Genomic DNA, 56,107 nt, shown 5'->3' with positions numbered 1-56,107 from the left:
TTCTGTCCGAACCGGGCCTTGCGCGAAGAGGCGTGGCGCGCCTGGGTTGCGCGGGGTGAGAACGGTGGCAAGACGGACAACCGGGACGTTGCGGCCGAGATCCTCGGGTTGCGGCATGAGCGGGCGCAGTTGCTCGGCTATGACGATTTCGCATCCTACAAGCTCGAGACCGAGATGGCGAAAACGCCCGACGCGGTGCGCGGCTTGCTCATGGAGGTGTGGGAGCCTGCGAAAGCCCGCGCGCTGGAGGATGCGGCGCTGCTCGAAGAGCGGATGCGCGCGGATGGTGTGAACGGTCCGTTGCAGGCCTGGGACTGGCGATATTATTCCGAGGCCCGGCGGCGCGAGGAGTTCGCGCTGAACGAGGCGGAGTTGAAGCCCTATCTGCAGCTGGAGCGGATGATCGAGGCGGCGTTTTCCTGTGCTCACCGGCTGTTCGGGTTGGCGTTCAAGCCGCTGGACGTGCCGCTCTACCACGGGGATGCGCGCGCGTGGGAGGTCACGCGCGACGGGCAGCATGTGGCGGTGTTTGTCGGGGATTATTTCGCGCGTGCGTCGAAACGGTCGGGCGCGTGGTGTTCGACGATGCGGTCGCAGCGCAAGTTTCCGGATGTGCAGGGGCCGATCGTGGTCAATATCTGCAACTTCGCCAAAGGTGATCCGGCGCTGTTGTCTTATGACGATGCGCGGACATTGTTTCACGAGTTCGGACACGCGCTGCACCAGATGCTGTCGGATGTGAGTTACGAGATGATCTCGGGCACTTCCGTGGCGCGGGACTTTGTGGAGTTGCCGAGCCAGTTGTACGAGCATTGGCTGGAGGTGCCGGAGGTGTTGCAGGAATTCGCGACCCATGCGGACACCGGAGAGCCGATGCCACGCGAGATGCTGGACAAGGTGCTGGCGGCGGCGACCTATGACATGGGGTTCCAGACGGTGGAATATGTCGCTTCGGCGCTTGTCGATCTGGCGTTCCACGAGGGTGAGCCACCCGCGGATCCGATGTCGGAACAGACGCGGGTGCTGACGGATCTGGGACTGCCCCAGGCGATTGTCATGCGCCACGCGACGCCGCATTTCGCGCATGTGTTCACCGGTGACGGCTATTCGTCGGGGTATTACAGCTACATGTGGTCCGAGGTGATGGACGCGGATGCGTTCGAGGCGTTCGAGGAAGCGGGCGGCGCCTTTGATGCAGAGATGGCCGAAAAGCTGGAGCGGTTCATCCTGTCGGCAGGCGGCTCCGAAGAGGCGGATGTGCTTTACACCAAGTTCCGGGGTCGGATGCCGGGGGTCGAGGCATTGCTCAAGGGGCGCGGGCTGGCTGCATGAATGGGCGACACTCCGTTAACGGAGTGTCGCAAACGCCTTGATGCGTTTGTGCTCAGCTGTCCGAGGTCAGGTTTTCGGTCTGCAGGAAGCGCTCGAACGCGTCGAGATTGATCGCCTCGAACTGACCGAAGGCCTGCATCCAGACGCTTGCGTCTTTGAGAGCGTCCGGCTCCAGTTTGCACCATTTCACCCGGCCGCGTTTTTCCTGGCTGATCAGACCGGCATTGGCGAGGATCATGAGATGTTTGGAAATCGCGGCCAGCGACATCTCGAACGGTTCGGCCACGTCGGTCACGGCCATGTCATCCTCGAGCAGCATCGTCAGGATCTGACGGCGTGTCGGGTCTGCCAAAGCGGCGAAGACGGTGTCGAGACTTGGGGCCATGGCGCGCAGTAGACGAAGCTGCGGGAAAAACTCAACCGGAAAGTTGAATATGCCGTTTTGGGCAAATGCGGGAGATCCGGGCCTGTGACCGTTTGGCCGTGTTCCGTGCTCGGCCGATATTTTTGATGTTTATCAGGGGCTTGATGTGTCAGAAGCCCGCCTCAACAGCGCCTTGACTCAGGCCATGCTGCACCGTAGCACAGGCCCAACGTTCCAACCGAGGTGGAGTGGTGTCCGAAGACGATCCAAAGCAGCGGCTGAAAGCGCTTGAAGCGCGGATTGCGGCGGCCAAGGGGGCCAGCGAGGACAAGCCACATCAGGAGGAGCATTACAGCCAGGCGCAACATGCGTGGCGCATGGTGATCGAGCTGGTGTCCGGTCTAGGGATCGGATTTGGCATCGGATACGGGTTTGATGCGGTCTTCGGAACGCAACCTTGGTTGATGGTGCTGTTTACATTGTTGGGCTTTGCCGCGGGGGTCAACGTGATGATCCGCACCGCGAAGGAGCTTCAAACCAAGAAGCTGGCCGATCTGGCCGAGACGAACGAGAGGGATCGACATGGCGACGGAAGCTGACGGTCAGAGCGCAGGCGGGCTGGTGTTTCACCCGATGGACCAGTTCATCGTCAAGCCGCTTTTCGGCGACGGTGCGGTGGGCATGTTCACGTTCACCAATGTCGCGCTGTGGCTGCTTCTGGCGGTTGCCGCAGTTGCGGCGCTGATGGTGCTCGGCACGGCCAAGCGCGCGACGGTTCCGACACGGTCGCAATCCGTTGCCGAACTGGCTTACGGTTTTGTCTACAAGATGGTCGAGGATGTGACCGGTAAGGACGGGCTCAAGTACTTCCCGTACATCTTCACGATCTTCCTCTTCATCCTGTTCTCCAACTTCCTCGCGCTGATCCCGACATCGTTCTCGCCGACATCGCATATCGCGATCACCGCCGTGCTGGGCTTTGGCGTGTTCATCGCGATCACGGCGCTCGGCTTCATCAAGAATGGCGTGTCATTCCTTGGCCTGTTCTGGGTTACATCCGCGCCGCTGGCCATTCGCCCGGTGCTCGCGATCATCGAGATCATCTCGTATTTCGTGCGTCCGGTGAGCCACTCCATCCGTCTTGCGGGCAACCTGACCGCCGGTCACGCGGTTCTCAAGGTGTTCGCGGGCTTTGGACAGATTGCGGCAGTCTCGCCTTTCGCGGTCCTTGGCGTGGTTGCGATCTTCGGGCTTGAAGTGCTCGTGGCGGCCATTCAGGCCTACGTCTTTACCATCCTCACATGCGTCTACCTGAAGGACGCGTTGCACCCACATCACTAAGTCGGACATCCCGGCTTGGTCCTTAATCTGAACTTCCAATCGTAAGGAGAATACACTCATGGAAGGTGATATCGGAAACCTCGGTCAATACATCGGCGCTGGTCTTGCTGCTATGGGCTCCGGCCTCGCGGCTCTCGGGGTCGGTAATGTTGCTGGCAACTTCCTTGCCGGCGCGCTGCGCAACCCGTCGGCTGCTGCATCGCAGACCGCCACGCTCTTCATCGGTATCGCGTTTGCAGAAGCTCTGGGGATCTTCTCGTTCCTCGTCGCTCTGCTGCTGATGTTCGCCGTCTAAGCTTCGGACTTTATATCCTTACGCGCGGGCGGTGCCGTGATCACGCGGCCCGCCCGATGTAACGACAAGTTCCGACGGAGGACGACATGGCGACCGAAACCACTGGTACAGCCAGCGCATGTGTGGGTCCGGATGGCAGCGCCATCGGTATGCCGCAGCTGTGCGTCGACTGGATGCCGAACCAGATTTTCTGGCTTCTGATCGCGCTCGTCGCGATTTACTTTGTCCTGTCCCGGATCGCTCTGCCGCGCATTGCGACGGTTCTGGCGGAACGACAAGGCACGATCACGAACGACCTCGCGGCTGCTGAAGATCTCAAGCAGAAAGCCGTGGAGGCCGAAGAGGCCTACAACAAGGCCCTCGCAGATGCCCGCGCGCAGGCGCAGGAGATCATTGCACGGAACAAGGCCGAAATGCAGGTCGAACTGGAAAAGGCGATTGCCAAGGCAGATGCCGAGATCGCCGCCAAGGCCGCGGAATCCGAGAAGGCGATTTCGGACATCCGTGCATCGGCCGTGGAAAGCGTCGAAGCCGTGGCGAAAGATACGGCGGGCGCCATCGTGGCAGCCCTTGGTGGACAGGCGGATGACGCCACTGTCGCCGCTGCCGTAGACGCACAGATCAAGGGGTGAGCGATATGCAACGTATCATGACCATTGCCGCCGCAACCCTGATGGCCAGCCCCGCGCTGGCCGCAACGGGCAAGCCGTTCTTCTCGTTGGCGAATACCGATTTCATCGTGACCATCGGCTTCGTTCTGTTCATCGGTATCCTGGTGTATTTCAAGGTGCCGTCGTTGCTGATGGGCATGCTGGACAAGCGCGCCGAAGGCATCCGCAACGATCTGGACGAAGCCAAGGCATTGCGCGACGAGGCGCAGGCGCTGCTGGCCACCTATGAGCGTCGTCAGCGCGAAGTTCAGGAGCAGGCGGACCGGATCGTCGCTCATGCCAAGGACGAAGCTGTCCTGGCCGGGGAGCAGGCAAAAGCGGACCTGGAGAAATCCATCGCCCGTCGCATCGCCGCTGCTGAAGACCAGATCGCATCTGCGCAGGCCGGCGCCATCAAGGAAGTGCGCGACCGTGCGATCGCCGTGGCCATCGAGGCGGCGCGTGACGTTATCGCCAAGCAGATGACCGACAAGGACGCCGCAAAGAGCATCGACGATGCGATTGCAGAAGTCGGGCAGAAGCTGCACTAGTCTCGCGCTGAATGGCGAGTTCAAAGGCCCCGGTTTTTCCGGGGCTTTTTTTTGGTGAATTTGAATGCGTCAACGCATTCATGTTTTTCGCTGACGGAAAACGTGCGCGTCACTCCGCAGGCGGAACGCGTGCCCCGAAGAGGGCAGACCCAACGCGGATATGGGTGGCCCCAAAGGCAATGGCCTGCTCGAAATCATCGCTCATTCCCATGGACAGTTGCGACAGCCCGTTCCGCTCGGCCATCTTTTGCAACAGAGCGAAGTGCAGGGAGGGAGTCTCGTCTACGGGCGGAATGCACATCAGCCCCGTCACAGGCAGATCGAGCGACCGGCATTCCGCGACAAAGGCGTCGGTCTCGGCTGGCGTGATCCCGGCCTTCTGCGGCTCTTCGCCTGTGTTCACCTGAATGAAGAGTTGTGGGCAGGAGCCCATTTCCTGCGCCAGTCGGGCAAAGGTCTGCGCCAGCTTGGGGCGGTCCAGCGTGTGGATCATATCGAAGAGCTCGAACGCCTGACGGGACTTGTTGCTTTGCAGCGGGCCGATCAGGTGCAGATCAATGCCGTCATAGGTCTCGCGGAATGTGGGCCATTTGCCTGCGGCCTCCTGCACGCGGTTTTCCCCGAAACAGCGATGCCCTTCCTTGAGAACAGCCTCAACCCGTTCGTTGGGTTGCACCTTGGAGACGGCGATGAGCGCGATCTCTGAGGGGTCACGGTCGGCAGCCTTGGCGGCCTTGGCGATGCGGGTGGTGATGTCGGTCAATCCCATGGTGTGTCTCCCCAGGCGTCGATGAAGGGCTGCAGATCGCTCTCGTAGCGACGCCATGCAGCAGCAGAGCTTTGGTAAATCGGTTGGCGCACTTGATGCAGGCTGAGGGTTTTGACCGTTCCGCCCTTTTCGTGGAACTTAAGGCACTGATCCTCCCAGTCGAGGCCAGCGGCTGCAATGAGGTGCCGCGACTGTGTTTCGGGATCGGCCACGAGATCTTCGTAGCGCAGTTCGACAAACCGGTCGGGCAGGATTGCGCGCCAATGGGCAATGATCCGGCGGAAGGATTTGATCACCTCGGCGATGGCGGCAAGGTCGTTGGCATAGCGATGGGTGCCACCGTTGAAATGGTTCTTGTAGATCGACAGCGCGATGTCGCGCGGGTCGCGGTGGACGACGATGAACCTTGCGTTGGGCAGGGTCGCATGTAGCAGGCCGTAAATCAGGAAAGCCATGATGGATTTGTCGGTGAGAACCGGCTTTGCAGGGTTTGCAAAAGGGTGCAGGGCCGACATCAGACGGTTTGCAAACTCGGACAGGGTGCCCTGCGGTTCCTGTGCAAGGGGCCGCATGTCGGCCCCTGATCCAAAGAGGGCATAGGCGGTCCGGAGGGCGGTGGCCATTTCACCACCTGCCTGCACCTTGCTGTGGCTTGCGATGATCTGCTCGACCAGCGTGGTACCCGAGCGCGGAAGGCCCGTCACGAAGACAAGGGCAGGATCGGTGCCGGTGCTCGACGTGACCGGGCTCAGGCCGTCCTGAGCAGCAACGACGCCATTCCATTCCGTATTCCGGGCTGCGGCATCGTCGGGCCAAAGCGCAGCCTGTGCCGCGTTGGCCAGATGCAGATGCGGGAACACCTTGGCCGTGGTCCTGGTGTCCTCCATCGCCTTGGCGAGCGCGAAATTGACATGCATGCGCCCGGCGGTGGACAGGCGGGGATGGTTGGCCAGCCGCCGCATCGCCCCGATCATCGGATCGTTGGGTTGAATGCGGATCGTGGTTGCCAGCATGCGGTAGAGTTCGGCCTCGTGCGGGTGTTTCTTCTGAAGCTTGCGCAACAGCTTTTCCGAGGCGTCGAACTGTCCGGCGGTCTGCAGGTAGAGCGCTTTTTCCGCCTGCGGTTTGATGGCCGTCGGATCAAGCGCGATGAGCCGGTCATAGAGCGACAGCACCGTGTCGTGCCGGGCTGCGGCGGAATGCGCGGCAACCGCTTCGGTCAGCAGGGTGGGGTCTGCGGGCCTCAGATCGACGGCGCGGTCAATGGATGACAGGCGCTTGTCCTGATCGCCAAGACGGGCCGCGATGCGGGCGCGCTGGTAGTGGATTTCGGGCAGGGTGGGCGCCTGAAGCGCAAGACCGTCGAGAAGACCTGCCGCTTGCGACAGATCCCCCTGTCGGGCCAAGGCCAGAGCCTTGTCATAGGTTGTCTTGATCGCGTGAACCGGGTTGGTCTGCATCTGAGCCTTCGCCTTTTGCCCTTAGCTACTTGGCAGTGGCACAAAAGAAAAGAGCGGGCACAAGGCCCGCTCTTTCCCTAACCAAATCTGGTTATGAGCTATTAGAAGCTCATCGACAGACCGAGGGAGAACGTGTCCTCGTAGTCTGCTGCGCCGTCGATGTCGCCACCGCCGTAACCCAGCTGTGCGGAGAGACCGCCACCCAGATCGTAGTTGGCTGCGAGGCCGTAACCGCTGCGGTCAGCTGCGAATGCATCGTCGAAATCATACTCACCGTAGTTCACGCCGATCGTCAGGGCGTTCATGGTGTAGCCAAGGCCAAGGCCGTAATGGCTGCCATCGTCTGCACCGCCGGTGGTGTCATCGGACAAGTGTGTGTAGTTCACGATGGCTGTGATGCCATTGGCGAACGTTGTCGATGCGCTCAGGCCGACGCGTGTGTCGTACAAAGAAGCGGCTTCGTCGACTTTCTGGTAGCCGAAGCCCAGACCGAGGTCGAGACCTGCCAGTTCGAGGTTGTACGATGCACCCAGGGCGTATGCCATGTCGAAGTCGGTGGCGTTACGGTCGGGGGACACGGAGATCGAGCCGGTGAAGGCGTCGAACGAGTAATCCATACGGATTTCCTGGCCGCCGTAGATTTCGTCCAGGCCGGAGTTGCCGTTGTAGCCCGGGTGCACGGTGTGATCGTCGTTGATCGCGCCGCCGATGGCGGTTTCGGTCAGACGAGCGTCAAACGCGGAATCGGTGTCACCAACGGTCAAACGTGCCGGGCCAAATGCCAGGAAGATGAACGAGTCGGGCAGGCGAGCGGCGTCTTGCAGGTCGCCATCAGTTGCGCCGCCAGAGTTGGCCACTTCGTCCAGATCGATGGACGCACCGAACGACAGGCCGTTGTCGGCTTCGCCGGTCATCGCGAATGTCACGTCGATGTCGGAGAAGACGCGGACTTTGCTCAGATCGCCGGAAGAGCCATCGCCCGAACCGTTTTCGTTCTGAAAGATACCCAGTTCAGCGGTACCAAGGATTCTGACTTCGGCTGCGGCCAGGCCAGCAGTTGCAACCAGAGCTGTGGAAGCAAGAAGAAGAGTTTTCATGTTTTTCCCTCATGTGTTCGTAAGGCGCGTACCAAACCGGGTGGTCCGGATTAGCTGGAAACTCTATGCTCTTTGGGGGGGCGGGTTTGCAAGCAACGCGACCGGCCCTCTGGCAACTTCGCCTTCTGTGATGCTGATTTGCCACAAGCCTTTTGGGCGGCCTTTCCCGTTGAAAGATCACGGCCTTATTGCATTGGGATCAAGTTCGGCTTGTCGTGATTGGGATCGGCTTGTATGCACATCACAAGGCAAACAGGCAATTGAGGGCAGTCTTCTATGGACCTTACACGTTTCAGGACCGTTTCAGGCATTGTTCTTATGGCTGCGTTTGTGTCGGGATGCGGTTTTTTCGGGGCGCGCGCCGATCGAGACCCGGTCGAGACACCGCCCGCCGCCGACATTGTCGAAGAGACCGTGTATCAGAACCGGAACCGGCGCGCTCCGACCTCGACGCTGGCTGATCTTTTCCGGTCGCGCGGCGATGCGGGCGAATTGGGTGCGGTCAACAAGTACATCTGGAACGCCGCTCTCGAAACGCTAGATTTCCTGCCGGTCGAGTCGGTCGATCCCTTTACCGGTGTGATCACAACCGGTTTTGGCACGCCTCCGGGCGGTGGTCAGGCCTACCGTGCGACGATTCTGGTAAACGACCCGGCGCTTGATGCGCGGTCTTTGAACCTTGCGTTGATGACGCGGTCGGGTCCGGCCAGTGGGGCAACGGTGCGGGCGGTCGAGGATGCGATCCTCACGCGGGCCCGCCAGTTGCGCCAGCAGGACAGCCGGCTCTGAACTCAGGTTCGATAACCGAACGAAGGTCAGTCTCTGGGGTGTCTGACCGGGTAGGCTGCAGACAAATCGTCCACCCATTTGAGTTGTCGCGGCAGGCAGACCCGTTTGAGGTCGTATCGTTCGCGTGCGAATCGACGCGCATTCGACCCGAGGAAGTCCCGCCGTTCAGGTGAGTCGAGCAGGGCGCAGGTTTCCGCAATCAGGTTTTCCTGATCGAAGAAATCGACCAGCACGCCGGTCTGGCCGCTGATGATCGCTTCTCGCACCGGTGCCGTGTCGGAGGCGACGATGGCGCATTTCGCGCTCATCGCCTCGATCAGGGACCACGAGAGCACGAAAGGGTAGGTCAGGTAGACATGCACCGTGCTGACCTGGATCATCGACAGGAATGTCGGGTAGGGGACGCGACCAAGGAAATGCACGCGGGCCCAGTCGGCATCGGGAATCTGGCCGCGCACCTCGTCGATGAAGATCTGCTTCCATGTCTGGCCTGCGGGGGGCTTTGCGCCATAGCTGGTTTCGTCGCCTCCCAGCAGCACCACCTGCGCATTCGGGCGGCGTCGCAGCAGTTCCGGCAGGGCGCGCATGAAGCGGTGATAACCGCGATAGGGTTCGAGGTTGCGATTGATGAAGGTGATCACCTCGTCCCTGCGGGTGAGCGTCCTGCCGTCCGGCAGGGTCAGCACCGCCTCGGGATTGGCGTTGATCGCGTCGGTGTCGACACCGTCATGGCAGATCGTGATGCGCGACTGGTAGCTGTCGGGATAGGTGCCCGCCTGAAACTGCGTCGGGCTGATTCCGGCATCCATCACCTCTTCGTGCAGGCGGTTGTTGATGTTCTTCAACCGCAGGCGCAGCGGGTCGCGGCCGGGCGTCGCGCTTGGAAATTCGGGGTCGAAGCCGGTCTCGGCCTTGCCGGAGCGGTGGTAGAGTTCGCAGTAGAGGCCAAGCCGCGCGTCGGGCCAGACATCCTTGAGAAACAGGCTTTCCCCCCAGCCGTGATGCGCGAGGATCACGTCGGGATCAAAGCGCCGCTCTTTCAGCGCCAGCGCCGCGTCGTGACAGCTTGTGCCGCGCAGCAGCTTGGTCTCGAAATCCGCCAACCAAGGATGGATGCCCTGAGTCGTTGATCCCTTGACGGCATAGGGCAGGACGGTGATGCCCTTCCACTTGGTCGTTTCCTTGACCTTGGGAGTCAGTACGACGACCTGATCGCCGCGGTCCGCAAGCGCGGGGCCGAGATGCTTGAATTGTGCGGGAAAGTTCTGGTGGATCAGGAGTATCTTCATCAGCCCGCACGTCTTGCCGTTGGTTTTCATGGGTATGACCGCAAAAATCCGGCATCACAATGGCGCAGATGGGGGCAGGACTGGACGATCCTGCGGCATCGGCCTATCACCCTGCCAACACACACTGCACACCCGAAGGACACATTTCATGTCGCGTTATGACCCCTCTGTCATCGAACCCAAATGGCAGGCCGTCTGGGAAGAGAATGAAACGTTCCGCGCCGTGCGGTCGGACGACAAGCCGAAATACTACGTGCTGGAAATGTTCCCCTACCCGTCGGGGCGCATCCATATCGGCCATGTGCGCAACTACACGATGGGCGACGTGATCGCGCGCTACAAGCAGTCGACCGGGCATAATGTGCTGCACCCGATGGGGTTCGATGCCTTCGGAATGCCGGCAGAAAACGCGGCGATGGCGTCGGGTGGGCACCCCAAGGACTGGACCTATTCCAACATTGACACGATGGTCAGCCAGATGAAACCGCTGGGATTCGGCCTCGACTGGTCACGCATGTTCGCGACCTGCGATCCGGAATATTACGGCCAGCAGCAGGCGCTGTTTCTCGACATGCTCAAGGCCGGTCTGGTCTACCGCAAGAACGCGGTGGTGAACTGGGATCCGGTCGACATGACCGTTCTGGCGAATGAGCAGGTGATCGACGGCAAGGGCTGGCGGTCGGGCGCCGAGGTGGAACGGCGCGAGCTGACGCAGTGGTTCTTCAAGATCTCCGACATGTCGGAAGAACTGCTTGATGCGCTGGACGGGCTGGATGACTGGCCCGCCAAGGTCAAGCTGATGCAGGCCAACTGGATCGGCAAGTCGCGCGGACTGCAATTCGGGTTCTCGACGATTGACGGGCCCGAGGGCCATGACCGGATCGAGGTCTATACAACCCGTCCCGACACGCTGATGGGTGCCTCGTTTGTCGGGATCTCGCCGGATCATCCGCTGGCGAAGCATCTGGAAAAGGACAATGCCGAACTGGCCGCGTTCAACGCTGAATGCCGCAAGGGGGGCACCACCGAAGAGGCGCTGGAGAAGGCCGAGAAACGCGGCTACGACACCGGCCTGCGGGTGCGCCATCCGTTTGATACGGCGTGGGAGTTGCCGGTGTATGTGGCCAATTTCATCCTGATGGATTACGGCACCGGCGCGATCTTCGGATGCCCGGCGCATGACCAGCGCGATCTGGATTTCGCGCGCAAATACGACCTGCCGGTGAAGAGCACCTTTGTCCCCGCGATGGGCGAGGAAGGCACCTTTATTCCGCCCGAAGACGGTGGCCCGGCCTATGTGCCGCCCAAGCCGGAAACCGTGCGTTACATCAACGGCTTTGCCGGCGAGGAAGCGCAGACCGGGAACGCGGCGATCGATGCGGCCATCGACTTTTGCGAGACCAACGGCGTTGGCCACGGCGTGACCAAGTTCCGCCTGCGCGACTGGGGCCTGTCGCGCCAGCGCTATTGGGGCTGCCCGATCCCGGTGGTGCATTGCGACGCCTGCGGCGTTGTGCCGGAGAAACAGGAAAACCTGCCCATCGCTCTGCCCTATGACGAGGATGGCACGCCGATTGATTTCGGTGTTCCGGGCAATCCGCTGGACCGTCACCCGTCGTGGCGCAACTGCCAGTGCCCGTCCTGCGGTCAGCCTGCCAAGCGCGAGACCGACACGATGGACACCTTTGTCGACTCAAGCTGGTACTTTGCCCGCTTCACCGCGCCACGTGCCGACACGCCGACGGATATGGCGGATGCGGAGTACTGGATGAATGTCGACCAGTATATCGGCGGTATCGAACACGCGATCCTGCACCTGCTCTATTCGCGGTTCTTTGCGCGGGCGATGCACATCACCGGGCACCTGCCGGAAAAGTGCAAGGAGCCGTTCAATGCGCTGTTTACGCAGGGCATGGTCACGCACGCGATCTACCAGACCAAGGGTGCGGATGGCCGTCCGGTCTATCACTACCCGGAGGATGTGGAGCTGCGCGAGGGCAAGGGTTTCCTGAAAGACGGAACCGAGGTCGCGATCATCCCCTCGGCCAAGATGTCGAAATCCAAGAACAACGTGGTCGATCCGGTTGCCATCATCCAGCAATACGGCGCCGACACCGCGCGCTGGTTCGTGCTGTCCGACTCGCCCCCCGAGCGGGACGTGGAATGGACCGCCTCTGGTGCCGAAGCTGCGGCGCGCCATCTGGGCCGGGTCTACCGCATCGCGGCCGAGGTGGCTGAAGCTGAAAACGCCCCAACCGGGGACGATGAAGCGCTCCTGCGCGAGATGCACAAGGCGATCCATGATGTGACGCTGGGGGTTGAAAGCTTTGGCTTCAACGCGTCGATTGCGCGGCTTTACGCCTTTACCAACGCCCTGTCGAAATCCAAGGCCGGGTCCGATGCGAAACGGCAGGCGGCAAAGACGCTGGCACAGCTGATGTCCCCGATGACCCCGCATTTGTCCGAGGAAATCTGGGCGCTTCTGGGGGGCGAAGGCCTTGTCGCCAACGCGCCCTGGCCGGTGGCCGATCCCGCGATGATGGTCGAGGATACCGTGACCCTGCCCATTCAGGTGAACGGCAAGCGCCGCGACGAGATCACCGTGCCCAAGGATATGGACAAGGCCGAGGTTGAAAAGCTGGCGCTGGCGACCGATGGTGTGAAACGCGCGCTGGATGGCGCTGCCCCCAAGAAGGTGATCGTGGTGCCGGGTCGGATCGTGAATGTGGTTGCATAGACGCAGAATGCTTCTTGCGCTGTCGGCGCTTCTCGCGGGCTCGGCCTGCGGGTTCACGCCCGCTTTCGGGCCAGAGGGCGGTGCGTCGGTCTTGCAGGACAATTTGCGCGTGGTCGCCCCTGACCGGCGGGACGGGTTCCTGATCGCGCAGCGGCTCGAGGACCGGTTCGGGCGCAATGACGGTGGCCGCTACGTGCTGACGGTGACACCCACGATCCAGCGGCAGGGGCTTGCCACCTCGGTCGAGGGCACGACCAACCGGTTCCAGGTCACGGGCGTTGCGGATTTCGCCCTGCGCGATACCCAGAGCGATACCGTCGTGAGGCAGGGGCGCGTGAGCGATTTCACCGGCTTCTCTGCAACCGGATCGACAGTTGCGACCCTGGCGGCTGAACGCGATGCCACGGCGCGTCTGATGGTGATTCTCGCGGATCAGATCGTCGACCGGCTGGTCATTTCGGCCTCTGGCCTGCCCGCATGAAGCTGCCTCCGCGCGACGCTTCGGGCTATTTCGCCCGGCCCGACAGGGACAGGACCGGCGTCCTGATCTATGGCGAAGACGCGATGCGCGTCGCGCTCAAGCGGCAGGAACTGATCGCGGCGTTGATCGGGCCCGAAGGCGAGGGCGAGATGAGACTGACGCGGATTCCGGCGGCGGACCTGCGCAAGGAGCCAGCGCTGCTGGGCGATGCGATCAAGTCTGTGGGATTCTTTCCCGGCCCCCGCGTGGCCTTTGTCGAGGATGCAAACGATACGGTGATCAAGCCGATCACGGCGGCGGTCGAGGATTGGCAGAAGGGCGATGCGCAGATCGTCGTCACGGCGGGGCAATTGCCCGCCAAGTCTGCCCTGCGCAAGCTGTTCGAGGGACACTCCAACGCCTATGCGGCGGCCTTGTACAACGACCCGCCCAGTCGCGCCGAGATCGAGACGGAACTGACGCGGGCGGGCCTGGCCCGGCCTGATGGCGCCGCGATGGAGATGTTGACCGCCCTGTCGCGCGAGATCGATCCGGGGGATTTCCGCCAGGCGCTCGAGAAGATCGCGCTGTACAAGCTGGGGGATGCCGCACCTCTGACACCGGAGGAGGTGTCGCTTTGCGCGCCGGGATCGACCGAGGCCGATCTGGACGATGTGCTCAACATCGTGGCTGAGGGCCGCATCGGAGAGATCGGTCCGGTGATGGCGCGGCTTGAAGCGCAGGGGACGGCTGCGGTGACACTGCTGATCATGGCGACCCGACATTTCCGGGCGCTGCACACGGCAGCGTCAGACCCCGGCGGTGTCGGGCAGGGCATGGGGCGGTTGCGCCCGCCGGTCTTTGGCCCGCGCCGGGATCGGATGTCGCGGCAAGCGTCGGGTTGGGGCATGTACCGGTTGGAACAGGGGTTGCAGATGCTGCTGGAGACCGACCTGTCGCTGCGATCTGCCGGGCAGCACGGACCTGCGCTGGCGATCGTGGAACGGGCGTTCATCCGGCTGGCGATGCTGGGGCGGCGATAGGGTTTGCCGGGCAGGTGCCCGGTTTTGGGAGGACGGACATGTACAAACTTGTGGGCAATCGGGCGACGCGGGCCTTTCGGCCCTTGTGGTTGCTGGAAGAGCTGGGTGTGCCGTATCAGCATGTGCCCGCCGCGCCGCGATCCGAAGACGTGCGCGCGTTCAGCCCGGCGGGCAAGGTGCCGGTGCTGGTGGACGGGGAGGATGTGATTTCCGATTCGACGGCGATCCTGACCTATCTCGCGGACAAGCATGGGGCATTCACACGGCCTGCGGGAACGGTGGCCCGCGCGTGGCAGGACGCATGGACATTCCGGGTGCTGGACGAGGTGGACGCGATCCTGTGGACTGCGGCGCGGCACAGCTTCATCCTGCCCGAAGACCAGCGCGTTCCTGCGGTGAAGGACAGCCTCAAGGCCGAGTTCGCAAGAAACCTTGACCGGATCGCGGCGGATCTGTCGTCGGATTGTCTCGCGGGCGATGACCTGACGGTGCCGGACTTCCTGCTGGCACATTGCCTGGGCTGGGCGCGGAACGCGGGCTTCCCGGATGCGCCGGAGGCGCTGGTGGAGTACCTGCGGCGGTTGCGGACCCGTCCCGCCTTTGAACGCGCGGCGGCGCTGTAAGGGCGCGGGCTGTCGAAAGCCCCTTTGCAAGCCATGTCGAAATGGCTTGCACCGCCCTTGTCGGAGAGAATTGTTCGCATCGGAAACGGCACAGCCGCAAATCCGCGCCAAACTGTCGGGATTGTTGATCCACGACAGGCCCGAATTGCGGTTAGAGTGACCGCGACAAGGGAGACCGCCATGACTGACACGATCCGCTTTACTCTGGACGGCACAGAGGTTGAGGCCCAACCGGGCGAGACCATCTGGGAGGTCGCAAACGGCCGTGGTCTGGTGATCCCGCATCTGTGCCACAAGCCCGCGCCCGGCTATCGCCCCGATGGTAATTGCCGCGCCTGCATGGTCGAGGTCGAAGGCGAGCGGGTGCTGGTGGCATCCTGCATCCGCGAACCCGCGCCGGGCATGGTGGTCACGACCGATTCCACCCGCGCGACATCCGCGCGCAAGATGGTGGTCGAGATGCTGCTTGCCGATCAGCCCGAGCGTGAGGCTTCGCATGACAAATCCTCGCATCTCTGGGACATGGCCGATGCGAACGGCATCACGGAAAGCCGTCTGCCGACGCTTGAGGTCGAACGCATTCCGCTGCTCGATGACAGCCATGTCGCGATGCGCGTCAACCTCGATGCCTGCATCCAGTGCGGCCTGTGCGTGCGCGCCTGCCGCGAGGTTCAGGTGAACGACGTGATCGGCATGGCCGGGCGCGGGCATGATGCCTACCCGGTGTTCGATTTCGACGACCCGATGGGGGTCTCGACCTGCGTGGCCTGTGGTGAATGCGTGCAGGCCTGCCCGACGGGCGCGCTGATGCCGGCGACCGTGCTGGACGACCAGCAGCAGGGCGACAGCAAGGATTACGACAGCGAGGTCGAAAGCGTCTGCCCGTTCTGCGGCGTGGGCTGCCAGGTGTCGCTCAAGGTCAAGGACAACCGGGTTGTCTATGTCGAGGGGATCAACGGGCCGGCCAACGAAGGGCGGCTCTGCGTCAAGGGCCGGTTCGGGTTCGACTATATCCACCACGATCACCGCCTGACGAAGCCGCTGATCCGGCGCGAGGATGCGCCTGCCAAGGGGCTGAACGTCGATCCGGACAACTGGCAAGAGGTGTTCCGCGAGGCGTCCTGGGACGAGGCGCTGGATTTCGCCGCCAAGGGGCTCAAGGGCCGGGGGCGCGAGGTCGCGGGCTTCGGGTCCGCCAAGTGCACCAATGAAGAGGCGTATCTCTTCCAGAAATTCATCCGTCAGGGCTTTGGCCACAACAACGTGGATCACTGCACCCGGCTGTGCCATGCGTCTTCGGTTGCGGCCTTGCTGGAAAACGTCGGATCGGGTGCCGTGACGGCCACGTTCAACCAGATCGAGCATGCCGATGTGGCCATCGTGATCGGTGCGAACCCGGTCGAGAACCATCCCGTGGCGGCGACCTATTTCAAGCAATTCGCCAAGCGCGGTGGCAAGCTGATCGTGATGGATCCACGCGGTCAGGCGCTCAAACGCCACGCGACGCATATGCTGCAATTCCGCCCCGGTGCGGATGTGTCGATGCTCAACGCGATCATGCATGTGATCGTCGAGGAAGAGCTCTACGACCGTCAGTATATCGAGGCCTATACCGAGAACTGGGAGGCGGAGAAGGCGCATCTTGCGGATTTCCCGCCCGAAAAGATGGCCGATATTTGCGGCATCGACGCCGAGACCTTGCGCGCCGTGGCCCGCGATTTCGCAACCGCGCAGGCGGGGATGATCTTTTGGGGGATGGGTGTCAGCCAGCACATTCACGGCACCGACAATTCGCGCTGCCTGATCTCATTGGCGCTGATGACCGGCCATGTGGGTCGTCCCGGTGCCGGGCTCCACCCGCTGCGCGGACAGAACAACGTGCAGGGCGCGTCGGATGCCGGTCTCGTTCCGATGTTCCTGCCCGATTACCAGTCGGTGATGGATGACGGCGTGCGATCCGCCTTTACCGAGGTCTGGGGGTCCGAGGATTTCTCGAACCAGAAGGGTCTGACCGTGACCGAGATCATGGATGCGGTCCATGACGGTCACATCAAGGCGATGTATATCCTGGGCGAAAATCCCGCCATGTCGGACCCCGATGTCGAACATGCCCGCGATGCGCTGGCCAAGCTGGACATGCTGGTGGTGCAGGACATCTTCCTGACCGAGACCGCGAATTATGCCGACTTGATCCTGCCCGCCAGCGCCTTTGCGGAAAAGTCGGGCACGGTGACCAACACCAACCGGCAGGTGCAGATGGGCCGTCCCGCCGTGACACCTCCGGGCGAGGCGCGCGAGGATTGGGCGATCACGACCGAACTGGCGCGGCGGTGTGGTATGGACTGGGAGTATGACAGCCCGGCTGATGTGTTTGCCGAGATGAAGCTGAACATGCGATCGCTTGCCAACATCACCTGGGACCGGCTGGCGCGCGAAAACGCTGTGACCTACCCGTCGCTGTCGCCCGAGGACCCGGGCCAGCCGATCGTGTTCGGCGATGGCTTCCCCCGTCCGCACGGGCGGGCGCGGTTCACGCCTGCCTCGGTGATTGCGCCCGATGATGTGCCGGACGCGGAATACCCGATGATCCTGACAACGGGTCGGCAGTTGGAACACTGGCATACCGGGTCGATGACGCGGAGGTCCATGGTGCTCGATGCGGTGGAGCCGGAGGCGAATTGTTCGCTGCATCCGTCGACCCTGCGCAGGCTGGGTGTGGAACCGGGCGGCCATGTACGCCTGACCACCAAGCGCGGATCGGTTGTCGTGATGGCGCGCGCCGACCGCGCGGTCGCGCTCGACATGGTGTTCCTGCCCTTCGCCTTCGTCGAGGCGGCGGCGAACATCCTGACCAACTCCGCGCTGGACCCGTATGGCAAGATCCCCGAGTTCAAATTCTCGGCGGTGCGGGTCGAGGCGGCGGATGTGGAAGCAGTGGCCGCAGAGTAACATCGGAACCACATTGCGGGTTTGGTTGTTTTCCGGGCGAACCATTCGGGAGACACGCCATGACACGATTGATCACATGCGCCGCGCTGCTGTGCGCAGGACCGCTTTTTGCGCAGGATGCCGAAGAGGGTGCAGCGGGGCCGGTGGAGACCCGCGACGCCACTTATCTGCAATCTGTCGAGGGAACCGAGTTGCGGAACACCGATGACGAAATGATCGGTGAGGTCAGGGAGATCCTGATCGACGCCGATGGCGAACCGGCCGGTTTCCTGTTGGAAATCGGAGGGTTTCTGGACTTTGGCGATTCGGACGTGAGCGTGCCCTTGGAGGCGCTGACATGGACCGGCTCGTATTACGTGAGCAAGATGACCGAGGCGCAGCTTGAAGCGTTGCAGCCCTTCGACGAATAGACCTGTGGATTGCCGACCTATGAAAAGAATGAGCGCGCCCCTTGCGGGACGCGCTCTTTTTTTCTCGGCGTCGGGCTTGCGCCCTTTGGCCGACACGCGTTTGCTGCGGTGACGCGCAATCGGATGCCGAGCCTTTGGGTGATGTCGCGTTTGCATATTTGGAAAAAGAAGAAGGACTGACATCATGCTGCCCATCCGGCCTGACCGTTTTCTGGCGGACCTTCATGCGTTGCGGAGCTTCGGGGCCGCAGGGGTCGGCAAGGGCGTGGTGCGCCCGGCCTATTCCGAGCCCGATATCGCAGCGCGCGAGTGGTTGGCAGGGCGGATGCGGGACGCGGGGCTGTCGGTGCATGTCGATCCGGTGGGATCGGTGTTCGGTCTGGCCGAAGGGCGATCCCTGCTCATGGGATCGCATACGGACAGCCAGCCAGAGGGCGGCTGGCTTGACGGGGCGCTGGGTGTGATCGCGGCTTTGGAAGTGGCGCGGGCCTCGGTCGAGGCAGGTGGGCCGCCGGTGTCGGTGGTGTCGTTTCAGGACGAAGAAGGGCGGTTCGGCGTGACCACCGGAAGCGCCGTGTGGTCGGGAAATCTGTCGCTGGACAAGGCGGACGGGCTGAGCGACCGGGACGGCCTGAGCTTTGCCGAGGCGCGGGCGCGGATGCCGGGGCGGTCGGAGGGTTTTGTCGAGCCCGGCCGCTTCAGCGGGTTCCTGGAGATGCATATCGAGCAGGGGCCGGTTCTGGACCGTGAACGCGAGGCCATCGGGGTGGTCGACGCCATTGTCGGCATCCGGGACATGAAGATCACGCTTGTCGGTGAGCAGAACCACGCGGGCACCACGCCGATGCAGGGGCGGCGTGATGCGTTCCAGGCGCTGTCGCGGTTCAACGCCTTGATCGCGGAACGGTTCGCCAATGTGGTGACGCCCTCGACCGTCTGGACCATCGGGCATGTGACGCTGCATCCGAATGCCTCGTCCATCGTGCCGGGACGGGTGAAATTTTCGATGCAGTGGCGCGATGGCGATGCGGACCGGCTGGGGCGGATGGAGCGGATCATCCTTGAGACGGCGGAAGAGGTGGCGTCCTCTGGCGGTTTCGATCTGGATTTCGGGCCGATGCTGGGGCTGGAGCCTGTGCAGATGGACATGCGGCTGCGCGGCGCGCTTGAAGGCGCGGCAGAGTCAGAGGTGCCGGGTCGTTGGCGCGTGATGCCGTCGGGCGCGCTGCATGATGCGACCAACCTGTCGAAGCTGATGCCGGTGGCGATGCTCTTTGTGCCGTCGATCAATGGGATCAGCCATGCCTTCGGCGAAGACACGGACGAGGCCGATCTGGTGACCGGGCTGAGGGTTCTGGCGGGGGCGGTTGAGGCTTTGGGCTGACGGCTTTGCCGTGCTAGGCTGATCCCGACGAACGGAGGGGCGCAGCATGGATTTCACGGCGATGGCGTTTTATGCGCTGGTCTGCGGCGGGCTGGGCCTTGTCAGCCCGCGCTTCCCGAAACCCTTGGCGCGGTTTGCCATCGCGGCGCTTGTCGGGGTCGTTGCGGCGGCCGTTTTGCCGATCATGCGCTCGGCATTGGGCTTATGAGTCAGCTCCAGGTCACTTCGCCCAGAAAGATATAGCCCGCGCCGTAGATCGTCTTGATCAGGCGGGGGTTCTTGGGATCTTCGCGCAGCTTGGTGCGCAGGCGCGAAATGCGGACGTCCATCGCGCGGTCGAAACTGTCCCCTGCCGCACCGCCCAGCGTGTCCTGCATGTAGTGGCGGGTGATCAAGCGATTGGGGCTTTCAAGGAAGAGCCGCAGCACCTCGCCCTCGGCATGGGAGAACGGGGTTTCGCTGCCAGTCTCATCCTGCAGCGAGTAGCGGTCGAAATGGGCGGTCCAGCCGTTGAAGCGCGCGGTCTGGCCGGTGGGCGCGGGCGCGCTTCGGGTGCGCAGGCGGGCGCGGACTCGGGCCACCACCTCGGCGGGATCGAAGGGTTTGATGATGTAGTCATCCGCCCCAAGCTCCAACCCGGTGATCTTGTCCTGCACCTGCGCGCGGCCCGAGATGATGATGACCACAGCCCCCTGTTCCAGCGCCAGACGGTGCACGAGGCTCAGCCCGTCGCGGTCGGGCAGACCCAGATCGACAAGGCAGACATCGGGCGTCGTGCGGCGCAGGGCGGTTTCGAATTCTGCGGCGCGGGCAAAGCACTGGGTGTCGTAGCCTGCGTCTTCGAGCGCTTCGGACAACATGGTGCGGATCGCGGGTTCGTCGTCGAGAATGGTGATCAGGGGTCTGGTCATGTCAGCGCGTCCTCGTGGCCCAGAAACGCGGCCAGATCGGAATTGGTAAAGGGTTTCGGCAGGACGGCGGTTTTCGATGCGGCGTCCCGGTGACGTGGGTCGGAGACGGGCAGGGAGGTCATCAGGTAGACGGGTTTCCTGGGCAGAGCGGTCACCAGTTCGGTGCCCAAGGCCGGTCCTTCGAGCGAGATGTCCGACAGCACGAAGGCGATGTCCGGCACACCTTGTGCCAGCGCCAGTGCTTCGTCGACCGAGGTGGCCTCGATCACACTGTGGCCAAGGCTGGTGAGCATGTCGCGGATCGTGGTACGCAGATCCGGGCTGTCCTCGACCAGCAGCACAAGCTCGTTGCTCAGGTGCTTTGCCGCATGGCGCAGGGGCAGGCGCAGGGTGACCTTGGCGCCGGTTCCGGTATTGCCGATGCGCAGCTGCCCGCCTGCCAGTTTCGCCGTGTCATAGACCATCGACAGGCCAAGCCCCGAGCCGCCATCGCCCTTGGTGGTGAAGAACGGATCAAGCGCGTGTTTCAGCGCGTCGTCGGAAAATCCCGCGCCCGTATCCTCTACGGTGAAGTCGATCCAGGTGTCGCGCAATTCTGTCGCGGTCAGGCGGATGATGCCTTGGTCGCCGCAGGCATCGCGGGCATTCAGGATGAGGTTGAGCAGGCTGTCCTGAAGCTGGCCGGAATCAAGCAGGGCGCGTTGGGTGATGGTGGTCTCGACGCGCAGGTTGATGCTGTCGGGCAGCGAGGGCGCCGCCAGCGTGTGCAGGTCGGACAGGAACGCGCCCAGATCGAGCGGTTCGGGTCGCCATGCGCGGTGCGCGGTGATGTCGGCGATCCGGTTTAGCAGGTCACCACCGCGCCGGGCGGCTTGCAACGTGGCGGTGATCAGGGGGTCGGCGTCGGGCGGCAGGTCCATGCGCGCAAGCTTTGACTGCATGCCAAGGATGATGGTCAGCAGGTTCGAGAAATCATGCGCGAGGCCCGAGGTCAGTTGCGCTGCCATCTCGCGGCGGCGGGTTTGCTGGAGCGCGGCACGTGCCTGGGTTTCCTCGGTCACGTCCATCGACAGGATATACACGCCCTTCTCAGACTCGTCGGGGGTGAAGGCCACGCGGATTCGCCGCGAGCTGTGCACATCGGTGAATTCAAACGTCGAAGGATCCCCCGCCAGAGCCATTTGAAGGTGCGGCAAGACGCGGGCATAGGCATCGTCTCCCAACGCCTCCGAGATGTGCAGGCCGACGATCCTGGATGGACGCCCCGGCATCACGTTGGACAGGCGGCGGTTGGAAAACGTGTAGCACCCGGCGCTGTCCACGTGGGCGATATGGGCCGGCATCATTTCGGTGGTCAGCCGCGTGCGGGCTTCCATCTCGGTCAGTTCGCGCTGCGCCTCCTCGAGCGCGGACACGGTGGCGGCCAGCTTGCGGTTGGTGGCCGCGAGTTCCTCGGACCGGGCCAGCACCTCTTCGGACAGCAGTTCCGACCGGGTGCGCAAGAGCTGTTCCTGCGATTTGACCGCGGTGATGTCGGTATAGACGGTGACCCAGCCGCCTTGGGGCAGCGGCGCGCCTTCGACGCTGATCGTACGGCCATTGGCGCGGGTGCGCTCCATGTAATGCGGCTGGAACGCGCTGGCCTGTTCGACACGCGTGGCGATGAAGCTTTCGACATCGTCGATCTCGCCATACTCGCCCCGGTCTACCAGATGGCGGATGGTGGCTTCGAAATCTGCGCCGGGACGGGTCAGGGCCCGGGGCAGGTCGAACATCTCGGCAAAGCGGGCATTGCAGGCGGCCAGCCGCAGATCGCTGTCATAGATCGACAGCGCCTGTCCGATCAGGTTGAGCCCGGCCTGGATGAGTGCGTCGGTCTGCATGAAACGGGTCCGAAAATGGGTCTGCCTTGTTCTGGCTAGCACCGGATCCGCGCGACGCAAAGACCGTGCGGTCCGCTGTTACAATTCGTTGGGATTGAGAAAACTTCAGGAAAAAGTTGACCCCCACCCTGCCATCTGTCCAATCTTGAGACAGAGTCGCGCAAAGCGATCCGTTCGGGGAAGACCCGGGCAACGGGAGGAAAAGTTTTGGCACACATGACCAAGGGCGCAGAAGGTCTGCGCTCGGTTCCAGCGCTGTTGGCGCGCAATGTATCGCAATATGGCCGTTCGCCTGCCTATCGCGAAAAGGAATACGGCATTTGGCAAAGCTGGTCCTGGGCCGAAACGTCCAAGGAGATCGAAGCTTTGGCGCTGGGTCTTTTGAACCTGGGCGTGAACGAGGGCGATTTCATTGCCATCATCGGACGCAACCGGCCCTATCTCTATTGGTCGATGGTTGCCGCGCAGTCCGTGGGCGCGATCCCGGTGCCGCTTTATCAGGACGCTGTTGCCGAAGAGATGGAATACGTGCTCGATCATTGCGGTGCGCGTTTTGCCATCGTCAGCGACCAGGAACAGGTCGACAAGGTGATCGAGGTGCAGGACCGCCTGCATCAGTTCGAGCACATGATCTACCTCGACGCCCGGGGTTTGCGGAAATACGATCACACCCGGCTGCACGAGTTCAGCAATGTGCAGAAACAAGGTCGCACCGCCCGTGACGAGTTCTCCAAGGAACTGAAGGCGCGCACCGCCAAGCTTGATTATGACAGCACCTGCGTGATGCTTTACACCTCCGGCACGACCGGCAAGCCCAAGGGCGTGGTCCTGTCGAACCGCAACATCATCGAGACCGCCAAGGCGTCGTCCGAGTTCGATCACCTCAAGGTCGATGACGAGGTTCTGGCCTATCTGCCGATGGCCTGGGTCGGCGATTTCATCTTTTCCATCGGGCAGGCCTATTGGTCGGGCTTTTGCGTGAATTGCCCCGAAAGCCCCGAGACCATGATGACCGACCTGCGCGAGATCGCGCCGTCCTATTATTTCGCCCCGCCGCGCGTGTTCGAGACGCAGCTGACGCAGATCATGATCCGGATGGAGGATGCGGGCGCGTTCAAGAAAAAGACGTTTGATTATTTCATGGCGCATGCCCGCAAGGTCGGTCCGGCCATTCTGGACGGGCACGATGTGGGGCTGCTGGACCGGCTGAAATACCGCGTGGGCGAGATCATGGTCTACGGTCCTCTCAAGAACGCGCTGGGCTTTTCGAAAGTGCGCGTCGGCTACACGGCGGGCGAGGCGATCGGGCCGGAAATCTTTGATTTCTATCGCTCTTTGGGCATCAATCTGAAGCAGCTTTACGGCCAGACCGAAGCGTCGGTGTTCATCACCCAGCAACCCGATGGCGAGGTCCGGTCGGATACGGTGGGTGTGCCGTCACCCGGCGTCGAAATCCGCATCTCGGACAGCGGCGAGGTGTATTACCGGTCACCGGGCGTGTTTGTGGAGTATTACAAGAACGCCGACTCGACCGCCGATACCAAGGATGCCGAGGGCTGGGTCGCCACGGGGGACGCGGGCTTCATCGAGGAGTCGACCGGCCATCTGCGCATCATCGACCGCGCCAAGGATGTGGGAGCGATGGCAAATGGCGCGATGTTCGCGCCGAAATATGTCGAGAACAAGCTCAAGTTCTATCCCAACATCCTCGAGGCCGTGGTGTTCGGCTCCGGGCGCGACCGCTGCTGTGCCTTCATCAATATCGACCTTGCCGCGGTGGGCAATTGGGCGGAACGCAACAACATCGCCTATGCGTCCTACCAGGAACTGGCCGGGCACAAGCAGGTGCTCGACACGATCCAGGCGCATATCGAAGAGGTCAACGCGAGCATCGCGCAGGACGAGATGTTGTCGGGCTGCCAGGTGCATCGCTTCCTCGTGTTGCACAAGGAGTTGGACGCGGATGATGGCGAATTGACCCGCACCCGCAAGGTGCGCCGCAAGATCATCGGCGAGAAGTTCGAGGATTTGGTCAACGCGCTCTATGACGGGTCGGACACGGTCTACACGGAAACCGAAGTGACCTACGAAGACGGGCGCAAGGGCAAGATCAAGGCGACGCTGGAGATTCGCGATGCCAAGGTGGTGCCGGTGACCCCGCAGAAGCTGGCAGCGGAGTGATGGGATTGGTCATGTCACTGACGGTCGCTCCCAGAATTTTATGGGCAACGCCAAGAATCTTCGTACGAAGATTCTCGCAAACCCTTAAGAAATCATGGAGCCCAGTGGCATTTGCCAAGGGAGCAGTGCAATGAAAGACACCGAAGGATACGTCACCGCCGACGGGCGTCAGATCGGCGGCACCCTCATGGAGATGCGCAACATCACCTTGCGCTTCGGCGGCGTGGTGGCGATTCAGGACATCTCGTTCGACATTCACGAAGGCGAGGTGCGCGCGATCATCGGGCCGAACGGCGCGGGCAAGTCCTCGATGCTCAACGTCATTTCCGGCTTCTACACGCCCTCCGAGGGTGAGGTCTGGTACCAGGGTGCCAAGCGCCCGCCGATGAAACCCTACGAGGTGGCCCGGCAGGGTGTCGCGCGGACCTTCCAGAACATCGCGCTCTTCGAAGGGATGACGGTGCTCGACAATGTCATGACCGGTCGCCTGACCCACATGAACGCGGGCGTCGTCAGCCAGGCGCTCTGGTGGGGCAAGGCGCGCAACGAGGAAATGGAGAACCGCGAAAAGGTCGAGCGGGTGATCGACTTTCTCGAGATCCAGAACATCCGCAAGACCCCGGTGGGGCGTCTGCCCTACGGTCTGAAAAAGCGGGTCGAACTGGCGCGGGCGCTGGCGGCCGAGCCGTCACTGCTCCTGCTGGACGAACCGATGGCGGGCATGAACGTCGAGGAAAAAGAGGACATGAGCCGCTTCATCCTCGATGTGAACGACGAATTCGGAACAACGATCTGCCTGATCGAACATGACATGGGGGTCGTGATGGACCTGAGCGACCGCGTGGTCGTCATGGATTACGGCAAGAAGATCGGCGACGGCACCCCGGACGAGGTGCGCAACAATCAGGATGTGATCGACGCCTATCTGGGCGTCCCACATTGAAGGAGCAGGCATGCTGAACGACATCTTCATCGCGCCATTCGTGGACATGGTCGAGGCCCCGGATTTCCTGATGCAGGTGCTGTGGGAAGGGCTGGTTTCGGGCATCCTCTATGCGCTCATCGCGCTGGGATTCGTGCTGATCTTCCGGTCCTCGCGCATCTTCAACTTCGCCCAGGGCATCATGGTGGTGTTCGCCGCTCTGACGCTGGTGGGCCTGTTCGCCATGGGTGTGCCGGCATGGCTCAGCGTCGGGTTGACGCTGGTCGTCATGTTCGTGTTGGCGGTGGTCATCGAACGCGTGGTGCTGCGGCCTCTTGTCGGGCAGCCTGACATCATCCTCTTCATGGCCACCATCGGGATCACGCTGTTCCTGATCGGTTTGGGCGAGACCATTTTCGGCGGTGAAAACAAGGTGATGATCACCGAGGAACTGGGCATCCCCACAGGTGACACTGTGCTCGAGCCGTTCGGCGGTCTGCTGATCCTGCAGCATCTCGACATCACCGTGGTGATCGTGGCGACCCTGCTGGTGCTCGCGCTGCTGGCCTTCCTCAACTACACGCAGATGGGCCGGGCGATCCGGGCGCTGGGCGACGATCATCAGGCGGCGCTGTCGGTGGGCATCAGCCTCCAGACGATCTGGGTGCTGGTCTGGTTCATCGCGGGCATCATCGCTTTGGTCACGGGCATTGCCTGGGGTGCACGCGCGGGGGTGAGCTTTGCGCTCGAGGTGATCGCGTACAAGGCGCTGCCGGTGCTGATGCTGGGCGGGCTGGAATCGATCACCGGGGCCATCGTCGGCGGGCTCATGATCGGCATCCTGGAAAAGCTGTTCGAGATCTACTGGGGGCAGCCGCTTCTGGGGGGAAACACCGAGACATGGTTCGCCTTCGTGCTGGCGCTGATCGTGCTCCTGTTCCGTCCGCAGGGTCTGTTCGGTGAGCGGATCATCGAAAGGGTCTAGGGCGGCGCGGGGCGCGCTGTTCACAAGGGGTGCCGGGCAATCGCCCGGTCTACGAAAAGATCGAAGGTAAATTCACATGGCCAAACTGATCGCAGTTCTGAACGTCATCGCCTGGTCCGGCTTCTGGGCCTTCGGCTATCTCGCGCTGGCGAGCGGGGCCGGGGCGGGCAACCAGACCGTCATAGCGATCCTGCTGGCCGCTGCCGGAGGCGCTGCCGGGTTCTGGGCCTATTTCTGGCTGATCCGCCACTCGGAGGTCACCGGATACGCCAAGCCGCGCAACCGTGCGGTGATCATTGAAGAGGAGACCGCCTGATGCTGTACCGCACGGCTGGCCAGTTCAAGACGAGTTACATCGCCGATCAGGCCCTGTTCCCGGTTCGGCAGGATGCGTTTCTGCTGGGCATCATCCTGATCTTCGGTTGGGTGATCTTTCCGATGACGGCGTCGGAATTCACCGTCCAGACCCTGCTGATCCCGATCCTGATCTATGCGCTGGCGGCGATGGGGCTGAACATCCTGACGGGCTTTGCCGGTCAGTTGAGCCTTGGCACCGGGGCCTTCATGGGGGTCGGCGCCTATGCGTGCTACAAGATCATAACCATCTTCCCCGAGCTGAACCCGGTCATCGCCATTCTGCTGTCGGGCTTCTTCAGCGCGGGCATTGGGGTCGCATTCGGTATCCCGTCGCTGCGCATCAAGGGCTTCTATCTCGCCATTGCAACGCTGGCGGCGCAGTTCTTTCTCGCATGGCTGTTCGAGAAGTGGTCGTGGCTTTACAATTACAACGCGTCCGGGGCGATCCAAGTGCCGAACTCCGAGGCTTTCGGCATCTTTGTGATGGGTCCGCAGGCGGCCTCCATTACCGAATACTACATCGTCCTGTTCGTCGTGACGCTGCTGACAGTGCTCTGCATCAACCTGACACGCGGCAACCTCGGCCGAACCTGGAAGGCCACCCGCGATATGGACATCGCGGCGGAACTCATCGGGATCAACCTGCTTAAGTCGAAGCTGACAGCCTTTGCGGTGTCATCCTATATCGTGGGCGTTGCGGGGGCGCTGTATGTCTTCATGTGGAAAGGCGCTGCGGAACCGAACGTCTTCTACATCCAATTGTCTTTCCAGGTGTTGTTCATCGCGATCATCGGCGGTCTGGGGTCCATCATGGGCAACTACCTCGGCGCGATCCTGATCGTCGGCCTGCCTGTCGTGCTGAACGTCGTGGCTGGCACGCAGGTGTTCGAGATGTCCACAGGATCGGCCATTCTGCTGATCGTGCTGATTGCGGTGGCGACCTTCCTTTTCGGGGTCGCGCGCAACCTCTGGGGCATGGGAGCGGCGATTGGCTTTGGCGCAGTGACGCTGATCTATGGCTATGCACAGTTGCACGGCTTCCGCATCGAATCCGCGATGATCGAGCACATCAATGTCATGATCATCGGGGCGCTGATCATCTTCTTCCTGATCATCGAGCCGCACGGGTTGAACCAGCTTTGGCGTCTGATCCGTGAAAAACTCATCATCTGGCCCTTCCCGCACTGAGGCGGGGGGCGGCCCAAGACCAAGAACCGAAAAACATGAACGTTCCAATGGGAGGACAACCATGAAACACTTTACCAAACTGGCAGTAGCAGCAGCGCTTGGCACCGTGATTGGCACGGCGGCCGTTGCACAAGAGCTCTATACGCCGAACCTCGCGTACCGGACCGGGCCCTTTGCGGCCACAGGGATTCCCCTGATGAACGGTCAGGCGGATTACATGACCATGCTCAATCAGCGCGATGGCGGCATTGGTGGCGCAACGATCGACTTCGAGGAATGCGAGACCGGCTATTCCACTGAAAAGGGCGTGGAATGCTATGAAAAGACCAAGGGCGAGGCCATCGTGACGCAACCCTGGTCCACCGGCATCACGCTTCAGGTTCTGCCCAAGACCAACGTCGACGAGATTCCGATCCTGGCTCCCGGTTATGGTTTCTCGCCGATGGCCGATGGCACCGTGTTCCAGTGGGCGTTCAACATGCCTGCCGGTTACTGGGATGGTGCCGACATGATCATCCAGCACCTCGAAGCGGAAGGATCGCTCGAGGGCAAGAAGATCGCGTTCCTTCACCTTGACCACCCCTTCGGCAAGGAACCCCTGCCGGTGATGGAAATGCACGCCGAGAACAAGGGCTTTGAATTGCTGCCGATCCCGGTCGGTCTCAACGAGATGCAGAACCAGTCCGCTCAGTGGCTGCAAATCCGCCGTGAACGTCCCGACTACGTCGTGATGTGGGGCTGGGGTGCGATGAACGCCGGTGCCATCACCGAAGCGGTCAAGACCAAGTTCCCGATGGAAAACTTTGTCGGCGTCTGGTGGGCTGGTCACGATGCGGACCTGAAGCTCGTCGGTGAGGACGGCAAGGGCTACAAGTCGATTTCCTGGTCCTTCCCGAACCTCGACGCGCCTTTGATGAAAGAGATCAAGGAGCATGTCATCGACGCGGGTCTGAGCCAGACCAACGAAGAAGAGATGCAGGGCGTGTTCTACGGCCGGGGTCTCGTGATGTCGGCGATCCTCGCCGAAGGCATCAAGAACGCGCAGGAAAACTTCGGCACGGCTGACATCGACGCGACGCAGCTGCGCTGGGGTCTGGAAAACATCAACCTCACCCAGGAGCGGATCGTGGAGCTCGGCATGGAAGGCATGGTGCCGCCGTTCTCGACCTCCTGCGCCAACCACACCGGTCATTCGGGTGGCTGGATGCTCGAATGGGACGGCGCCAAGTTCGTCAAGGCGTCTGATCTCATCATGCCGAATGTCGATGCCTATGCAGACCTGATCCAGAACGCGGCCGAGGAATATGCGACCTCGAACGCGCCTTGGGACAGAAACGAAGAGTGCTCGGTCAGCAACTAAGACCGCACCGTACTCCCGGCGGCGCAGCCCGTCGCCGGGGGCTTCCCTGAAATTTTATCAATTGGTAAAATCATGCTGGATGCCACACGCACGAACGAGACCCTGCTTGAGGTCAACAATATCGAGGTGATCTACAATCACGTGATCCTCGTTCTGAAAGGTGTGAGCCTGACCGTGAAGAAAGGCGGCATCACAGCCCTTCTCGGGGGCAATGGCGCAGGCAAGACCACGACGCTCAAGGCCATCTCCAACCTGTTGCACTCCGAACGCGGTGAGGTCACCAAGGGGTCGATCCTCTATCAGGGCGAACGTGTGCAGGATCTGGACCCGGCCGCGCTGGTCAAGCGCGGGGTGATCCAGGTGATGGAGGGCCGGCACTGTTTCGGCCACCTCACGGTCGAGGAGAACCTGCTGACCGGAGCCTACACGCGCAAGGATGGCAAGGCGGCGATCCAGAACGACCTTGAACTGGTCTATTCGTATTTTCCACGCCTCAAGGAACGCCGCAAATCGCAGGCTGGCTATACCTCCGGCGGTGAACAACAGATGACCGCGATCGGGCGCGCGCTGATGTCGCGGCCCCAGACGATCCTGCTGGACGAGCCGTCGATGGGACTTGCGCCGCAGCTGGTCGAACAGATCTTCGAGATCGTGAAATCGGTGAACGAGAATGAAGGCGTGTCCTTCCTTCTGGCCGAACAGAACACCAATGTCGCCCTGCGCTATGCCCACGAGGGGTACATCCTTGAAAACGGGCGCGTCGTGATGGACGGCCCCGCCTCCGAATTGCGCGAGAACCAGGACGTCAAGGAATTCTATCTGGGAGTGTCCGACGAAGGCCGCAAATCCTTCCGCAACGTGCGCAGCTATCGCCGACGCAAGCGCTGGCTGGCGTAACCCAACGTCCCAATCTGAACCGATCACACAAGGCCGAATGCCATGACTTCCCATTTCGACGATCTGGAAACCCGAAGCGCCGACCAACGCGCGGCAGATCAGCTTGCGACGCTCAACGCGCTCTTGCCCGCGCATGGCATTGATCCGCTGTCGGACCTGTCCGATCTTGCCGCGCTGCCGGTGCTGCGCAAGTCCGACCTGAGCCAGCGGCAAAAGGACAATCCGCCCTTTGGCGGGCTTCCAGTGTCGAACCTCGCGCATATCTTCCAGTCGCCGGGTCCGATCTATGAACCCGGCGGTGTGACCCGCGACTGGTGGCGCATGGGACGCTTCCTGCACGCGGCAGGCTTTGGCACCACCGACATCGTGCAGAACTGCTTTGGCTACCATCTGACGCCTGCGGGCATGATCTTTGAAAACGGCGCGCGCACCGTGGGCGCGGTCGTGCTGCCTGCGGGCACCGGACAGACCGAGTTGCAGGTGCAGGCGGCGCATGATGTGGGTGTCACTGCCTATGCGGGCACGCCGGATTACCTCAAGGTGATCTTGGAAAAGGCCGACGAGATGGGTGTCACGCTTGGCATCGTCAAGGCGGCGGTTTCGGGTGGAGCTTTGTTCCCGTCATTGCGCGAGTGGTACAAAGATCGCGGCATTTCCTGCCTGCAATGCTATGCGACCGCCGATGTGGGCCACATCGCCTACGAGACCCCAGCCATGGAAGGCATGGTGATCGACGAAGGCGTGATCGTGGAAATCGTCACGCCCGGCACGGGCGATCCGGTCGCGATGGGCGAGGTGGGCGAAGTGCTGGTTACGTCGCTCAACCCCGACTACCCGCTGGTGCGCTTTGCCACCGGGGATCTCAGCGCGATGATGCCCGGCCAAAGTCCTTGCGGACGGACCAACCTGCGCATCAAGGGCTGGATGGGCCGCGCCGACCAGACCACCAAGATCAAGGGCATGTTCGTGCGCCCCGAACAGGTGGCGGCGCTTGTCGCCAAACATGCCGAGATCGACCGTGCCCGCGTCGTGGCCAGCCGCGATGGCGAGATGGACGTGATGACCGTGCGGATCGAAACCGCAACAGACGACGCCGCGCGGTTCGAGCCAAGCATCGTCGAGACACTCAAGCTCAAGGGCCGGGTCGAACTGGTGCCGCCGGGGGCCCTGCCGCGCGACGGTTTGGTGATCGAGGACGCGCGCGTCTACGACTGATTTACCCGTTATTGGATAACTTCGGCGTTTCGTGCGTTACTCCCCAGTATAATGGAGGATTAACCTATGAAACGCTTGGCACTGTCCACGACTATGGCAATGGCTTTAACTGGTCCGGTCTGGGCCAACAGCGATCTGCTGATCATCGGAAACGGCGATCCGAGCCTGCTGCAGCGCCTGACACGGATCACCGACCTGTCTGACGTGACCGCCGCCTTCGAGGCGCGCGGGGCCGAGGTCAGTCTTGCCACCACCGCCGATGCCGCCGGGATGCGAGATGCCTTGCGCAGTTTCATGGACGGTCTGGACGCGACCACCGATGATGTCGGGATCGTCCTGACCGGGCAAATCGTGTCGACAGTCGCAGGCAGTTACCTGTTGCCGAGCGATAGAACCGGGCCCTTGACCCTGAGCGGCGTATTGACCGAAGGCTTCGCGCTTGATGCGGTCTATGCCGTTGCGGCGGCCTATCCCGGTCGTGCCCTGATCGTCCTGGGGGAGGTCGAGATCGAAACCGATGTGGCCGCAGGGCTGTCGGTGAGCTTGCCGCCAAGCGACATACCCCAAGGGGTCACCGTGGCCATCGGGCCGGTCGAGACCGCCGGGCGCTTTGTCAGTCAACTTTCTGACGCGACCGGGGGCGATGTGCTGCCGGTCGCGCGCGCAGCCGGGCTGAGCCTGCTGGGCTATGTCCCGCGAGAATTACCGCTCTTTCAGGGCACCGATGTCGAGTTGCCCCAGATCGACGAGACCCCAGAGACAGATGACAGGAGCGCTGCCGATACCGCCGCATGGCAAGAGGCAGCGGCAGCGGACACCGAAGCCGCCTACGAGACCTATCTCACGGCATTTCCCGACGGCCAGAACGCCAGTGACGCCCAAGAGCGCCTGACAGCGATCCAATCCGAACCGTTCTACCGTGAAAAGCAGGCCGAAGAAGATCTGGCCCTGTCGCGCGATGCGCGTCGCGAAATCCAGCGTGATTTGTCGCTGCTCGGGTACAACACGCGCGGTATTGACGGCATCTTCGGTCGTGGCACGCGCGGAGCCGTCACTGCGTGGCAGGACGAGAACGGACAGGGCGCGTCGGGGTATTTGACCTCTGACCAGATCGCACGGCTGGATGCGCAGGCCGAGCGCCGTGCCGCAGAGCTTGAGGAGGAAGCCCGCGAACGACAGGCGCAGCTGGAACGGCAGGACCGCACGTTCTGGTCCGAGACCGGCGCACAGGGCGACGAGGCCGGATTCCGCGCCTATCTCAATCGGTTTCCGGACGGGATTTACGCCGAAGAGGCGCAAGGTCAGCTTGACGCCATTGAAGAGCAGCGCCGCGCACAGGCCGAAGGCGAGGACCGCCGCCGCTGGCAGGAAGCTCGGGATACGGACACCGAGGCAGGCTATCGCGCCTATCTCGCGGAACGTCCAAACGGGGCATTTGTGGAAGAGGCGCGCGCCCGGATCGAGTATTTCAACAACAATTCCGAACAGATTGCCGTGCAACCCCAGGCACAGGCAGAAGAGGCGGCACTTGGGTTGAACGAGGCAGCGCGACGGTTGACTGAAACCCGTCTGGACGAACTGGGGCTGAAACCCGGCGCGGTGGACGGCACCTTTGACGAAGAGACCCGCCGCGCCATCCGGCGATATCAGGATGCGCGCAAGCTGCGCGTGTCGGGGTATCTCGATCAGGCCACCGTGGTGCGGCTGATGGCGGATGCGATCCTGCGCTGACGCTCAGTCGAGGTCGGTCCAGGGCCAGGGCTTCACGTTGCTGGCCGCAGTCTGGTAGCGGGCGGCCTTGGCGATCCAGATGCCAAGGTCGGTGCCGAATTCCGCGAGCCGCTCGTTCGGAGCCTTGTTGTTGACCAGCATGATGACGAACTGAATGACTGTCATCACCCCGAGGACCGTCTGCGCCACCGAGATCATGATCGCGATCAGGATCATGTAGATCAGCCGTTCGAGCAGGTTATCGGCCTTGTCTGGTTCGTGCTGTTCGCCGTTTAGCCGGCCTGACACCTTGTCTTCTTCGGAATGCGTCATGTCACTGTCCTTGACTGATCCATGCAGGTGACCAAAACCTACGGGATTCGTCGTCAGGACGCCAATGTCACTTGTGCCGGGAGCCAAAAACAAAAAAGCCGCCCTGAAGGGCGGCTTTCCTGCAAAATCTGCGATTTCCGCTCAGCCCTGACGGGCCTTGTACCGGCGCTGCGTCTTGTTGATGACGTAGACGCGGCCTTTACGGCGCACAACGCGGCAGTCGCGATGGCGGTTCTTCAGCGAACGAAGCGAGTTCTTGACCTTCATGTGGTCTCTCCTCTTATCGCGGCGCGCGAGCGCCCTCTTGGTTGCGGATGCCCCGAGCCGAAGCCCGAGACTGCGAATTCAATGGTGGGCGATACAAGGTTCGAACTTGTGACCCCTTCGATGTCAACGAAGTGCTCTACCACTGAGCTAATCGCCCTTTGACCCGGTTTGATTCACGTGCCCCAAATAAAAGGGGCGCGTCAAGCCGCGCCGGTGGAGCGGTCTATAAAAGGAGTCGGAACCGGGATCAAGGGCTTTGGTCACAGAAAAAATCAGTCTATGTATGGGACATACGGAGCGCCCATGCCAAAAGTTGCATACCACCTTGTCCAGCCTGAAGCCCACACCTCGCGGGTGGTGTTCGCGTCGCCGCATTCCGGCCGCGACTACAGTTGGAACTTCATGCGCTTCACCACTCTGGACGAGGTGACGATCCGGTCCTCCGAGGATGCATTCGTCGACCGGCTGTTCGATTGCGCCCCCCAATTCGGCGCACCGTTCATCAAGGCGGGCGCACCCCGCGCCTATATCGACCTGAACCGCTCTGCCGAGGAACTGGACCCCGCCCTCATCGAAGGTGTGCGCCGCCAGACCCACAATCCGCGCGTCGCGTCCGGGTTGGGCGTGGTGCCGCGCGTGGTGGCGAATGGCCGTCCGATCTATCAGGGCAAGCTGCCGCTGGCCGAGGCGGAACGCCGGATCGCGCAGTTCTGGCATCCCTATCACAGCCAGCTGCGCAAGCTGATCCAGCAGGCGCATGATCGCTTTGGCGAAGCGGTGCTGGTCGATTGCCATTCCATGCCGCACGAGGCGCTCGACGGTGTTGCGAAATCCACCGCGCGGCGTCCGCAGATCGTTCTGGGCGACCGCTTTGGTGCGTCTGCCAGTCAGGCGATTGTCGATCAGATCGAGGCCGCCTTCAGCGATGCCGGTCTGATCGTGGCACGCAACACGCCGTTTGCCGGGGCCTATATCACGCAGGCTTACGGGCGACCGTCGCGCAATCAGCACGCCGTCCAGATCGAGATCGACCGGTCGATCTACATGGATGAACGTACGATCCGGCCCAACGCCAATTTCCACAATTTCCGCAAGCTTCTGCGCAGCGTGATCGCCGAGATCGCCGCCACCGGGCAGGCCGAGGACATGCCGCTCGCGGCGGAATGATCGGTCAGTCGAACAGCTTGTGCAGAGCCTCTTTCAGCACAGTGTCATCCGACAGGCTCAGCCGCACGGGCAGGGTCAGCACCTTCATCCGGTAGCTTTGCGGCAGTCGCACCGCGTCCTTTTCCGTGGTCACCAGCTGCGCACGGGCGGCCTTCGCGTCTTTTTCCAGCCGCGTCAAAAGCGTGGGGGTCAGCGGTTGGTGATCCTCCAGCGCGCGGGTCTCGACGATCTCTGCCCTGAGGTCGCGCAGGGTGCGAAAGAATTTCTCCGGATGGCCGATTCCTGCGAAGGCAAGACAGCGCAGCCCTTTCCAATCCATCCCGGTCTGCAAGGGCAACAGCTGCCCTGTCAGATGAGGCAGGGGGATGTGATCGCGCCACATGCCCGCGAACTGCGCCTGCGCCTCACCCGAACCGATGGACAGCACAAGATCGGCACGCGCCATTGCCGCGCCCACCGGTTCGCGCAGCGGACCTGCCGGGATGCACCTGCCATTGCCGAAACCGCGCGCCGCATCGACCACGATCAGCGACAGATCCTTGGCAAGGCTCGGGTTCTGCAACCCGTCATCGAGGAGAATCGCCTCAGCGCCCGCCGCTTTGGCTGCCCTTGCACCCTGCGCCCTGTCCTTTGCGACCCAGACCGTGCCGAATGCCGCAAGAAGCAGCGGCTCGTCCCCGACCTGGTCGGCCGTATGACGGCGGGGATCGACCTGCAGCGGGCCTGCCAGAGACCCGCCATAACCGCGAGACACCACATGCGCCGCCTTGCCCATGTCCGACAGCATTTGCATCAACGCGATCACCGTGGGCGTCTTGCCGGTGCCGCCCGCGTTCACATTGCCGACGCAGAGCACCGGAACGCCCACGCGCATCGGCTTGCCCTGCCGCAACCGCCGCGCGGTCAGGGCTGCATAGACCGCGCCCAGAGGCGACAGCAACCGCGCCCGCAGACCCGGCGCATCCGGCGGGGCATCCCAGAAGACCGGGGGCCTCATCGCGTGGTCTCCAGCGAATCGAGCCATTCGTTGACCTGGCCAAGCACCAGATCGGCGGTTTCTGCCCCGGCAGAGACCACGTTCCATCCTGCATGCGCCATTGCCGCCGCACGGTCCGGCGCGATCAGGTGCGACACCGCGGCGCTGAGCGAGTCCATGTCCTTGACGATCCGGGCAGCCCCCGCCGCGACAAGCCGCGAATAGGCTTCAAGATGCCGCCCCACGTTCGGCCCGTAGAGAATCGCGGACCCAAGCGCCGCCGCCATCATCGGGGATTGCCCCCCGGTCTTGCCCGCCAGCGATCCACCCAGGAAACACAGCGGCGCCACGCGATACCACAGGCCCAGTTCGCTGTCGTCACCTGCCAGCAGAACCTGCGTGTTCTCGTCTGGCATCTCGCCATTCTCCCATCGGGCCAGTCTCAACCCGACCTCCAGACATTGCTCCGCGATGAACGGCTCGTCTTCCGGTTCGGCGGGAACGATCACCAGCAGCAGGCGATGCGCCAGCCGTGCCGCCCGACGGTGCGCGCGCAGAATAGCGTCTGCCTCGTCCCGTTGGACATTTGCGCCCAGCCAGACGGGCCGCCCGGCAAGGATCGCGGTCAGTTCCTCGTGCAGGCCATTGTGGCTCGACAGGGGAAACACCTCGGGTTCGAGCGGCGAGGCGACCTCGATCCGGTCATCCGGCACGCCGAGCCGTCGCATGCGGATTGCGGATTTCTTGTCCTGTGCAACGATCATGTGAAACAGGCTCAGCGCACCCGCCGAGGCATCGGGCAGAAACCGGCTTGACGGCTGCCGCCACGGCGCATCTGCGGCATCGGCCAAAAGCAGATGCGTGCCCGCCATTGCGGCCTCGTGGATCAGCGCGGGTCGCAACCCGTTGCCCGCCCAGACAAGAATGTCGGGCCGCCAATGATTCAGAAACCGGTGCACATCGCTCAGGGTTTCGGCAGGCGGTGCGCTGACTTTGTGGCCATCGAGCTCCAGCCCGTCGGACGGGATCGAATCGCAGGTCAGCAGCAACGTGAAGTCGTCGCGCTGACCCCGCAGGCGTTTGATAAGTGTCAGAAGGGTCTCGATCCGCGCCCGCGTGTCGCCATGCAGCCACAGGATCGGTCCCGACGGGCGGGAAGGCCATTGCGCGGCCTCGGCAGTCAGGCGGTCAGAGCCCCGTGCCAGCGCCAGATAGGCGGTCAGACTGAAGGGCCTGCGCACCAAATGGTCAGCCCTGTGCTTCCGGGTCCGACGTGCTCGCATCCATCAACTGCTGCAAATCCCCCACGAAATAACGCATATGGGCGTTGTCCACCGTGCGCTGTGCCTCGGTCTTCCATGCGTCATAGGCGGATTTGCGATCCGGGAAGATCCCGACGATATGGATGTTTTCCGGGTCCTTGAACACGTTCTCCGAGGGCGTCACCAGTTCTCCGCCGAAGACGATATGCAGATGCTGGGCCATGGGGCGCTCCTTCCTTGCTGCGGTGCGGCCAACCTAAGAAGCCGCCGTGTCGGGTCAAGGTGATTAGGTCAAACTCTGTGCAATCAGTCCCTTGATGGCGCGGGTATGCTCGGCGGTTGCGCCGCAGACATCTTCGGTCAGTGCGCGGGCACGGTCCATCAGGTCGTCAGGTTCCACGACCTCGTCGATCAGTCCCCAAGTAAGCGCCGCGTCGGTTTCGATCTTCTGCCCCGCCATCAGGATCATCTTGGCGCGAGACGGCCCGACAAGGGCCGCCAAGCGCGCCGGGTCCGATGGCTGCGGCAGAAAGCCCAGTTTCATCACCGGGTAGAACACCTTTGTGCCGGGCACCGCGATGCGCAGGTCGCAGGCCAACACCATCCCCATCGCACCCCCGGCGGCCGTCCCGTTCAAGGCGGCGATGGTCAGGCCGGGATGCCGGGCGATGGCACCGGACAACCGTTCCCAAAGCGGGCTGGTCGCAAGTCCCGCCCGCGCGGCCTCGAGATCGGCCCCGGCGGAAAACACCTTGCCCCTGCCGGTCAGGATCAGCGCCCGGCTGCTGCGCGCCTCCTCGACACCGACGCACAGCGCCTCAATCATGTCGGCGGTCAGCGAATTGGCCTTGTCCGTCCGGTCGATGGTCAGCACACAGAGCGCGCCATCGCTCTGAACCTCGATCACAGCAGACCCACCTTTTGGCGGATCGCCTCGTCCCTGAGCGAGATTTCCTCACCCAGATAGCCATCCGCGTCGGGGCTGCACATCCACAGCAGCGCCTTGGCGGGCCAATCGGCGGGGATGTGATCGGACCAGTCAAGCTGGCTCACCGGATTGATCCCGCTCGCCTTGATCTCGCGCTGCATCTGGGTGGCGACGGTGCCCGGAGACAGACCCATCGCGCGGATGCCCTTGTCGGCCATTTCCTTGTGCAGGCACTTGGTCAGCATCGCGGCCCCGGCCTTGGAGGCACAGTAATGCGACCACGCCTCGACCGGGCCATGCGCCGCACCCGAACTGACGGTCAGGATCGTGCCCCCGCCCGCCTCCTCCATCACCGGAAGCGCCGCGCGCATTCCGTGGAACACGCCCTTGAGATTGATGTCGATCACCTGCCCCCAACCATCGGGGTCGGCATCTTCCATCCGGGCGATGGGTTCGATCACACCTGCATTGTTGATCAGGATATCGAGCCCGCCGAACGCGGTGACGCAGTTCTCGACCGCCTGCGCCATTTCCCAATAGCGGCTGATGTCGCAGGGAATGGCCACCGCCCGTTCCCCGATCTCGCCCGCGAGATCCGCGATGCCGTCGGCCGTGCGCGCGATCAGCGCGACATTCGCACCTGCGTCGGCGAAAACCCGCGCGGACTCGGCGCCGATGCCACGGCTGGCCCCGGTGATGAGAACGGTACGTCCAGATAGATCGGTCATGCGATGCCCTCCGTTATGGTCACAGCAGTGCTACTTCGGACGTGACGCGGGGTCCACCCACTTGACCCTGCCGAACAGGAGGTTGAAGCTGGGATCGGGAATTTGACCTCAAGGAAATAATCATGCGCCGCATTACACGTCTGTCTTCCTGTTCCGCGCTGGCCCTTGCACTGGCCGGCGGACCCGCCTTTGCCGATCTCACCGCCGAGCAGGTCTGGGACGGTCTTGAATCCGCCATGCAGGGCTTTGGCTATTCCGTCGCCGCCACCGAAACCGCGACCAGCAGCGGTCTGGATGTGACCGATGTGGTGCTGCGGATCGTCGCGCCCGAAGAGAATTCGACGGTCGAAGTCACGATGGAGTCCATCGCGCTTGTCGAAAGGGGTGACGGTTCGGTGTCCATGACCTTTCCCGCAACCGTGCCGATCACCATCGACGCCGCGCCCGAAGGTGAAGAGGCTGTCAACATGGCCCTGACCTATACAAATGACGGCCTCGAAGTGGTCGTGTCCGGTGACCCGGGCAACATGACCTACGCCTACAACGCCAACCAGCTTGCCATCTCGCTGGCCGAGCTGACGGTCGACGGAACGGCGATTGGCCGCGAAGAGGCGCGGTTCGATTTCGTGATGGACGATGTGACCGGCACGACGATCACCGCCACGGCTCAAGGCACGCAGATCACCCAGAATGTGCAGGCGGCTGCGGCCAGCTATGACATGGCCTTCAACGATCCCGAGACCGATGAGGCGGGGCTGGTGTCGGGCGGAATGTCGGCGCTCTTTGTCTCCAGCGCGGCAAATCTTCCCGAAGGGTTCGATCCGAACGATCCGCAGAGCCTTGCCGCGGGTGGGTTTTCTGCCACCGGTGCGATGGGCTACGACAACGGCGAAATGCAGTTCGCGGCCACCGACAGCGCGGGGACGTCATCGGGCACCACCCAAAGCGGAACGGTGCGCCTTGAATTCGCGATGGATGGCAGCGCGCTGCGCTATGACGTGGCCGCGACCGATCAGGCGTTCAGCCTGTCGGGGCCCGAAGTGCCGTTGCCCATCAATGTGAGCATGGCCGAGAGCGCGTTCAAAATGACCGCTCCGATTTCCCGATCCGACGCGCCGCAGGATATGGCGCTGGGACTGACGCTGCGCGGGTTCGAAATGTCCGATCTTCTGTGGAACGTCTTTGATCCCGGTGCCGCTCTTCCACGTGATCCCGCGACGATCGCGCTGGACCTGACGGGTCAGGTGACACCTTTCGTCAACCTCTTTGACCCCGAGGCGATGGCCCGCCTCGACTCCACCGGGGACGTGCCCGGGCAACTGAACGCGCTGACGCTCAACGATCTGACCATCGAAGCGGCAGGTGCGAAACTTGGCGGCAGCGGGTCGTTCACCTTTGACAATGACGACCTGCAGACCTTCGGCGGCTTCCCGCGCCCCAATGGCGAGGTGAACCTGACGCTGGAGGGCGCGAACACGCTGATCGACAAGCTGATCGCGATGGGCCTGCTGACCAGCGAAGACGCCATGGGCGCCCGCATGATGATGAGCATGTTCGCCGTGCCGGGGGACAGCCCGGACAGCCTCAAGTCGTCGCTCACGGTCAACGAAGAGGGGCATGTGCTGGCCAACGGTATGCGGATTCAGTGACGGCTTTGGGTGGGTCTTTGACCCGCCCGCCTTACCCCGCCATCAAGTCCGGCAGCTCTCCGTTCAACCCGGCGGCTTCACGGATGAAGGTCCGCCGCGCCGCCGGGATCGCGTTGAGCGCAGCCATGCCAAGGTCACGCCCTGCACGCAGGATGGGGTTGTCGTTCGAAAACAGCCGGTTGAACGTATCCGTTGCGGTCAGCAGCGTGGCGGTGTCGAACCGCCGCCATTGCTCATAGCGCGCCAGAACCAGCGGGCTTGCGAAATCCTCGCCGCGCCGCACCGCGTGGCCGATCACATGCGCCAGCGCCGCGACATCGCGCAGCCCGGCGTTCAGCCCTTGCCCGGCAATCGGGTGCATCCCGTGCGCCGCGTCTCCCACCAGCGCCGTCCGATCCGCGATGAAGCGGTTCGCCATGGTCAGGCCCAGCGGATAGGTGAACCGTTCACCGGCAAGTGAAATCTCGCCGAGGAAATCCCCGAAGCGTGGCCGCAGCACGGTCAGGTACTGATCCTCCGGCAGGGCGTTGATCTCTTCGGCCAATCCCTTGCGCTCGCTCCAGACAATCGACGACCGGTTGCCGGTCAGCGGCAGGATCGCCAGCGGCCCGGCAGGCATGAAAAGCTGATGCGCCACGCCGCCATGCGGTTTCTCATGGGCAATCGCGCAGACCAGCGCGGTTTGCGGGTAATCCCACGCGGTGCGCCGGATGCCCGCGCGCTGACCGGTGCCGCTTTGCCGGCCATCCGCCCCGACGATCAGCTTGCCGCCAAGCACCTCGCCCGAGGCCAGTGTCACCGACGCGCCCGAGGCGCTGACCGCCTGATTCACCACCGATTCCCCGGCCAGATGCGTCACCAGAGGCTCCGCCGCCATCGCCTCCAGCAGCGCCCGGCGCAGATACCGGTCTTCGAGCATATGGCCCATCGGCCCTTCCTCGATCTCGGCGCTGTTGAAATGCAGGCCCAGAAACACCTCGGCATCGCCCGCGCGCCCGTCGCTGACCTTGATCTCGTTCATCGGCTGCGCGTTTGCCTTGAGCCCGTCCCACAGCCCCAAAGCGGTCAGCATCCGTACGGAGGCCAGTGCCAAAGCGTAAGACCGCCCGTCGAAATTGTCGCTGCGCCGCGCGCCTTCGGGGCGGGCGTCGATCACGGTGCTGGACAGGCCCGCGCGGGCGGCAGCAAGGGCCAGCATCGGGCCGTTCAGCCCCCCGCCGACGATCAGGATATCAGACGATGTGTTCATGGACCGAAATATGGAATTGCATGCGGGATTGTCCATGCGCTTCTGTGCCGCTACCGTCCGGCGAAACGACAGTGCAGGGAGACAGCACATGAGCGACTGGCAGGGCATGACAGCCGCCGATCTGGGGCGCAGTATCGACAAGGGCGAGATTGATCCGGTCGAGCTGACACAGGTCTTCCTCGATGCCGTCGAGGCGCATGAGCACGGCGACCGCATCTATGCCCGGATGACGCCAGATCGCGCGATTGCCGAGGCCACTGCCGCGCAGGAGCGTGCGCGTCTCAAGCTGCGCCGCTCTCCGCTGGACGGTGTGCCGATCAGCTGGAAAGACCTGTTCGACACCGCGGGCATTGCGACCGAAAGCGGATCGAAGCTGCTTGAGGGCCGCACACCCGATACGGATGCCGAAGTGCTGCAGGCGGCCACGCATCAGGGGCTTGTCTGCCTTGGCAAGACGCATCAGAGCGAACTGGCCTTTTCGGGTCTCGGCCTGAACCCCAAAACCGCCACGCCGCCGAATGTCCACAACCCCGACAATGCGCCGGGGGGGTCATCCTCGGGTGCGGCGGCCTCGGTTGCCTTCGGCCTGGCCCCCGCGGCCATCGGGTCAGACACCGGCGGGTCTGTCCGCGTGCCGTCCGGATGGAACGATCTGGTCGGCCTCAAGACCACCACGGGTGTGCTCAGCCTTCAGGGGACAGTGCCCCTGGCCGCGAGATTCGACACCGTTGGCCCCCTGTGCCAGTCGGTCGAGGATGCCGCGCTGCTGTTCGCCATCATGAAGGGCGAACCGGCGATCGACCTTGCGCCTTCATCCTTGCGCGGCACGCGGCTTGCCGTGCTGACCACCGTGGCGCTGGACGATCTGCGCGATGACCCGCGCAAGGGGTTCGACCATGCGGTGCAGCGCTTTCGCGAGGCTGGTGCCGAGATCGTGGACATCGCCATCCCCGAGGTGGCAGACGCGATCACGCTTGCCCCCATCCTCTACAGCTCCGAAGCCTACGGCACCTGGAAGGACGAGATCGAGGCTAATCCCGACGCCATGTTCGCCGAGATCCTCGCACGCTTCCGGTCGGGCAAGGATTTCACCGCTGCCGATTACGTCGCCGCGTGGCACAAGCTCGACGCATACCGCGTCACATATCTGCGCGCGACCGCCGGGTTCGACGCGGTGCTGTGTCCGACCTGCCCGATCCTGCCGCCAAACGTGGACCGGTTGATGACGGATAGTGACTATTATGTCACGGAAAACCTGCTGACTTTGCGCAACACCCGGATTGGAAACATGATGGGCCTGTGCGCCCTGACGCTGCCCACGGGCGTTCCCGCGTGCGGAGTGTCGCTCATGGCGGCCCCGCGCGACGAAAAAAGGCTGTTGCGGCTGGGTCTGGCGGCGGAAAAGGCGCTGTCCTGAGCATTGGCCTGAAAGCCACAACGCTCTGAACTCTACGCTGTTTTTCTGGACGCGCATCCCCTGCCTATGTAATTTGGCGTCAATGAGGGCGCGAACGACCCTCCATCTGAGGCAGTACTGGCATGTTTCCCGAGCGGTTCTCGAACCTTCCGGCTTATGCGTTCCCGCGTCTGCGCGCCCTGTTGGACGTGCACGAACCGGGCGGGCCGGTGATACACATGACGATCGGAGAGCCAAAACACGCCTTTCCGGCGTGGATCTCCGAGATCCTCCTGCAGAACATGGCCGGGTTCAACAAGTACCCTCCGAACGAGGGCACGCCCGAGTTGCGCGCCGCGATCCGCGACTGGGTGCAGCGGCGCTATGGTGTCAGCCTCGATGCCGACACGCAGATCATGGCGCTGAACGGCACGCGCGAGGGGCTGTACAATGTCGGCATGGCGCTGTGCCCCGAGACCAAGAATGGCGCGAAACCTGCTGTTCTGATGCCCAACCCGTTCTATCAGGTCTACCTGATCTCGGCCATTTCCGTGGCGGCAGAGCCGGTTTTCGTGAACGCCACCGAAGCGACCGGCCATTTGCCGGATTTCGAGGGCCTGTCCGAAGACGTGCTGAACCGCACCGCGTTGGCCTATATCTGTTCGCCTGCCAATCCGCAGGGCGCGGTGGCCGATCGTGACTATTGGGAACGCCTGATCGCGCTGGCCGAAAAGCACGATTTCCAGATCCTCGCAGACGAATGCTATTCCGAGATCTACCGCGACACGCCGCCCGTCGGCGCGTTGCAGGTGGCGCATGAGATGGGTGCCGATCCAGAACGCGTGGTGATCTTCCATTCGCTGTCCAAACGCTCCAACCTGCCGGGGCTGCGGTCGGGCTTCGTGGCCGGTGGGCCGGATTCGATGAAACGCATCCTGCAACTGCGCAACTACGCGGGCACGCCTTTGCCCCTGCCGCTTCAGGCGGTGGCCCAAGCGGTCTGGAACGACGAGGCGCATGTCGAGGAAAACCGCGCGCTTTATGCAGAGAAATACGCACTGGCTGACCGCATCCTGGGCAATGTGCCGGGCTACCGGTCACCCGAAGCGGGGTTCTTCCTGTGGCTGCCGGTCGAGGACGGCGAAGCGGCGGCGCTGAAGCTCTGGAAAGAAACCGGTGTCCGGGTGCTTCCGGGGGCGTACCTGTCGCGCGACACCGAAACGGGAAACCCCGGCCAGAACTATATCCGGGTCGCCATGGTGGCTCCGAAAGACGAAACAGAGCATGGCCTGACGCAGATCAGGGACTGCCTTTACGGCGGTGAAGACCAATAAAGAGGCGAAGGATGGCATATCAGGCGCGGGGGCGTGACCCCCTATTCGACAGCAACATGCAGGCTGCACTCGAGAAGCGGGGCAAGGAGCTCGGTGGCTTCGTGCTCATGGCGCTGGGGGCGATGGCCGCCGCGATGATCTATTCCTACTCGCCGCAAGACCCAAGCTGGCTGTCCGCCACCGATGCCCCCGTTCAGAACTGGTTGGGCCGGGCAGGGGCGTCGATTGCCGCACCGCTCTTCATGATCGTCGGCTGGGCAAGCTGGGGTCTGGCGCTGGTGCTCCTCGTCTGGGGCGCGCGTCTGGCGCTGCACCGGGGCGAAGAGCGCGCGCTGTCCTGCCTGATCTTCGCGCCGATCTGGGTGGCGCTTGCCGCCGTCTATGCCGCAGGCGTGCCCGAAACCACCGCGTGGACCCACAGCTTTGGTCTTGGCGGCCTGTTCGGGGACATGATGATGGGGTCGATCCTGACGATCCTGCCGCTGGGCACCACCTTCGGGCTCAAGCTGATGATGCTGCTTCTGGGCGGTGTCGTTCTGGTCATGGGCACTTTCGTTCTGGGCTTCACCAAGGTGGAGCTGAAGCGCCTTGCGCGGTTCCTGATCGTTGGCGTGATCATGGTTTATGCCACGCTGCTCTCGCTTTTGGGCAAGGGTGCGTCCGGCGCGTTGATCGCGGCCCGTGACCTGCAGGCCAAGACTGCCGAACGCCGCGCCCTGCGTGCGCAGGAAGAGGCCGAGGCCGCCGAGTGGGCCGCAGCGCAGGCGGCCGTGAAGGCGGAACCGCGTGTGACCCGCATCGCGCCCAAGGCGCCGCCCGCCTATCACGACGAAGACAGCCTTATCGACGATCCCTATGCCGCACCTGTACACGCGCCGCAGAAAACCGGGTTCCTGTCCAAGATGCCGTCGCTCATGCGTCGCGCCGATCCCGAACCCGAATTGGTCGAGACCTTTCCCCATGGCGATCTGCCCGACTCGCTGCCCGGTGATGACCGCGTGCGCGCAAAGATCGCGGATGCCATCAAGTCGCGCGTGCGCCAGAACCCGGCTTTGACTTCGGCCTTTGCCGCGCCGCTGACGAAGGGCCGGGGCCGCGGCCCCGATCCGCTGATCTTCAAGCCGACCGCATCCCTGCCACCGGAACCGCCCGTCACCGCCCGCGCCGCAGCTCCGCTGCGCGCAGAGCCGCCTGTCACCGCGCCAAGGGCCCCTACCTACCAGCCGCAGCCGCAGCCGCAGATTCAGCCACAGGTCCAACCGCTTTCGCAGGCACCGGCCTACGAGGATGATCCGGACAACATTTTCGACGACATGACCGATTGGGACGATTACGACGATGCGGCGCAGGCCTATGCGCCCGCGACATCCGCATCGATCCCCGTGCCCGAAGCCCGCAAGGTCGTCCAGCAGCCGCAACGCAAACCGCTCCAGCCCTCCAAGCGCGCACAGGAAGAAGCCCAACCGCGTCTGCGATTCGAGGAAAAGCAGGTGGATTACGACCTGCCGCCGCTCGGCCTGCTCATGGACCCGGTTAACATCGAACGCCACCACCTGAGCGACGAGGCGCTCGAAGAGAACGCCCGCATGCTCGAAGCGGTGCTGGACGATTACGGTGTGAAGGGCGAGATCGTGTCGGTTCGCCCCGGCCCGGTCGTGACCATGTACGAACTTGAACCCGCGCCGGGCCTCAAGGCGTCCCGTGTGATCGGTCTGGCCGACGACATCGCGCGCTCCATGTCCGCTCTGTCCGCGCGTGTCTCAACCGTGCCGGGGCGCAGCGTGATCGGCATCGAACTGCCGAACGAAAAGCGCGAGATGGTCAGCTTCCGCGAGATTCTCTCGACCCGCGATTACGGCGACGGCACGCAGAAACTGCCGCTGGCGCTGGGCAAGGACATCGGCGGCGATCCGGTGGTCGCCAACCTCGCCAAGATGCCCCACCTGCTGATCGCGGGAACGACCGGGTCCGGGAAATCCGTGGCGATCAACACCATGATCCTGTCGCTGCTCTACAAGCTGACGCCTGCCGATCTGCGCCTTGTGATGATCGACCCCAAGATGCTCGAACTTTCCGTCTATGACGGCATCCCGCACCTTCTGTCGCCCGTCGTGACCGACCCGAAAAAGGCGGTTGTCGCCCTCAAATGGGTCGTGGGCGAGATGGAAGACCGCTACCGCAAGATGTCCAAGATGGGTGTGCGCAACATCGACGGCTACAATGGCCGCGTCGCCGACGCGCTGTCGCGCGGTGAAATGTTCGAACGCACCGTGCAGACCGGCTTTGACGATGAAACCGGAGAACCGATTTTCGAATCCGAGGAACTGCAGCCGGTCAAGATGCCCTATATCGTCGTCATCGTCGACGAGATGGCCGACCTCATGATGGTCGCGGGCAAGGAAATCGAAGCCTGCATTCAGCGCCTCGCCCAGATGGCCCGTGCGAGCGGAATCCACCTGATCATGGCCACGCAGCGCCCGTCGGTGGATGTCATCACCGGCACGATCAAGGCGAACTTCCCCACGCGCATCAGCTTCCAGGTCACGTCGAAGATCGACAGCCGCACCATCCTTGGCGAAATGGGGGCCGAACAACTGCTGGGGCAGGGCGACATGCTCTACATGGCAGGCGGCTCCAAGATCATCCGTTGCCACGGCCCGTTCGTGTCTGATGAAGAAGTCGAGGAAATCGTCACCCATCTCAAGGCATACGGCCCGCCCGAATATGTCGGGGGTGTCGTGCAAGGACCGGATGACGAAAAGGCCGACAATATCGACGCGGTGCTTGGCCTCAACACCGGCGGCAACACCGACGGCGAAGACGCGCTGTACGATCAGGCCGTGGGCATCGTGGTCCGCGACCGCAAATGCTCCACCTCCTATATCCAGCGCAAGCTGGCCATCGGCTACAACAAGGCCGCGCGTCTGGTCGAGCAGATGGAAGAGGAAGGCGTCGTCAGCTCCGCCAACCATGTCGGCAAACGCGAGATCCTCGTGCCGGAGCAATAAGGCCGGATGGGTGCCGGGCAGTCGCCCGGCCTGCGCGGCGGCTGTCGGCGGGGCGACTGCCCGGCACGCCGCATCGGCAAAAATCCCCGCTGCTATCGCATAACACCGTGCGGCTTGCCATATAGGGTCAAAGACGACCCGAGCAGACAGGATCTTGCCCCATGCGATTCATCGCCATGTTGACCGCCCTCATGCTGACGGCCCTTCCGGCCGCAGCCCAGCAGCTTTCGCTGAACACGCTGTCCAACTACCTCAACCAGCTGACCAGTGCCGAATCCGCCTTCACCCAGATCAACGCCGATGGCACGATCTCGACCGGCACGCTCTACATGCGCCGCCCCGGCAAGATGCGCTTCGAATACAACCCGCCGGAACAGGCGCTGGTGATGGCCAACAATGGTGGGGTGTTCGTGTTTGATCGCAAACTGGGCGGCGAGCCCGAAACCTATCCGCTCAACCGCACTCCGCTGGGGCTGATCCTTGCGCGCAACGTGGACCTGAGCCGCGCCAACATGGTGGTGGCGCATGGCTTTGACGGCACCGCGACCACGGTGACCGCGCAGGACCCCGAAAATCCCGAATACGGCAGCATCGAGCTCAAGTTCACCAGTGATCCCGTAGAGCTGCGCCAATGGGTCATCACCGATGACAGCGGCGGGCAGACGACGGTGGTTCTGGGCGCGCTGGAGCGCAAGCAACTGGCCAACAGCCTGTTCAACGTCGAAATCGAACGCACTGCGAACCGTTAGGGAAGCGATGGATCGCCGACATCTCCTGACCACCGCTGCTGCTGCCGTCACGGTTGCTGCCAGCGCTCCCCACAGTGCACATGCGCAATCCCTGCCAGCCTTGACCGGGTATCTGCGCACCAACTGGAGCCGCGATCCCTTCAGCCATGGTGCCTATTCCTACATCGCGCGCGGCGCATCCCGAGCCGATGTGCTAGAACTGGGCCGACCCGTCGACAGCCTTCTGTTCTTTGCGGGCGAGGCCACGCATCCAGCCTACAACAGCACCGTGCATGCCGCCTACGAGAGCGGTCTCGACACGGCTGACGCGGTCGCGGAAACCGGGGCCAGAGCGGTTGCCATCATCGGCGCAGGCATCAGCGGCCTGACCGCCGCGCGCCGCCTTGCCGAAGCAGGGATCAGCGTGACCCTTTTTGAGGCGCGGGATCGAATCGGAGGACGCATCTGGACCGATCACAGCCTTGGCCTGCCGCTTGATCTGGGTGCGAGCTGGCTGCACGGGGATGAGGACAATCCGCTGGTGGCACTGGCCGCAAGCCGGGGCATGCGCAGCGTGGTCACCGACGACGATTACATCGCACGCGGGGCAGGGGGCCGCCGGCTGCGGGACCGCGATCTGCCGGACTGGTTCGAGGACGTGATGACAATCCAACAGGACTACGGCGCCAGCGAAAACCAGATCAACTGGTCCGCCTATGAGGATGACAGCGATTACGACGGCGACGACCGGCTCTTTCCCGGTGGTTATACCCGGATTCTCGGATCGGCGGACCCTGCCATTGATCTCCGGCTGGGCACAGAGGTGCGGTCTGTTCGCGCCCACGACGGATCGGTGCAGCTTGCCTCTGGGGCGGGATCTCTGGGTCGGTTCGATGCGGTGATCGTCACCGTCCCGCTGGGTGTGCTCAAACAGCAGCGCATCGCGTTCTCGCCGCCCTTGCCCGAGGCCAAGCAGATCGCGATCGACCGGCTGGGCTATGGGCTGCTCGACAAGCTGTACATGCAGTTCGACGAGGTGTTCTGGGACGCTGGGGCCACCTGGATCCTGACGCCAGAGACGGGCTTGCCACGGGGTCAGTTCAACCAGTGGCTCAATCTGGCGCCTGTGCTGGACGCGCCCGTCCTTGTTGGTTTCAACGGCGCACAGCCCGCACGCGATCTTGCCGGACTGTCAGACGAGGATATCCTGTCCCGCGCAATGCAGGTTCTGAGCGGCGCTTATCCTTCGCCCTGACGCGAATTTCGCAAATATTAACAAAACCTTAAAGGGTCAGTGCCCCTGTCCGAATGTTTCGCGCGCGAAACAATGGGGCCGGTCCGGACCTATGCCCGGACGCGGCAGCTTGCCAATTGCCGCTGGTACAGCACCGACCGGGCGGCAACCTCGTCGGCAACGCGCAGGAGCCAGGCCTTGCTGTTGTAGCTGCCGCGCGAAAACCCGGTGCGGCCTTCGTGATAGGCAAGGTACTGGTTGCGGGCATCCGCCAGTGAAATTCCAAGGCTGCGATTCGACTCGGCCATGTACCACCCCATGAAATCCGCGGCATCGCTGATGTCGTTGCGCCGCGCCCGGAACTTGCGCTGGTTGGTCTGGTATTCCTCCCACGTGCCGTTCAGCGCCTGGCTGTAACCATAGGCCGAGCTTTGGCGCCCTATCGGGATCACGCCCAGCGTATAACGGAACGGGGTTTGGATGTCGGACTGGAACTTGCTTTCCTGGTACATCGAGGCCATCTGCACATGCACCGGAACACCCCATTTGCGCTCGGCCGCACGGAACGCCCGCAGGTATCCGGGGCGCTGCTGCAGGATGGAACAGGCATCGTCGAGGTTACGGGGCGCCGATGTGCCGCTGCCGCCTCCACAAGAGGCCACCAACAGGACAATCACAAGGGCGCGAAAGAATCTGCTCATGGGCCTCTCGCTCTTTTGGTCGAAGCCGGTTATCCCGACTTTGGAATTTTTTGCAGTCTAGCGCAAAGGTGGCTTGGTGGAAATCACAATTGCTCGGGCTGGCAAGTCCCTGCCATGCCACGAAAAAACCTTGTGTCGAAATGCATCACAGACTGTTTCCCAAAAAAACGCCGCTACAATTGGACAATTTGTCCAAAATCAGGCAGGTATATGGCAACGGACAGGACTCATGATCAGACAACGCGCAAAATACAACATCGGCCAGGTCGTTCGCCACCGCAGACACCCGTTTCGGGGGGTGGTTTTCGACGTGGACCCTGAATTCAACAACACCGAGGAATGGTACGAGGCTATTCCCGAAGACAGTCGGCCCGCGAAAAAGCAGCCGTTCTATCATCTGCTCGCAGAGAACGAACAAAGCTTTTACGTCGCCTATGTCTCGGAACAGAACCTCATCGCCGATTACTCGGGTGAACCCGTCGAACATCCCGATGTGCCGGACCTGTTCGGCGCGTTCGAGGATGGCAGCTACGAGCTTCAGTTCCAGTACAACTGAACGATCTCTCTCGCTCCTGGTTTTGCAAAATTTAACGAGTCAGGGCTCCCGATCGGGAGCCCTTTTTTCATGCGGTGGTCAGCAGCGAAACAAAGCGGTCGATCTCGGCATCGGGGATCGACCAGTCGCAGACCAGACGCCCGCGCAGCAGCACGTCGGCATCGCCATTCAGCCCGCCGGACACATGATACTTCGCACCTGCCGCCTGCAAGGTCTGGTGCAGGGCACGGGGGGCGTTGAAAAAGATCATGTTGGCGGTGACATCGTTCACGATCTGCACATCGTTGCGCTTGCGGATCCCATCATGCAGATGCGCGGCCTTGTCATTGGCCCGCTGCGCCAGATCGTGCCACAGGTCGCCTCGCAGATAGGCCGCCATCTGTGCCGACAGGTATCGGTGCTTTGAAAAAAGATGCCCGCCGCGCTTGCGGCGCAGCTCGAATTCCCAGGCCTTGGTGGGATCAAAGAACACAACCGCCTCGACGCCCATGAGCCCGTTCTTGGTGCCGCCGAACACAGCGACATCGACACCCAGCTTCCAGGTCATCTCGGCCGGGCTGCACCCCAGCGAAACGGCGGCGTTGGCAAACCGCGCGCCATCCAGATGCACCGGCAGGCCATAGGATTTCGACACGTCGCACAGCGCCTTCAACTCGGGCAGCGTGTAGACATTGCCCATCTCGGTCACCTGCGTGATCGACACCGCGCCGCGCCGTGGCCCATGCACACCGCGGTTGCCCTGGCTTTCGATGGCGCGGGTCAGGGCATCGGGTGTCATCCGGTCGGCCCCTTCGACCAGCGTCAGCTTGGCGCCTCCGGTATAGAATTCGGGCGCGTTGCACTCGTCTTCCTCGATATGGGCCATTGGCGTGCAGAACACCGTGTCGAAAGGCTCGATCAGTGTCGCCAGCGCCAGAGCGTTCGCCGCCGTGCCTGTCGCCGCGAGATGGACCGCTGCCTCGGGCGCCTCGAACAGGTCGCGGATGCGCAGGCGCACCTCGTCCATCAGGGGATCGGCCCCGTAGCCCATCATGTGCCCGGTATTGGCTTCCGCCATGACGTCAAGCACGGCCTGCGGCACGGGTCCGCTGTTGTCGGAGGCAAAAAACATCAGGTGGGCTCCTCGATGATGTGGTCTTCCCAATCGTCCTCATGGACTTCGAATTCGGGCACAGTCGCGTTTCGCATCGAAACACCGGCGTCATGCACGGTTTCCGGCGTGCCCGAGATCAGCGGATGCCAGCTGTAGAGCGGCTTGCCCTCCCACAGCAGGCGGTACGCGCAGGTCTTGGGCATCCAGTAGGCGTGTTCGTCGATATTCGACGGCTTGAGCACGATGCATTCCGGCACGAACTGATGCCGGATCTCGTATTGCGCGCAGCGGCAGGTGCTGTCGTCGAACAACCGGCACGCCACGCGGGTCAGTTCCACTTGGCCGGTGTTTTCGTCTTCGAGCTTGTTCAGGCAGCACTTGCCGCAGCCGTCGCACAGGGCTTCCCATTCCTGCGGGTTCAGATCGGTCAGCGCCTTGCGTTCCCAGAACCGGGGGGCCAGACCTGTGCGCTTGATCGGATCGTTGCTCATAGCGCGGTCAGGATCGCGCGGGCTTGCAGGCAATCGGCCTCCATCTGGGTGATCAGCGCCTCGAGGCTGTCGAATTTCATTTCCGGGCGCAGGAAATCGACCAGCGCGACCGACACGGTGGCACCGTAGAGATCGCCGGTGAAATCGAACAAAAAGGTTTCCAGATTGGCGCGGTTTTCCCCGAACATCGGGCGCACGCCAATAGAGGACGCGCCGTGGTACGATCCGGCATTCGGGCCATCGAGCACATCGACCAGTACGGCATAGACGCCGAATTTCGGCGGGTGCAGCCCGTCGATCGACATGTTCGCGGTGGGATAGCCCAATTCGCGGCCACGCTGTTCGCCGCCGATCACCTCGCCTTCGATGCGGTGCCAATGGCTCAGCATGTCCGCCGCCAGACGCGGATTGCCGTCCGACAATGCGGCGCGGATCGCGGTCGAGGACACGGCCCCGGAGGTTCCGGTCACAAGCTCGGCCACGGTGACGCCAAAACCCATCCGTGCCCCGAACCGTTCGAGATCCGGGACAGTTCCCTTGCGACCCTTGCCGAAACAGAAATCCGCGCCGACCACGACATGGCGCAGACCCAGCCCGCCCACGATCACGTTCGCTGCGAACTCTTCGGGTGTCAGGTCGGCCAGTTGGGTATTGAAATTCAGCTCGTAAAGCACGTCGACACCCAGCTTTTTCAAACGGGTGGCGCGGGCATTGGCGCTCATCAACCGGAACGGCGGCGCGTCGGGCGCGAAATATTCGCGGGGATGCGGCTCGAAGGTGAGGACGCCCAGAGGCGCGTCCGGCAGCGCATCCCGCGCAAGCGCGATCACGGCCTGATGACCGGAATGCACGCCGTCGAAATTGCCGATGGCAACAGTCGCGCCCTTGTCGGCGTCAGCGACGAATTGATAGTCCCGCACGATCTTCATGGGCAGAGGGTTAGCGGGGGCGTGGGGGGGTTGCAATCCCCGGTCCGGCTTGGCGCGGGTGATTTTCCACCAATGGAAAATCGAGGATGCGTCGACGCATCCGCGCCGGTGACAGGCTCAGTCGAACTTGCGCGAGGGCGCGAGCACCTTGGCTTCGCCGATCAGCACCTTCTTGCCATCGACCGAGCAATGACAGTCGAGCGTCACGCGCCGCTTTGCGATGTCGATGTCGACCACCTTGACCTCGGCATACACCATGTCGCCGGGGCGCACGGGGGCCAGAAACTTGAGCGTCTGGCCCATGTAGACCGTGCCATGACCGGGAAGCTGTTCGCCGATCACGGCAGAGATCAGACCTGCGGTCAGCATCCCGTGGGCGATGCGGCCTTCGAATATGGTGTCCTGCGCGTAGTCGTCATCGAGGTGCACCGGGTTCCGGTCGGTGGAGATCTGCGCGAACATCTCGATATCCTGATCGGTCACCTGTTTGCGCAGGTGACGCGACATGCCCATTTCGATGTCTTCGATGCAGATCGTTCCGCGTGGCAGATTATCCAACATTTCGCACTCCAGTCCGGGGCTGCGGGTAATAAAAAACCACCGAACACGCCCAATCTGGCAACTTTATTACTTTGCTGACGCAGAAAAGCAAGCGGAATCTGCGTCAGCGCAGTTGTCCGATGGTATAGGTCGGGGACGCGTTTTCCCGCGCCAGGTAGGCGTTCAGCGCGTCGGCATCGGGTTGGTGCGACGTTAGTGTCTCTGCCGACGCCAGCCCGCCCGAAATGAAAAGGGAATCGATATCCTCGCCCATCGCGCCGTCGATATCTGTATGAACCCCGTCCCCGATGGCCAGCATCCGCGTTGGATCGGCTTCGATGTCCAAAGCGGCGATGCGTCTGCGGACAAGGTCGTAGATCGGCGGGTGCGGTTTGCCGAAATAGAGGCTTTCGCCCCCCATCTCTGTATAGAGCGCGGCCAGAGCGCCGGCACACCATTCGCGGACCTCGCCGCGATCGACCACGATGTCGGGATTGGCGCAGAGCAGCTTGAGGCCCTTGTGCTTGGCATACAGAAACTGAGGGCGGTTCACCGCCGGGTCGGCCAGGGGATCAAACGGCCCGCAGCACACGATGCCTTCCGCGTCTTCCAGATCGACGCGCTGGATGTTCACCGGATCGCCAATCAACTCCATCGGGTCGAAAAACGGCTCGTCAAAGGGCTGGCCCATGAACCAGACCTTCTCTCCTACCGCGCCCTGAAACATCGCTGCGCGGGCGCTGTCGCCGCTGGTGGCGATGCTGTCATAGCAGTCCTCGGGCACGTTCATGCGGACAAGCTGCTTGGCCACCTCCTGACGCGAGCGCGGCGCATTCGTGACCAGAACCACCGTCCCGCCACCCTGCCTGAAGCCCCGCAACGCCGCGACTGCCTCTGGATAGGCGGTGACGCCGTTGTGCACGCAGCCCCAAAGATCGACGAGCAGCACGTCATAACGATTGGCGATGTCGGCGAGGGAAGAGATGATCTGGGTCATGGCTGGTCTTTCCGGGAAAATATCGTGTCGGGGCACATGAAAAAGGGGATGCCGTCCAGCACCCCCTCATGATGGCTCAGGTTGCGCGCAAGATCAAAGCTTGAGGTTCGGGATGATCTGCTTCTTGCGGCTCATGATGCCGGGAAGGACCACGGTGTCGCCGGTGACGGTCGCGCCGAAGCTTTTCTCGGCCACCGTCCTTGTCAGATCGTTGGGGATCAGCATCGTCGCTTCCTCGTTCAGGATGTCGACCACGAAGAGCAGCACCTGATGCACGCCGTCCTCGGTTGCCACCTCGGGCATGGAGGCCATCAGGCTGTCCTTGCGGTCGAGCACCATCTTGGGGGAGGTGGTTTCGAGAACCGACACGCGGAACTTGGTGCCTTCGATCTCGTATTCCTTGCTGTCCATGCGCAGCAGTTCGGCGTCCGAGAAGGCCGAGACATTGGATTTCGCGGCGAACATTTGTGCGGCGAAGTCGGGGATCGACACACCCAGATCCTCTGCAAGGCTGTAGGCGATGGCCTTGTCTTCCTGCGTCGTGGTGGGCGAGCGGAATTCCAGCGTGTCGGACAGGATGCAGGACAGCATCGCGCCCTTGATCCCCGTGGGGGCCTGGGCCAGATCGTCGCCGATCATCTTCCACATGATGGTGGCGGTGCAGGCGACGGGTTCGATGCGGATCTCGATGGGGCCCTTGGTTTCAAGGCCGCCGACCAGCTTGTGGTGGTCGATGATCGCGCGGATGTCTGCGCTGTTGATCGCGGTGGGCAGTTCGGCGGGGTTGTTTGTGTCGACGATGACGACGGGCTGATCGGCGGCGACGTCCGAGATGATCTCGGGCTTGTCGAGCTTCCAGTGGTCGAGCATGAACGCCGCTTCGGTGTTGGGTTCGCCGAGCAGGACGGGCTTGGCGTCCTCGCCCTTGATCTGGTTGAGATACCACGCCCAGATGATCGGGCTGCCGGTGCTGTCTGTGTCGGGGGACTTGTGTCCGAAAACGAGGGTGGTCATTGGGGCCTCTGCTCTGCCAAAATCGGGTCGCGCGCCTTATAGGACGCGCGATCCGCATTGTCACCCGTGTCCTTCGCACCTGCAGCAAACTGGGGTCTTTGCCCTAGTTGGCGACCTGCTCTCTGAGGATGGAGGCGGTGAGGGAGATGAGCAGGTAGATGCCCGAGAAGACGAGGAAGGTGAGGAGGGTGTTCTCGAAGGCGCGGGGGTAGCTGGGGTCCTGGGAGGGCAGGGGGTAGACCGAGGTTGTGAGGTAGCGGGCCTGGCTGTCGGCGTCGCGGCGGGCCTGGTCGAGGCGTTCGAGGGCGGCGGCCAGCATCATGTCGCGGGTGGCCAGATCGGCCTCGGCGAGCTGGATCTGCACGGCGGTTTCGG

54 protein-coding genes, 1 tRNA gene and 1 pseudogene (1 of these 56 cut by a window edge) are annotated in these 56,107 nt (G+C 62.8%); 32 read left to right on the top strand and 24 right to left on the bottom strand.

What is annotated here, in order from left to right; translation table 11 throughout:
• Positions 1–1,332, top strand: partial view of a M3 family metallopeptidase gene (locus IEV82_RS15705; RefSeq protein ID WP_188482982.1) — the 3' portion only. It extends 681 nt beyond the left edge of the window; the window shows 1,332 of its 2,013 coding nt (coding positions 682–2,013); its start codon lies off the left edge, out of view; the stop codon is at positions 1,330–1,332.
• A 52-nt stretch (positions 1,333–1,384) separates the two neighbouring features.
• Here the strand turns inward: IEV82_RS15705 and IEV82_RS15700 are convergent, their stop codons facing one another.
• Positions 1,385–1,717 (bottom strand): ArsR/SmtB family transcription factor, encoded by a 333-nt coding sequence (locus IEV82_RS15700; RefSeq protein ID WP_188482981.1) that lies wholly within the window; start codon positions 1,715–1,717, stop codon positions 1,385–1,387.
• A 230-nt stretch (positions 1,718–1,947) separates the two neighbouring features.
• On the opposite strand from IEV82_RS15700, the gene IEV82_RS15695 reads away from it, so the two are divergent.
• The 5 genes from IEV82_RS15695 to IEV82_RS15675 all read left to right on the top strand — a co-directional run bounded on the left by IEV82_RS15695 (position 1,948) and on the right by IEV82_RS15675 (position 4,533).
• The gene (locus tag IEV82_RS15695) at positions 1,948–2,295 is read left to right on the top strand and encodes an AtpZ/AtpI family protein (RefSeq protein ID WP_188482980.1); all 348 of its coding nucleotides are present in this window, start codon (positions 1,948–1,950) and stop codon (positions 2,293–2,295) included.
• Positions 2,279–3,037, top strand: a complete 759-nt coding sequence (locus IEV82_RS15690; RefSeq protein ID WP_188482979.1) for a F0F1 ATP synthase subunit A — start codon at positions 2,279–2,281, stop codon at positions 3,035–3,037. Before IEV82_RS15695 ends, IEV82_RS15690 begins: the two co-directional genes overlap by 17 nt.
• 58 nt (positions 3,038–3,095) lie before the next feature.
• Positions 3,096–3,332 (top strand): F0F1 ATP synthase subunit C, encoded by a 237-nt coding sequence (locus IEV82_RS15685; protein ID WP_188482978.1) that lies wholly within the window; start codon positions 3,096–3,098, stop codon positions 3,330–3,332.
• Positions 3,333–3,418: 86 nt separating this feature from the next.
• Positions 3,419–3,964 carry a F0F1 ATP synthase subunit B' gene (locus tag IEV82_RS15680; protein WP_188482977.1) on the top strand — a complete coding sequence of 182 codons (546 nt, stop codon included), beginning with the start codon at positions 3,419–3,421 and terminating at the stop codon, positions 3,962–3,964.
• A gap of 5 nt (positions 3,965–3,969) precedes the next feature.
• Positions 3,970–4,533: a F0F1 ATP synthase subunit B gene (locus IEV82_RS15675; protein ID WP_188482976.1), complete on the top strand. Its 564-nt coding sequence runs from the start codon at positions 3,970–3,972 to the stop codon at positions 4,531–4,533.
• A gap of 109 nt (positions 4,534–4,642) precedes the next feature.
• Here IEV82_RS15675 and IEV82_RS15670 read toward each other — a convergent pair whose 3' ends face one another.
• The 3 genes from IEV82_RS15670 to IEV82_RS15660 form a co-directional block, all read right to left on the bottom strand.
• On the bottom strand, positions 4,643–5,302 hold the full coding sequence (locus IEV82_RS15670; RefSeq protein WP_188482975.1) for a YggS family pyridoxal phosphate-dependent enzyme: 660 nt from the start codon (positions 5,300–5,302) through the stop codon (positions 4,643–4,645).
• Positions 5,293–6,762: a tetratricopeptide repeat-containing sulfotransferase family protein gene (locus tag IEV82_RS15665; RefSeq protein ID WP_188482974.1), complete on the bottom strand. Its 1,470-nt coding sequence runs from the start codon at positions 6,760–6,762 to the stop codon at positions 5,293–5,295. The genes IEV82_RS15670 and IEV82_RS15665 overlap by 10 nt, the downstream gene beginning before the upstream one ends.
• Before the next feature lie 101 nt (positions 6,763–6,863).
• The gene (locus IEV82_RS15660) at positions 6,864–7,859 is read right to left on the bottom strand and encodes a porin (protein ID WP_188482973.1); all 996 of its coding nucleotides are present in this window, start codon (positions 7,857–7,859) and stop codon (positions 6,864–6,866) included.
• 318 nt (positions 7,860–8,177) lie between these two features.
• Between IEV82_RS15660 and IEV82_RS15655 the strand changes: the two genes are divergently transcribed.
• A complete protein-coding gene (locus tag IEV82_RS15655; RefSeq protein ID WP_188482972.1) occupies positions 8,178–8,648 on the top strand; it encodes a DUF3576 domain-containing protein in 471 nt (156 codons plus the stop codon).
• A gap of 26 nt (positions 8,649–8,674) precedes the next feature.
• On the opposite strand, the gene IEV82_RS15650 is transcribed toward IEV82_RS15655, so the two are convergent.
• Complete coding sequence (locus tag IEV82_RS15650) at positions 8,675–9,937, bottom strand: glycosyltransferase (protein WP_188483088.1); 1,263 nt, start codon at positions 9,935–9,937, stop codon at positions 8,675–8,677.
• Between the two features lie 148 nt (positions 9,938–10,085).
• Here IEV82_RS15650 and leuS point away from each other — a divergent pair, with 148 nt between their 5' ends.
• The 8 genes from leuS to IEV82_RS15610 all read left to right on the top strand — a co-directional run bounded on the left by leuS (position 10,086) and on the right by IEV82_RS15610 (position 19,751).
• Positions 10,086–12,674 (top strand): leucine--tRNA ligase, encoded by a 2,589-nt coding sequence (gene leuS / locus IEV82_RS15645; protein ID WP_188482971.1) that lies wholly within the window; start codon positions 10,086–10,088, stop codon positions 12,672–12,674.
• 7 nt (positions 12,675–12,681) lie between these two features.
• Positions 12,682–13,155, top strand: coding sequence for an LPS assembly lipoprotein LptE (gene lptE, locus IEV82_RS15640; RefSeq protein WP_188482970.1), 474 nt, complete (start codon positions 12,682–12,684; stop codon positions 13,153–13,155).
• On the top strand, positions 13,152–14,177 hold the full coding sequence (gene holA, locus IEV82_RS15635) for a DNA polymerase III subunit delta (RefSeq protein WP_188482969.1): 1,026 nt from the start codon (positions 13,152–13,154) through the stop codon (positions 14,175–14,177). Before lptE ends, holA begins: the two co-directional genes overlap by 4 nt.
• 38 nt (positions 14,178–14,215) lie before the next feature.
• On the top strand, positions 14,216–14,800 hold the full coding sequence (locus IEV82_RS15630) for a glutathione S-transferase family protein (protein ID WP_188482968.1): 585 nt from the start codon (positions 14,216–14,218) through the stop codon (positions 14,798–14,800).
• Positions 14,801–14,980: 180 nt separating this feature from the next.
• Positions 14,981–17,749 (top strand): formate dehydrogenase subunit alpha, encoded by a 2,769-nt coding sequence (fdhF, locus tag IEV82_RS15625; RefSeq protein WP_188482967.1) that lies wholly within the window; start codon positions 14,981–14,983, stop codon positions 17,747–17,749.
• 59 nt (positions 17,750–17,808) lie between these two features.
• A complete protein-coding gene (locus IEV82_RS15620; protein ID WP_188482966.1) occupies positions 17,809–18,159 on the top strand; it encodes a PRC-barrel domain-containing protein in 351 nt (116 codons plus the stop codon).
• A 184-nt stretch (positions 18,160–18,343) separates the two neighbouring features.
• Complete coding sequence (locus IEV82_RS15615) at positions 18,344–19,543, top strand: hydantoinase/carbamoylase family amidase (RefSeq protein WP_188482965.1); 1,200 nt, start codon at positions 18,344–18,346, stop codon at positions 19,541–19,543.
• Between the two features lie 46 nt (positions 19,544–19,589).
• Positions 19,590–19,751, top strand: a complete 162-nt coding sequence (locus IEV82_RS15610) for a hypothetical protein (RefSeq protein ID WP_188482964.1) — start codon at positions 19,590–19,592, stop codon at positions 19,749–19,751.
• Position 19,752: 1 nt separating this feature from the next.
• Here the strand turns inward: IEV82_RS15610 and IEV82_RS15605 are convergent, their stop codons facing one another.
• Both IEV82_RS15605 and IEV82_RS15600 read right to left on the bottom strand, forming a co-directional pair.
• Positions 19,753–20,454, bottom strand: a complete 702-nt coding sequence (locus IEV82_RS15605; protein WP_188482963.1) for a response regulator transcription factor — start codon at positions 20,452–20,454, stop codon at positions 19,753–19,755.
• Positions 20,451–22,337: a hybrid sensor histidine kinase/response regulator gene (locus IEV82_RS15600; RefSeq protein WP_188482962.1), complete on the bottom strand. Its 1,887-nt coding sequence runs from the start codon at positions 22,335–22,337 to the stop codon at positions 20,451–20,453. Before IEV82_RS15600 ends, IEV82_RS15605 begins: the two co-directional genes overlap by 4 nt.
• A 216-nt stretch (positions 22,338–22,553) precedes the next feature.
• Between IEV82_RS15600 and IEV82_RS15595 the strand changes: the two genes are divergently transcribed.
• The 9 genes from IEV82_RS15595 (at position 22,554) to IEV82_RS15555 (ending at position 33,173) form a co-directional block, all read left to right on the top strand.
• The gene (locus tag IEV82_RS15595) at positions 22,554–24,518 is read left to right on the top strand and encodes an AMP-binding protein (RefSeq protein ID WP_188483087.1); all 1,965 of its coding nucleotides are present in this window, start codon (positions 22,554–22,556) and stop codon (positions 24,516–24,518) included.
• 130 nt (positions 24,519–24,648) lie between these two features.
• On the top strand, positions 24,649–25,461 hold the full coding sequence (locus IEV82_RS15590; RefSeq protein WP_188482961.1) for an ABC transporter ATP-binding protein: 813 nt from the start codon (positions 24,649–24,651) through the stop codon (positions 25,459–25,461).
• Between the two features lie 10 nt (positions 25,462–25,471).
• Positions 25,472–26,425 (top strand): branched-chain amino acid ABC transporter permease, encoded by a 954-nt coding sequence (locus tag IEV82_RS15585; protein ID WP_188482960.1) that lies wholly within the window; start codon positions 25,472–25,474, stop codon positions 26,423–26,425.
• Positions 26,426–26,501: 76 nt separating this feature from the next.
• Positions 26,502–26,741 (top strand): hypothetical protein, encoded by a 240-nt coding sequence (locus tag IEV82_RS15580; RefSeq protein WP_188482959.1) that lies wholly within the window; start codon positions 26,502–26,504, stop codon positions 26,739–26,741.
• A complete protein-coding gene (locus IEV82_RS15575) occupies positions 26,741–27,970 on the top strand; it encodes a branched-chain amino acid ABC transporter permease (protein WP_229747862.1) in 1,230 nt (409 codons plus the stop codon). The genes IEV82_RS15580 and IEV82_RS15575 overlap by 1 nt, the downstream gene beginning before the upstream one ends.
• Before the next feature lie 61 nt (positions 27,971–28,031).
• Positions 28,032–29,330 (top strand): ABC transporter substrate-binding protein, encoded by a 1,299-nt coding sequence (locus IEV82_RS15570; RefSeq protein ID WP_188482958.1) that lies wholly within the window; start codon positions 28,032–28,034, stop codon positions 29,328–29,330.
• A 72-nt stretch (positions 29,331–29,402) separates the two neighbouring features.
• Entirely contained in the window at positions 29,403–30,227 is an 825-nt protein-coding gene (locus IEV82_RS15565) for an ABC transporter ATP-binding protein (protein WP_188482957.1), read from the top strand.
• A 42-nt stretch (positions 30,228–30,269) separates the two neighbouring features.
• Positions 30,270–31,442, top strand: a complete 1,173-nt coding sequence (locus IEV82_RS15560) for a phenylacetate--CoA ligase family protein (RefSeq protein WP_188482956.1) — start codon at positions 30,270–30,272, stop codon at positions 31,440–31,442.
• A gap of 66 nt (positions 31,443–31,508) precedes the next feature.
• Positions 31,509–33,173, top strand: a complete 1,665-nt coding sequence (locus IEV82_RS15555) for a peptidoglycan-binding domain-containing protein (RefSeq protein ID WP_188482955.1) — start codon at positions 31,509–31,511, stop codon at positions 33,171–33,173.
• A 3-nt stretch (positions 33,174–33,176) separates the two neighbouring features.
• Here IEV82_RS15555 and IEV82_RS15550 read toward each other — a convergent pair whose 3' ends face one another.
• From IEV82_RS15550 to IEV82_RS15540, 3 genes are all read right to left on the bottom strand, one after another.
• Complete coding sequence (locus tag IEV82_RS15550; protein WP_188482954.1) at positions 33,177–33,485, bottom strand: DUF4389 domain-containing protein; 309 nt, start codon at positions 33,483–33,485, stop codon at positions 33,177–33,179.
• Positions 33,486–33,626: 141 nt separating this feature from the next.
• Positions 33,627–33,752 carry a type B 50S ribosomal protein L36 gene (gene ykgO, locus IEV82_RS15545; protein ID WP_109464916.1) on the bottom strand — a complete coding sequence of 42 codons (126 nt, stop codon included), beginning with the start codon at positions 33,750–33,752 and terminating at the stop codon, positions 33,627–33,629.
• Positions 33,753–33,834: 82 nt separating this feature from the next.
• A tRNA-Val gene (locus IEV82_RS15540) sits at positions 33,835–33,909 on the bottom strand.
• A gap of 146 nt (positions 33,910–34,055) precedes the next feature.
• On the opposite strand from IEV82_RS15540, the gene IEV82_RS15535 reads away from it, so the two are divergent.
• Positions 34,056–34,919 (top strand): N-formylglutamate amidohydrolase, encoded by an 864-nt coding sequence (locus tag IEV82_RS15535; protein ID WP_188482953.1) that lies wholly within the window; start codon positions 34,056–34,058, stop codon positions 34,917–34,919.
• Positions 34,920–34,923: 4 nt separating this feature from the next.
• Here the strand turns inward: IEV82_RS15535 and lpxK are convergent, their stop codons facing one another.
• From lpxK to IEV82_RS15510, 5 genes are all read right to left on the bottom strand, one after another.
• Positions 34,924–35,916, bottom strand: a complete 993-nt coding sequence (gene lpxK / locus IEV82_RS15530) for a tetraacyldisaccharide 4'-kinase (RefSeq protein WP_188482952.1) — start codon at positions 35,914–35,916, stop codon at positions 34,924–34,926.
• Positions 35,913–37,136, bottom strand: a complete 1,224-nt coding sequence (locus tag IEV82_RS15525; RefSeq protein WP_229747861.1) for a 3-deoxy-D-manno-octulosonic acid transferase — start codon at positions 37,134–37,136, stop codon at positions 35,913–35,915. The genes lpxK and IEV82_RS15525 overlap by 4 nt, the downstream gene beginning before the upstream one ends.
• Before the next feature lie 7 nt (positions 37,137–37,143).
• Positions 37,144–37,380 carry a DUF4170 domain-containing protein gene (locus IEV82_RS15520; RefSeq protein ID WP_188482950.1) on the bottom strand — a complete coding sequence of 79 codons (237 nt, stop codon included), beginning with the start codon at positions 37,378–37,380 and terminating at the stop codon, positions 37,144–37,146.
• 63 nt (positions 37,381–37,443) lie between these two features.
• Positions 37,444–38,064 carry an enoyl-CoA hydratase/isomerase family protein gene (locus IEV82_RS15515; protein WP_188482949.1) on the bottom strand — a complete coding sequence of 207 codons (621 nt, stop codon included), beginning with the start codon at positions 38,062–38,064 and terminating at the stop codon, positions 37,444–37,446.
• Positions 38,061–38,813, bottom strand: a complete 753-nt coding sequence (locus tag IEV82_RS15510) for an SDR family oxidoreductase (protein WP_188482948.1) — start codon at positions 38,811–38,813, stop codon at positions 38,061–38,063. The genes IEV82_RS15515 and IEV82_RS15510 overlap by 4 nt, the downstream gene beginning before the upstream one ends.
• A 122-nt stretch (positions 38,814–38,935) precedes the next feature.
• Here IEV82_RS15510 and IEV82_RS15505 point away from each other — a divergent pair, with 122 nt between their 5' ends.
• Complete coding sequence (locus IEV82_RS15505; RefSeq protein ID WP_188482947.1) at positions 38,936–40,462, top strand: DUF2125 domain-containing protein; 1,527 nt, start codon at positions 38,936–38,938, stop codon at positions 40,460–40,462.
• 31 nt (positions 40,463–40,493) lie between these two features.
• On the opposite strand, the gene IEV82_RS15500 is transcribed toward IEV82_RS15505, so the two are convergent.
• On the bottom strand, positions 40,494–41,747 hold the full coding sequence (locus tag IEV82_RS15500) for a UbiH/UbiF/VisC/COQ6 family ubiquinone biosynthesis hydroxylase (RefSeq protein WP_188482946.1): 1,254 nt from the start codon (positions 41,745–41,747) through the stop codon (positions 40,494–40,496).
• A 52-nt stretch (positions 41,748–41,799) separates the two neighbouring features.
• On the opposite strand from IEV82_RS15500, the gene IEV82_RS15495 reads away from it, so the two are divergent.
• The 5 genes from IEV82_RS15495 to IEV82_RS23970 all read left to right on the top strand — a co-directional run bounded on the left by IEV82_RS15495 (position 41,800) and on the right by IEV82_RS23970 (position 49,432).
• Positions 41,800–43,128, top strand: a complete 1,329-nt coding sequence (locus IEV82_RS15495; protein WP_188482945.1) for an amidase — start codon at positions 41,800–41,802, stop codon at positions 43,126–43,128.
• A gap of 122 nt (positions 43,129–43,250) precedes the next feature.
• Positions 43,251–44,441 (top strand): aminotransferase class I/II-fold pyridoxal phosphate-dependent enzyme, encoded by a 1,191-nt coding sequence (locus IEV82_RS15490; RefSeq protein ID WP_188482944.1) that lies wholly within the window; start codon positions 43,251–43,253, stop codon positions 44,439–44,441.
• A gap of 11 nt (positions 44,442–44,452) precedes the next feature.
• Positions 44,453–47,449 carry a DNA translocase FtsK gene (locus IEV82_RS15485; RefSeq protein ID WP_188482943.1) on the top strand — a complete coding sequence of 999 codons (2,997 nt, stop codon included), beginning with the start codon at positions 44,453–44,455 and terminating at the stop codon, positions 47,447–47,449.
• A gap of 161 nt (positions 47,450–47,610) precedes the next feature.
• Positions 47,611–48,198: a LolA family protein gene (locus tag IEV82_RS15480; protein ID WP_188482942.1), complete on the top strand. Its 588-nt coding sequence runs from the start codon at positions 47,611–47,613 to the stop codon at positions 48,196–48,198.
• 7 nt (positions 48,199–48,205) lie between these two features.
• The gene (locus IEV82_RS23970) at positions 48,206–49,432 is read left to right on the top strand and encodes a flavin monoamine oxidase family protein (protein ID WP_188482941.1); all 1,227 of its coding nucleotides are present in this window, start codon (positions 48,206–48,208) and stop codon (positions 49,430–49,432) included.
• Between the two features lie 89 nt (positions 49,433–49,521).
• Here the strand turns inward: IEV82_RS23970 and IEV82_RS15470 are convergent, their stop codons facing one another.
• The gene (locus IEV82_RS15470; protein ID WP_188482940.1) at positions 49,522–50,112 is read right to left on the bottom strand and encodes a transglycosylase SLT domain-containing protein; all 591 of its coding nucleotides are present in this window, start codon (positions 50,110–50,112) and stop codon (positions 49,522–49,524) included.
• A gap of 229 nt (positions 50,113–50,341) precedes the next feature.
• On the opposite strand from IEV82_RS15470, the gene hspQ reads away from it, so the two are divergent.
• Entirely contained in the window at positions 50,342–50,668 is a 327-nt protein-coding gene (gene hspQ, locus IEV82_RS15465) for a heat shock protein HspQ (protein WP_188482939.1), read from the top strand.
• Positions 50,669–50,735: 67 nt separating this feature from the next.
• Here hspQ and IEV82_RS15460 read toward each other — a convergent pair whose 3' ends face one another.
• The 7 genes and pseudogenes from IEV82_RS15460 to IEV82_RS15430 form a co-directional block, all read right to left on the bottom strand.
• Positions 50,736–51,779: a threonine aldolase family protein gene (locus tag IEV82_RS15460; RefSeq protein WP_188482938.1), complete on the bottom strand. Its 1,044-nt coding sequence runs from the start codon at positions 51,777–51,779 to the stop codon at positions 50,736–50,738.
• Positions 51,779–52,252, bottom strand: coding sequence for a YcgN family cysteine cluster protein (locus IEV82_RS15455; RefSeq protein ID WP_188482937.1), 474 nt, complete (start codon positions 52,250–52,252; stop codon positions 51,779–51,781). Before IEV82_RS15455 ends, IEV82_RS15460 begins: the two co-directional genes overlap by 1 nt.
• On the bottom strand, positions 52,249–53,181 hold the full coding sequence (locus tag IEV82_RS15450; protein ID WP_188482936.1) for a bifunctional riboflavin kinase/FAD synthetase: 933 nt from the start codon (positions 53,179–53,181) through the stop codon (positions 52,249–52,251). The genes IEV82_RS15455 and IEV82_RS15450 overlap by 4 nt, the downstream gene beginning before the upstream one ends.
• A gap of 117 nt (positions 53,182–53,298) precedes the next feature.
• Complete coding sequence (locus IEV82_RS15445) at positions 53,299–53,742, bottom strand: MaoC family dehydratase (RefSeq protein ID WP_085628375.1); 444 nt, start codon at positions 53,740–53,742, stop codon at positions 53,299–53,301.
• 103 nt (positions 53,743–53,845) lie between these two features.
• Positions 53,846–54,718 (bottom strand): TIGR01459 family HAD-type hydrolase, encoded by an 873-nt coding sequence (locus IEV82_RS15440; RefSeq protein WP_188482935.1) that lies wholly within the window; start codon positions 54,716–54,718, stop codon positions 53,846–53,848.
• Between the two features lie 93 nt (positions 54,719–54,811).
• On the bottom strand, positions 54,812–55,732 hold the full coding sequence (locus tag IEV82_RS15435) for a manganese-dependent inorganic pyrophosphatase (protein WP_188482934.1): 921 nt from the start codon (positions 55,730–55,732) through the stop codon (positions 54,812–54,814).
• A gap of 103 nt (positions 55,733–55,835) precedes the next feature.
• A pseudogene (locus IEV82_RS15430) lies at positions 55,836–56,107 on the bottom strand (capsule biosynthesis protein); the annotation flags it as partial.

Origin of the sequence: Marivita lacus (assembly GCF_014637725.1) — a bacterium.
Taxonomy (GTDB): Bacteria; Pseudomonadota; Alphaproteobacteria; order Rhodobacterales; family Rhodobacteraceae; genus Marivita; species Marivita lacus.
Note: the sequence above shows the minus strand (reverse complement) of the source record. Positions and strands in the feature narration are given on the sequence as shown.

Coding starts and splice junctions, on each gene's coding strand:
- IEV82_RS15700 (WP_188482981.1), bottom strand. CDS start 1,717: ATGGCCCCAAGTCTCGACACCGTCTTCGCCGCTTTGGCAGACCCGACA.
- IEV82_RS15690 (WP_188482979.1), top strand. CDS start 2,279: ATGGCGACGGAAGCTGACGGTCAGAGCGCAGGCGGGCTGGTGTTTCAC.
- IEV82_RS15685 (WP_188482978.1), top strand. CDS start 3,096: ATGGAAGGTGATATCGGAAACCTCGGTCAATACATCGGCGCTGGTCTT.
- IEV82_RS15680 (WP_188482977.1), top strand. CDS start 3,419: ATGGCGACCGAAACCACTGGTACAGCCAGCGCATGTGTGGGTCCGGAT.
- IEV82_RS15675 (WP_188482976.1), top strand. CDS start 3,970: ATGCAACGTATCATGACCATTGCCGCCGCAACCCTGATGGCCAGCCCC.
- IEV82_RS15670 (WP_188482975.1), bottom strand. CDS start 5,302: ATGGGATTGACCGACATCACCACCCGCATCGCCAAGGCCGCCAAGGCT.
- IEV82_RS15665 (WP_188482974.1), bottom strand. CDS start 6,762: ATGCAGACCAACCCGGTTCACGCGATCAAGACAACCTATGACAAGGCT.
- IEV82_RS15660 (WP_188482973.1), bottom strand. CDS start 7,859: ATGAAAACTCTTCTTCTTGCTTCCACAGCTCTGGTTGCAACTGCTGGC.
- IEV82_RS15655 (WP_188482972.1), top strand. CDS start 8,178: ATGGCTGCGTTTGTGTCGGGATGCGGTTTTTTCGGGGCGCGCGCCGAT.
- IEV82_RS15650 (WP_188483088.1), bottom strand. CDS start 9,937: ATGAAGATACTCCTGATCCACCAGAACTTTCCCGCACAATTCAAGCAT.
- leuS (WP_188482971.1), top strand. CDS start 10,086: ATGTCGCGTTATGACCCCTCTGTCATCGAACCCAAATGGCAGGCCGTC.
- lptE (WP_188482970.1), top strand. CDS start 12,682: ATGCTTCTTGCGCTGTCGGCGCTTCTCGCGGGCTCGGCCTGCGGGTTC.
- holA (WP_188482969.1), top strand. CDS start 13,152: ATGAAGCTGCCTCCGCGCGACGCTTCGGGCTATTTCGCCCGGCCCGAC.
- IEV82_RS15630 (WP_188482968.1), top strand. CDS start 14,216: ATGTACAAACTTGTGGGCAATCGGGCGACGCGGGCCTTTCGGCCCTTG.
- fdhF (WP_188482967.1), top strand. CDS start 14,981: ATGACTGACACGATCCGCTTTACTCTGGACGGCACAGAGGTTGAGGCC.
- IEV82_RS15620 (WP_188482966.1), top strand. CDS start 17,809: ATGACACGATTGATCACATGCGCCGCGCTGCTGTGCGCAGGACCGCTT.
- IEV82_RS15615 (WP_188482965.1), top strand. CDS start 18,344: ATGCTGCCCATCCGGCCTGACCGTTTTCTGGCGGACCTTCATGCGTTG.
- IEV82_RS15610 (WP_188482964.1), top strand. CDS start 19,590: ATGGATTTCACGGCGATGGCGTTTTATGCGCTGGTCTGCGGCGGGCTG.
- IEV82_RS15605 (WP_188482963.1), bottom strand. CDS start 20,454: ATGACCAGACCCCTGATCACCATTCTCGACGACGAACCCGCGATCCGC.
- IEV82_RS15600 (WP_188482962.1), bottom strand. CDS start 22,337: ATGCAGACCGACGCACTCATCCAGGCCGGGCTCAACCTGATCGGACAG.
- IEV82_RS15595 (WP_188483087.1), top strand. CDS start 22,554: ATGACCAAGGGCGCAGAAGGTCTGCGCTCGGTTCCAGCGCTGTTGGCG.
- IEV82_RS15590 (WP_188482961.1), top strand. CDS start 24,649: ATGAAAGACACCGAAGGATACGTCACCGCCGACGGGCGTCAGATCGGC.
- IEV82_RS15585 (WP_188482960.1), top strand. CDS start 25,472: ATGCTGAACGACATCTTCATCGCGCCATTCGTGGACATGGTCGAGGCC.
- IEV82_RS15580 (WP_188482959.1), top strand. CDS start 26,502: ATGGCCAAACTGATCGCAGTTCTGAACGTCATCGCCTGGTCCGGCTTC.
- IEV82_RS15575 (WP_229747862.1), top strand. CDS start 26,741: ATGCTGTACCGCACGGCTGGCCAGTTCAAGACGAGTTACATCGCCGAT.
- IEV82_RS15570 (WP_188482958.1), top strand. CDS start 28,032: ATGAAACACTTTACCAAACTGGCAGTAGCAGCAGCGCTTGGCACCGTG.
- IEV82_RS15565 (WP_188482957.1), top strand. CDS start 29,403: ATGCTGGATGCCACACGCACGAACGAGACCCTGCTTGAGGTCAACAAT.
- IEV82_RS15560 (WP_188482956.1), top strand. CDS start 30,270: ATGACTTCCCATTTCGACGATCTGGAAACCCGAAGCGCCGACCAACGC.
- IEV82_RS15555 (WP_188482955.1), top strand. CDS start 31,509: ATGAAACGCTTGGCACTGTCCACGACTATGGCAATGGCTTTAACTGGT.
- IEV82_RS15550 (WP_188482954.1), bottom strand. CDS start 33,485: ATGACGCATTCCGAAGAAGACAAGGTGTCAGGCCGGCTAAACGGCGAA.
- ykgO (WP_109464916.1), bottom strand. CDS start 33,752: ATGAAGGTCAAGAACTCGCTTCGTTCGCTGAAGAACCGCCATCGCGAC.
- IEV82_RS15535 (WP_188482953.1), top strand. CDS start 34,056: ATGCCAAAAGTTGCATACCACCTTGTCCAGCCTGAAGCCCACACCTCG.
- lpxK (WP_188482952.1), bottom strand. CDS start 35,916: ATGAGGCCCCCGGTCTTCTGGGATGCCCCGCCGGATGCGCCGGGTCTG.
- IEV82_RS15520 (WP_188482950.1), bottom strand. CDS start 37,380: ATGGCCCAGCATCTGCATATCGTCTTCGGCGGAGAACTGGTGACGCCC.
- IEV82_RS15510 (WP_188482948.1), bottom strand. CDS start 38,813: ATGACCGATCTATCTGGACGTACCGTTCTCATCACCGGGGCCAGCCGT.
- IEV82_RS15505 (WP_188482947.1), top strand. CDS start 38,936: ATGCGCCGCATTACACGTCTGTCTTCCTGTTCCGCGCTGGCCCTTGCA.
- IEV82_RS15500 (WP_188482946.1), bottom strand. CDS start 41,747: ATGGACAATCCCGCATGCAATTCCATATTTCGGTCCATGAACACATCG.
- IEV82_RS15495 (WP_188482945.1), top strand. CDS start 41,800: ATGAGCGACTGGCAGGGCATGACAGCCGCCGATCTGGGGCGCAGTATC.
- IEV82_RS15490 (WP_188482944.1), top strand. CDS start 43,251: ATGTTTCCCGAGCGGTTCTCGAACCTTCCGGCTTATGCGTTCCCGCGT.
- IEV82_RS15485 (WP_188482943.1), top strand. CDS start 44,453: ATGGCATATCAGGCGCGGGGGCGTGACCCCCTATTCGACAGCAACATG.
- IEV82_RS15480 (WP_188482942.1), top strand. CDS start 47,611: ATGCGATTCATCGCCATGTTGACCGCCCTCATGCTGACGGCCCTTCCG.
- IEV82_RS23970 (WP_188482941.1), top strand. CDS start 48,206: ATGGATCGCCGACATCTCCTGACCACCGCTGCTGCTGCCGTCACGGTT.
- IEV82_RS15470 (WP_188482940.1), bottom strand. CDS start 50,112: ATGAGCAGATTCTTTCGCGCCCTTGTGATTGTCCTGTTGGTGGCCTCT.
- hspQ (WP_188482939.1), top strand. CDS start 50,342: ATGATCAGACAACGCGCAAAATACAACATCGGCCAGGTCGTTCGCCAC.
- IEV82_RS15460 (WP_188482938.1), bottom strand. CDS start 51,779: ATGTTTTTTGCCTCCGACAACAGCGGACCCGTGCCGCAGGCCGTGCTT.
- IEV82_RS15455 (WP_188482937.1), bottom strand. CDS start 52,252: ATGAGCAACGATCCGATCAAGCGCACAGGTCTGGCCCCCCGGTTCTGG.
- IEV82_RS15450 (WP_188482936.1), bottom strand. CDS start 53,181: ATGAAGATCGTGCGGGACTATCAATTCGTCGCTGACGCCGACAAGGGC.
- IEV82_RS15445 (WP_085628375.1), bottom strand. CDS start 53,742: ATGTTGGATAATCTGCCACGCGGAACGATCTGCATCGAAGACATCGAA.
- IEV82_RS15440 (WP_188482935.1), bottom strand. CDS start 54,718: ATGACCCAGATCATCTCTTCCCTCGCCGACATCGCCAATCGTTATGAC.
- IEV82_RS15435 (WP_188482934.1), bottom strand. CDS start 55,732: ATGACCACCCTCGTTTTCGGACACAAGTCCCCCGACACAGACAGCACC.